This window comes from Pseudomonas sp. UBA5706, assembly GCF_002419965.1.
In the GTDB taxonomy this organism is placed as follows: Bacteria; Pseudomonadota; Gammaproteobacteria; order Pseudomonadales; family Pseudomonadaceae; genus Aquipseudomonas.
Genome location: NZ_DIHC01000058.1, coordinates 1 through 40,748 on the forward strand (window position 1 = coordinate 1; position 40,748 = coordinate 40,748).

Consider the following 40,748-nt stretch of genomic DNA (forward strand, 5'->3'; position numbering starts at 1 on the left):
ACGCTCCGCGTGGGAATGCATCCTCTGACGCTCCGCGTCACGCGCATGTCGCGTACACGCCGGCGTTGGTGCAGGCCGGGTTGCGACAGGGCCGCCGCTGAGGGTGTACGCAGGTTACTGATCGTTCCCACGCTCCGCGTGGGAACGCATCCTCTGACGCTCCGCGTCACGCGCATGTTGCGTGCACGCAGTCTCCTGTAGCAGTTGGCTCGCTGGCGGTGGTGCAGGCCGGGTTGCGACAGGGCTGCCGCTGAGGGTGTACGCAGGTTTCCTGCGTCACTCGGGTTGGTGGTCGCCCCGGATCGAGAAGTGGGCCATGTGCTCCAGGCCTTTGATCAGCGCTGAGTGATCCCAGCTGCTGCCGCCGAGTGCCGCGCAGGTGCTGAAGACCTGTTGGGCGTTGGCGGTGTTGGGCAGGTTGAGGCTTAGTTCACGTGCGCCTTCCAGCGCCAGGTTGAGGTCTTTCTGGTGCAACGCGATTCGAAAGCCGGGGTTGAATGTGCCTTTGATCATGCGCTCGCCGTGGACTTCGAGGATTTTCGAGGAAGCGAATCCGCCCATTAGTGCGTCACGCACCTTGGCCGGGTCCGCACCGTTTTTCGAGGCGAACAGCAGGGCTTCTGCCACCGCCTGGATGTTCAGCGCGACGATGATCTGGTTGGCCACCTTGGCGGTCTGGCCGTCGCCGTTGCCGCCGACCAGGGTGATGTTCTTGCCCATGGTCTGCAACAGCGGCAGGGCGCGATCGAAGGTGCCTTGGTTGCCGCCAACCATGATGCTCAGGGTCGCGGCCTTGGCGCCGACTTCACCGCCGGAGACCGGGGCGTCGAGGTACTGCGCGCCGGTGGCGTTGATCTTCTGGGCGAAAGCCTTGGTGGCCGACGGCGAAATCGAGCTCATGTCGATCACCACCTTGCCCGCGCCAGCCCCTTCACTCAGGCCGTTATCACCGAACAGCACCTCGTCGACCTGCGGGGTGTCCGGCAGCATGACGATGATGAACTCGGCTTCCTGCGCGACTTCACGTGGAGTGCTTAATACCGTTGCGCCGCCCTCGACCAGCGATGCCGGTGGCGTCGAGAAGTGCCTGGAGAGGCACAACCGGTGACCCGCTTTCTGCAGGTTTTCTGCCATAGGCAGGCCCATGATGCCGGTGCCGATGAATCCGATAGTCGCCATGAGAATTTCCTTTTTGTTTAGGTAAGGCGGCGCGCAAAGCCTGGCCCTGCGCGCTGTCCTTGTAGCAGTGAGGCCGGCGGGCGGTGGTGGTTAGTATCGCGGTCGCCGGCACACCGTGCTGATACAGGGGCTGTGTTCAGATCAGGTTGTGAGCCTTGAGCCATCCAAGCCCGGCTTCGGTCGTGGTCATTGGTTTGTACTCGCAACCGATCCAACCCCGATAACCAAGCTTGTCCAGATGCGCGAACAGGAAGCCGTAGTTGATTTCCCCGGTCCCCGGCTCATGCCGCCCGGGGTTGTCTGCCAGTTGTACGTGACGGATCACCGGCAGGTTGTGTTCAAGGGTCCGGGCCAGGTCGCCTTCCATGATTTGCATGTGATAGATGTCGTACTGCAACGACAGGTTGCGGCTGCCGACCTTGTCCCGGATTGCCAGGGCCTGGGCCGTGGTGTTCAGGTAGAAACCTGGAATATCCAGGGTGTTGATCATCTCCATGACCAGATCGATACCCTGGGCCTGCAGCTTGTCAGCGGCGTATTTGAGGTTGTCGACGAAGGTTTTTTCGATCAGCGCGTCATCGAAACCTTCAGGTTTGATCCCGGCCAGGCAATTGATCTGGGTGTTGCCCAGCACCTTGGCATAGGCGATGGCGAGGTCGACCCCGGCGTAAAACTCCTCGACGCGGTCCGGGTGACAGGCGATCCCGCGCTCGCCCTTGGTCCAGTCGCCAGCGGGCAGGTTGAACAGCACCTGAGTGAGCCCGTTGCGTTCCAGCTCGGCCTTGAGTTGCGCCGAGCTGAAATCGTACGGAAACAGGTACTCGACGCCGCTGAACCCGGCGTTGGCGGCGGCTTCGAAACGTTGCAGGAAGTCGAGTTCGGTGAACAGCATGGACAGGTTGGCGCAAAGACGTGGCATGGCGTGCTCCTTTCTTTGGTTGTTCGTTGACGCCGGTCAGTCCAGCAGGCTGATGGCGGTAGGGGCGTCGGCGCGGCTTTCGGCCAGCGATTCGAATTCATTGATCGCATTGATCTCGGTGCCCATGGCGATGTTGGTGACGCGCTCGAGGATGACCTCGACCACCACCGGGACGCTGTACTGCTGCATCAGGCGGGTAGCCTCCGCAAGTGCGGCCTGGATGTGCGCCGGGTCGTTGACCCTGATCGCCTTGCAGCCCAGCCCCTCGGCGACCGCGATATGGTCCACGCCGTAGCCTTCCAGTTCGGGTGCGTTGATGTTGTCGAACGCCAGTTGCACGCAGTAATCGATATCGAAGTTGCGTTGTGCCTGACGGATCAATCCCAGGTACGAATTGTTCACCACCACATGAATGTACGGCAGCTTGAACTGCGCGCCCACGGCCAGTTCTTCGATCATGAACTGGAAGTCATAGTCGCCGGAAAGCGCTACCACCTTGCGGCCCGGGTCGGCCTTGACCACGCCCAGTGCGGCGGGAATGGTCCAGCCCAGCGGGCCTGCCTGACCGCAGTTGATCCAGTGCCGCGGTTTGTAGACGTGGAGGAACTGCGCGCCCGCGATCTGCGACAGGCCAATGGTGCTGACGTAGCAGGTGTCCTTGCCAAAGTACTGGTTCATTTCCTCATAAACACGCTGCGGCTTGACCGGTATGTCGTCGTAATGAGTCTTGCGCTGCAGCGTGCGCTTGCGTTCCTGGCAGCTGGCCAGCCACTGGCTTCTGTCCTTCAGTCGGCCTGCGGTGTGCCACTCGCGCGCTACTTCAAGGAACATCGACAACGCAGCACCGGCGTCGGAAACGATGCCCAGGTCCGGCGTCAATACCCGACCGATCTGCGTCGGTTCAATGTCGACATGGATGAATGTGCGGCCCTCGCTGTAGACCGAAACGGTGCCGGTGTGACGATTGGCCCAGCGGTTGCCGATGCCCAGCACCAGGTCCGATTCGAGCAGGGTGGCGTTGCCATAACGATGGGAGGTCTGCAGACCGACCATGCCGGCCATTTGCGGGTGATCATCGGCAATGCTGCCCCAGCCCATGAGCGTCGGAATCACCGGAATACCGGTCAGCTCGGCGAACTCCACCAGCGCCTCGGAGGCGTCGGCATTGATGATGCCGCCGCCGGCCACTATCAAAGGCCGCTCGCAAGCGTTGAGCATCGCCATGGCTTTTTCGATCTGTTTGCGGCTGGCTTGGGGTTTGATCACCGGCAGCGGTTCGTAAGCGTCGATGTCGAACTCGATCTCGGCCATCTGCACGTCGAACGGCAGGTCGATCAACACCGGACCGGGACGGCCACTGCGCATCAGTTGAAAGGCTTTCTGAAACACGTAGGGCACCTGGCCCGGCTCCATGACGGTGGTGGCCCATTTGGCGACCGGCGCGGCGATACTGGCGATATCGACCGCCTGGAAATCTTCCTTGTGCATACGGGCACGGGGGGCTTGCCCGGTGATGCACAGGATCGGGATCGAATCAGCCGAGGCGGAGTACAGGCCGGTGATCATGTCGGTGCCGGCAGGCCCGGAGGTGCCGATGCACACGCCGATGTTGCCGGCGATGGCCCGCGTATAACCTTCGGCCATGTGCGAAGCGCCTTCGACGTGGCGCGCCAGCACGTGATCGATGCCACCGAGTTTCTTGAAGGCGGCATAGAGCGGGTTGATGGCTGCGCCGGGAATGCCGAAAGCGGTATCGACTCCTTCGCGACACATCACCAGGACGGCGGCTTCGATGGCTCTCATGACGGGCATTTGTTAGTCTCCTGAACTCGATAGTTTTTGTATGCACCTAGCCTGGTTTGAATTGAAGTTTTTGTGAATGGCTGGTTTTGGCAGTTCTGTCGGTATCAGGAGTATCGAATGGATCGTTATACGGAAGTTCGCAGCTACGCGCTGGTTGCCACCTACGGCAGCTTCGCCGCGGCTGCGCTGGTGGAGGGCGTCACCCCGGTGATCATGGGCCGGCGCCTGAGCGCACTGGAGCAGCGGCTGGGGGTCAAGCTGATTCACCGCTCGACTCGCGGCCTGACCCTGACCGATGCAGGTGAGTCGTACCTGGACAACGCCCGGCGGGTCCTGCAATCGTTCGAGGAGCTTGACGCCAGCATCAGCGAAAATGAAAGCAGCGTGCGCGGGCATCTGGTGGTGTCGGCGCCAGCCGGCTTTGGCCGCCAACATGTGGCGCCCCATGCACCGGAATTCCAGGCGCGTTTTCCCGATTTGCAGCTCTCGTTCAACCTGACGGACAACGTCGTGGATCTGGTCCGCGAGGGCTATGACATGAGCATTCGCATCGGTGAAGTCCTCGACCCCAACTACGTGGCCATCAGGCTCTACGCCAACAAGCGCGTGGTGTGCGGTTCGCCTCGGTATTTCGCCGAGCACGGCCTGCCGCAAACGCTCGAAGAGCTGGCCGAGCACAATTGCCTGTCCTTCAACCTGCAGGGTGGCCAGCATCGCGGCTGGACCTTTCAGCGCGACGGTAAGCCGGTGGCAATCAAGGTCGCGGGTAACCTGTATTGCAACGACGGCGAGTTGCTCTACGACTGGGCCAAACGTGGCCTGGGGCTGTGCTGGCGCTCGACATGGGAAATCCAGAAAGAGATCGAAAGCGGCGCACTGGTGACGGTGCTCGATGACTTCGCGCTGCCCAGCTATGACATTCAGGGCGTGTACCCGCAGCAGCATTATCTGCCCGCCAAGGTGCGCTTTTTCATCGCTTTTCTGAAGGAGGTGTACAACCGGCCAGGCTATTGGACTCAAGGGGTGTAGCGAAAGGTACTGCCAGGGAACCGAAAGCCTGTGGCGCACCACTCAGGCGGTATTCAATCCGTCCGCGAGGTGTCACATGTCGATGAAAATACTCGGGCCTTCCCAACAGGGGCTTGGTCTGGACAAAAACGATTTGGGTCACATGGACGCGTTCAAAAGCGGCGCAGGTGGCAAGCAGAGCACTGGGCAGAATGGCGGGCAAATCAGCTTCGGCTCCGCTTCAGGGACAGGCATGCACAATGCCCAGGTCAACTTTGGCGGGCCGTCCTCGCAACTGAACGACAGCCGCGTCAATGCAGCGCAACCAACCGCCGCTGGCAATGACAGCCAGTTAAGCACTCAGGTCAAGGACCTGGTACAGCAGATCCTCCAGCTCATCGCCCAGATGATGCAGAAAAACCAGAACGGCAGCAGTGATCAAACCGCGAACAACGACAGCCAGCCAATGAGTGCGTCCAATCCGGCGGCGAACGCCGCTCAGCAGCCGGCAACGTCTCAGGCCGGCGATCCCGCTGGCCAGGCATCGGCCACGCCGGACGCGGCGGCGACCGAGCAGCCCGCCGCAACGCCGTTGACGGGCAGTGCGCAAACACCTCAGACCAGTACCCCTGAAACGACCTCGGCGGCGAGTTCGACTTCTGCGGCCGACACGGCCACCTCCGTGGGCGACGCGCAAACAGCAGGCAGTGGTCCGCGTTCTTTCAATATCACCAATACCCAGGACCATCCGATCAAAATCGGGCAGTTCGACCAGCACGACAAGCTCACTGCAGAACTGACCCTGCAGCCGGGGCAAAAGGGAACGATGAAGTTCGAGAACGACACCACGGGGCTGCTCAAGCAAGCGGATGCCGATGGCACTTATAAGCCAGATGCCAGCCGTCTGGAGTTCTACAACGGCTTCATCAACACCAGCGATATCGACGGACGTAATGCAGCCATTCATGCCACCGATGGCAAAGGCTTCGAGATCGGAGACACCAAGAGCATCGCAGACAAGGCCTCCAACGACATCGTTTCAGTCGACAGCGCAGGGGACAAGACAGTGGCCGGGTTTTACGACGGGTCGACGGACAAGATGAACAAAGGCGGGGATTTCCTCACCCAGCAGTTGGGTACCGACATGACCTACATGCACCCCAACGACGACACCTTGGGCCAAGGCAAAAATCCGATGCGTCATACCGACTCGATGTCACTGGACGTGACGTTCGGCAAGGCTTAATCAGGCAGGGCGCGGGGCATTCGATCAGCCAGCTGATCTAAAATGCCCACACGCGCCTTAGTGGCAATCAAATAAGCTCGACCGAAATCGAGGGCAACCCGCGAATTTCTCCCAACGCCAGCCCCGGCCCTTTGGTCTGATACATGCCGGTGTAAGAGCCTGTGGTGATCACCAGGTCTGGCGTAACGCTCTGGCCGTTTTGGGTGTGATGGTTGACCACCCAAGGCAGCAAGCGACGCGGATCGCCTGCCGGGTTGGCGCCGTCACCCGGAACGATGTCCTGGTCGTTGTAGGTGAAAGTCAGCGCAGGCTCGAGGAACGGGAAGCTGGCGTCGTATGGCACGAACTCGCCGACGATCAAGGCACCATGATTGAGCAGATCGCCCAGCGCCAATAGCGGTTCGATCTTCGGCCAGGCAGCAAATCGGCTGGACACCACTTCAATGCTCGCGCCCATGGAGCCGATGCTGCTCAGCACCTCTTGATCGGAGTAAGGCTGCTCACGGGGGGCGAATTCACGGTTAAGGCGAAAGGCGATTTCCAGCTCCAGGATCGGCTGTGGGTAGTCAATGATTTCCACTTGGCTGCCACTGGCGAACAGGCCGTCTTCTGGCAGCAAAGCGCCATTGATCGGACCGCCGCTGGTGGTTTTCGAGCCGACCTTCCAACCGCCGACGGTGGTGTCGCGCAGACGCAGGATTTCCCGTTGCAGCGCGTAGGCGCTTGCCGCATCGGCAGGTACATATTCAGGACGGATGTCGCCGAGTTTCTGACCCTCGTGCATGGCGTCGACAATCAGTTGGGCAATGTTCGCTGGGTGAGTGGGTGGATTCACGCGGGACTTCCTTCAGGCTATTGAATGGAAAGCGCTCCGCAAGCGATACGGGTGTCAGGCTGCGGAGCCAGCGCGCCTACTGTAGCGCCATTTGTTCCGAATGACAGGGCGAATACGCGGTAGAGCCTCTTGATCAAGCCCGGACTCGATACGTCGTTCCGGCCCACGGTGTCGCACGCCACGTCACGTCGTTGAGTCAGCCCGGATAAAGCCAGGCCGCCAGGGGCATATTCTTTTGAGGAATTCAGCTTATAAAAAACATGAATTTTATTTATGGTGCTTCACCCTCTAACGTGTGCGCACAAGCCCCTGAATCGGAACCCTGATGGACGTCTTGCCTGACCCCGCCCTCGTGGAGGAACACTGGAAACGCAATCTCATGGTCTGCGTGTTCGGTGCGTTCACCACTATCGTCGCCATGACCTTGCTGCTGCCTTTCTTGCCGCTGTACGTCGAACACTTGGGCGTTACCGATCAAGCCGCCATCGTGCAATGGTCGGGCGTGGCATTCGGTGCGACCTTTTTGTCGGCGGCGGTGACCGCGCCCTTGTGGGGGCGGCTCGGCGACCGTTACGGGCGCAAGCTTATGTTGATTCGCGCCAGCCTGGGCATGGCGATCGCGATGTCGCTAATCGGCCTTGCCGAAAACATCTATCAACTGGTGGGCCTGCGCCTGCTGGCCGGGTTGCTGGGTGGTTATGCATCCGGGGCGACGATTTTGGTCGCCACCCAGACGCCCAAGGCGCGCTCCGGTTGGGCGCTGGGCATGTTGTCCTCGGGCATCATGGCCGGCAACCTGACGGGGCCGTTGATTGGCGGACTGTTGCCGCCGCTGATCGGCATCCGCACGACCTTTTTCCTGGCCGGCGGGGTGATCTTCCTGACCTTTCTCGCCACGCTGTTTCTGATGAAGGAAGCACCGCGTCCCAAGCGCGCTGCGGGCCAGCCCAGGCCCGTGGCGATGCGGCCGTGGGCGTTGATCCCGGACAAGAAACCGGTGATCACCATGTTCGTGGTGGCTTGCCTGGTGATGTTCTCGATCATGTCCATCGAGCCGATCATCACGGTCTACCTGACCCAGTTGCATGCGCCCAACGTGACGATGATGGCTGGCCTGGTCATGTCGGCCACCGCGTTGGCCAGCGTGTTGTCGGCGTCGCGGATCGGCACGCTGGCCGATCGCATTGGCCATTGGAAAGTCGTGGTGGGCTGCCTCACCGGCGCGGCGGTGCTGTTGATTCCTCAAGCCTTCGTCACCGAGGGCTGGCAGTTGGTGGTGCTGCGGTTTCTGATGGGCATCGCATTGGGTGGACTGCTGCCGTGTATCGCGGCGATCATCCGCCATTCGGTGCCGGACAGCGTGGCCGGGCGCATGCTTGGCTATTCCACTTCCAGCCAATACGTCGGCCAGGTGCTGGGCCCGTTGACCGGAGGCTACCTGGGCGGGCATTTCGGCATGCCCATCGTGTTCGTCGTCACCTGCGTGCTGATGGCCGCCTGCGCCTTGGCGATGCTGGTGATGCGGCCCATGAACGCCTGACGCAGTGAGCTGCGTCAGCATTTATCGCAACGCGATGGCCGCTTTGACAAAACCACGACATGACATGCGGATAATGGGCCCGGGCAGCGCAACGCCCTTGGCCTGAGTATCGGTACGCACGGAATCTGATGGATATCAAACACAGCCTCAAGCAACGCATCGTGATCGTTTTCGCTCTGATGAGCACAGTGGTGGCCGGCGTGTTTGCGGTGGGTATCATTGCCACTGTACATATCGTCGAGACGCGGCTGACCATTATCAGTCTGAGCGGCAACCTGCATCGTCAGCTCACGCAGGATCGCATCGAGGACTGGCGCCATCGTCCGGAGAAGGACGAGCTGTTTTACGCCGATGATGGTATCGACGATGTGGCGATGGCCGCTGACCTGAAGGACTTGAAACCGGGTTTCCAGAAGTTCTTTCGTGGCAAAAACGCCTATTACGCGATGGTCGAAACCGTTGGCGGTCGTCGCTATGTGTTGCTGCGCGATCAACGCGAGTTCAAAAAGCGCGAACGCATTCTACTGGGCGTCGTGCTGGTTGGTTTCATCCTGAGCGTACTGCTGGCCATCTTGCTGGGACGGTTGCTGGCGTCGCGAGTCATGGCGCCGGTCTCGCGCCTGGCAGGTCAGGTGCGCCATCGCGATCAATTGCTGGAGCTGGCGCCGGTTCTGGCCGGCGACTATGCCCGCGACGAAGTGGGTGCGCTGGCGCGCTCCTTCGACGAGACGCTGGGACGCCTGCGCGCTGCGCTGGGCCGGGAAAAGCTCTTCACCAGCGACGTTAGCCATGAGCTGCGTACCCCGCTGATGGTGCTCGCGACGTCCTGCGAACTGTTGCTGGAGTACCCTCGACTGGACGATCGATCGCGCACGCAGGTGCAGCGGATCAGCAAGGCGACGGCGGGGATGAACCAATTGGTCGAAACGTTTCTGTTGCTGGCGCGTACCGAAGGCAAGAATGCGCCCTCGGGTCAGCGCAGCAGCCTTTCCCAGATTGCCGAGGAGTTGGTTGAGGTCTGGCGTCCGGCGATCGAGGACAAAGGCCTGGCGTTCGTGGTCGAACCCTGCGCCGACGCGAACGGCCTGTACAACACGGCCTTGTTGCGCTCGGTCATGGGTAACCTGTTGCGCAATGCCTGGCATTACACTGACCAGGGTTTCATCCGCCTGACGCTGAGCCCCCACAGCTTTAGTGTCGAAGACACCGGTATCGGCATACCACTGGAAAAGCAGCAAGCGATGTTCCAGCCCTTCGTGCGCGGCGACGAACAACGTGGAGAAGGTTTGGGGCTGGGCCTGTCACTGGTGCAGCGCATCTGTGGCAACCAGCACTGGAGCGTAATATTGAGCAACCGCGAGCCGTCGGGTTGCCGCTTTACCGTGGACCTTGAGGCGTCGGGCGCTGGGCAACGACCGTCCGCCAATCCCGTGCGTCGATAAAGCCCAGCACCTTGGCCGTGTGATCGTGCGGATCGACCGAAAGGATCAGCGAAGCTGCGTAATCGAGCGACATCGGCGTCGGCACATGGAGAGATTTTTCCAGATCGGAAATGCATTCGCTGTGTGTCACCAGAATCAGGTTGTGGCCGTCCAGCTTGTGCTTGAGTACATCGTCGAGCATCGATTTGCTGCAGTTGTCCAGCCACTCCTGACCTTCGGTGGTGTGATTGAACGCGTAGGTCGATGTCTGCTCGGTCCGACGCAACGGGCTGTTGTAGATCGTGGCCTGATCCAGCCCCAATGCCTGGAACGTGCGCCCAAGCTTTTGCGCCACGTGTCGACCTCTTGCCGTTATGCCGTCAGGCTGGGACAGACAAGGGTTGGTTGAGTGGTCGCAACGCTCGGCATGACGCATAAGTACTACCAGTTCGCCTTTTTCCCAAAGCGGGTAAAAATTGGCCTTGCGCAGATGATGTCCTTCGGACAAGTCGGTCAGCGCGACGGGGCGCAGTGCAAACGCTGCGGTACTCGCGATCACTATCATTGCAACTACTAACAGCAGGACACGGTAGAACTTTGCCGATACGCGATAGCGCCCGGTCAAACCGTCCAGAGCAGCGTGCAGGTGAGGGTTCATGGTGAGCTCGGCTGTCGATTTAATTCACTTTAGAGCGGTTGTGCGACAACCGGCCGTCCGTAAACACCCGCAGAGTTGCAAGCGGCATTAGTTGGCTGAGCGAACAGTAAGCGCGACAGAGTCAATGAGGAGTGAAGCGTTTGTGAAAAAGGTATTCAAAATGCTGAGCCGGCCGTAAAGCCGACGCTGAACAGGGGGCGCGGTTAACGATAAGACATCAGTCGTCGGTAAATGGAGCAGTTAACTGTGCCATTGCGCAGCACAGTCATTTGACCTCAGTGTTTTAACTACCTGATAGCGACGTGCCGTAGGCGCTGACACGCATTCTTCATTTTCAGAATCGGGCGTTTTAATGGATCATCGACGCTTGTGATCGATTTGCAAAAACACAGGGAATGGGTGACCGCGTCTATTCTTCCGTTAGTTAGTGAATGACAGCAGGAGTCTGTATTGACATCCACCGCTTCCGAATTTCTATCGGGCGTTACCCCCGCGCGGGCCAGACGCCAGGCCTGGGTCGCTGGCGGGCTGGCCTTCATTCTTTTCATCGCCGCCAGCTGGCACTTGAGTATTATCGGCTTCGATTCACGCTTCGTGCTGTTTGCTCAGGAAATGCTGCGCCACGGTCCAAGCTTTTTCCCGACCACCTATGGCGAGCCATACCCTGATTACTCTGCGTTCTCGACCTGGTTGATTTACCTGTGCTCCTTGCCATTGGGCCAGGTGAGCAGTTTCAGTGCCTGGCTGCCCACTTGCGTGTCGTCGGCGGTGATGGTCGGGCTCATGTATCGCCTGCTCGCACCGTATTCCCGGCGCTGGGCGTGGCTGAGCATTGCCTTGTTGCTGTTGAGCAACACCTTCATCAGTGAAACACGCGCTGTGTCGCTGGATCAGATGCTGGCCACAGTATCCTTTGCGACGTTCTACCTGGTTTATGCGGCGGACCATTTCGGTTCGAACCGGCGTCTGGCGGCGATAGGGGGGCTGCTGGTACTGGGCTTTGCGATCCGCGGGCCCATTGGGCTGGTGGTGCCGACCGGCATCGTCTGCAGCTATTACCTGCTTAATGGACAGTGGCGCCGCCTGTGGACGTTTGCCTTCACGGCATGTGTACTGCTGCTCCTGTGTTTTTCGACGTTGCTGCTCCTGGCGCGAATCAGCGGCGGCGAGGCGCTGCTCGCAGAGGTCATCCGCATGCAAGTCACTTCACGCATGGACGGCACTGAAGGCAGCAGCCCGCTGCTCTGGTATTTCAGCAGCTCGCTCGGCAACTACGCGCTGGCGTATCCGTTGGCGCTGCTGGTGATGGCGACGACCGCGATCGCGGCAAGAGGCCAGCGCAGTCAGGCACTGCAGTTGATGTATCTCTGTGCGTTCGCGGCGCTGACCGTGATGGTCGGCCTGTCGATTCCCCAGGCAAAAAAGGCTCGCTACATTTTGCCCATGCTGCCGATGGCGGCGATCATCGCGGCGTATCCGTTTCAGGTGCGTGCCGGACGGTGCTTCGGGTGGCTGCGCGGCCTGATCCTGACGCTGTGCTGCTTTATTCCCGGCGCTCTGCTGGCAGGGCTGCTGGCGGTGCGTCCGCGATTTCCGGAAGCATTGGGCGACATCGGGCCGATTATCGCCGCGCTGGGGATATTGCAACTGATCGCCTTGCCCCTGCTGATGCGTCCGCGCCTGCGGTTGTATGGGCTTGCTGCCTGTGCAGTGCTGTCGGTCTGGATCAGCTACATCGGCGTCTTCGAGAAAACCGAGCGCACTCTATACGACACGCGGCAGTTCACCGAGGCAGTGCGCAGCCTGACCGAAACCGACTCCGCGCCGCTGGTCCTGCACGGCATGGGCAAAGATGCCAAGGCGATCAAGTTCATGGTCAATGTCGACCAGGATCTGCAGCCGGTATTTACCCAGACGCCCGAGCAATTGCTGGCGTTGCGGGGGCCGGCGAATGTGGTGATGAGCAACAGCGATTTTCAGACCCTACAGGGCTCGCGGCTGGGTCGATTACCGGTGCTGCTGACCGGTCGTTTCGACAAGGAGGACTACATCCTGTTGAGCGTGCCGGCGCCTTGAGTGACGCCACCGCCGGCAAGCAGGACTGCTGCAGAAGGAATGTGGGGGCGGGGAAGATCGGTCACGCCGCGCCTTCCAGCGGCACGGCAGTGGGCGGTGGCGACTGCGGGCGCACAGCCACCTGGATGGTTAGCGACCGCGTTGGCGCTCAACCCGTGTGATGGCTGGACAGCAACTCGTACGGCGCCCATTGCTGCTGCGGTATCGGCAGATTGCACGAATCGCCACGGCCGATGGGGAAGTATTGAAAGCCACGGCTGGCCAAACGCTCGGTGTCGTACAGGTTGCGACCGTCGAAGATTACCGGCGCTTTGAGACGCTGCTCGATCAGATCGAAATCCGGTGCCTTGAACTGCTGCCACTCGGTGCAGATGATTAATGCATCGGCGCCCAGCAGTACCGATTCCGGCGTGCCCATCAGGATCAGGTTCTGCTGCTCGGCGTACAGCCGCTGGGTTTGCTGCATGGCTTCAGGATCGAATGCGCGCACTGTCGCACCGGCAGCCCACAGCGCCTCCATCAGAACCCGGCTTGGCGCGTCGCGCATGTCGTCCGTGTTGGGCTTGAACGCCAGTCCCCACAGCGCGAAGGTCTTGCCGCGCAACTCGCCCTTATAGAACGCATTGACCCGGTCGAAGAGTTTGTGTTTCTGCCGCTCGTTGATGTCTTCGACCACATTCAGCAGGTCGTTGGAGCAACCGGCTTCGCGTGCGCTGTGGATCAACGCACGGATGTCCTTGCCGAAGCACGAGCCGCCATAGCCGCAACCGGGGTAGATGAAGTCGTACCCGATACGTGAATCCGCGCCAATGCCCAGGCGCACCGATTCCACATCCGCACCCAGGTGCTCGGCCAGTTCGGCGATCTGATTGATGAAGCTGATCTTGGTCGCCAGCATGCAGTTGGCGGCGTATTTGGTCAGCTCGGCGCTGCGCAGATCCATGAACATGATGCGGTCGTGGTTGCGGTTGAACGGGGCGTACAGCTCGCGCATCACCGAAAATACGTCCGGGTTGCCGCAGCCGATGACGATGCGGTCGGGGCGGCGGCAGTCCTTGACCGCCGAGCCTTCCTTGAGAAATTCCGGGTTGGAGACGATGTCGAATTTCAGCAGCCGCGCCGCCTGCCGCAGGTGATGTTCGATGTGGCTGCGCAAGGCATCGCCGCTGCCCACAGGTACCGTGGATTTCTCGACGATGATCACCGGCTCAAGGCGGTGACGGGCAATCGATTCGCCTACCGCGAAGAAGCCACTCAGGTCCGCCGAACCGTCCGCACGCGACGGCGTGCCCACGGCGATGAACAGCACCTCACCATGCTCGACGGTGCGTTTTTCATCGGTGGTGAAGTGCAGTCGCCCGGCCTCCAGGTTCTCTCGAACCAGGCTTTCAAGCCCCGGCTCGTAAATCGTCACATGGCCTTTGCGCAATTGCTCGACCTTGGCTGGATCAATGTCCATGCACACGACCTCGTGGCCCACCTCAGCCAGGACGGTGGCCTGCACCAGGCCCACATAACCGCTACCGAATACGCTGATTTTCATCGGGGAAACTCCTTGCCGCTGTTGTCGCTGTCGCAGCTACGCCGGAAATTGATCGTGACTACGCCGAGCACGATCAGGGTCACGCCCACCGTTCGGAGAACGGTGAGTGTCTCGTTGAAAAACGGAAGAAAGGCTGCCAGCACATACACCAGGCCATAGCTGACGCTGAGCAACGAATAGGCCCGGCTCAGGGGCAGATTGCGCAAGGCACCGAGCCAGCAGAGCATGGAAAGCCCGTAGGCACCGATGGCGCTCAGCACCACGCCAAGCGCGAGGCTATCGATGGGGCCGTCGCGAACGGCGGCCGACCATTGCTCAGGCTGCGGCAGTCGCAACATGCTCCAGCGCATGCCCAGTTGTGCGGCGCTGACCAGCATCACGCTGCCCATGGCCAGCGCCATGCCACGGCGTTTGAGGCCAGGCGCGTTCATGTCTGTTGCCCCAGCAGCACCACGCCGAGCAGAATCATTGCCAGGCCCAGCCAGTGACGACGGTCCACCGATTCGTTGAACAGGTAACGCCCGCTCAGGGTGATCAATACGAAGTTCAGCGCCAGCATGGGGTAGGCAACGCCGACCTCCAGACGCTGCAAAACCAGCAGCCAGAGCAGCATGCCGCCACCCAGGCAGCCCAGCGCCAGCCACAACCAACCGCTGGTCAACAGGCCGGCAATGCCCTGAAGGCTGCGTTGCCAGTACTCAACAGCCAACTTCTGTGCGATCTGGCCCAGGCAAGTGAGCAGGCAGGCGCTGAACAACAGGGCAAAGGTCATGGCCGCGTCCTGTCGAAGATCAGGATCAGCAGATTGCCTTCCCGGTACTGCTTAGCGTCGCTAGGCAGCAGGCTGAGTTCATATTGCTCATCCTTGCCATCGCCACGCATCACCACGCCGACCGACCCTTGACGCCGGGCTTCAGCCATCCAGCCCTTGACCTGATGCCAGTCCACTTCACGGGGGGTGGGTTGCGGATAGCCGAGACCGTATTCCAGCTCGTTGCGAGTGTCGTAGAACACCACGTCATTGCGTTTGAGCCGCCAGGACAGCGCAGCAGCCAAGCCCAGGTCATTGCTGAGCAAATGAGTGGTGGCGCCCAACTCATCCTGATGGCGGACGATAAATGGATCGGGGGTCTTGCTGAACACCACGCTGTTCGGCAAGGCCATGGGCAGCAGCGCAATGCTGAACCAGGCACCCAGCGCAGGCAGCGCCCAAAAACGCAGCGGCCGGATGCCTTGCAGCGCGTTGGCCAATCCCCAGCCCAGCAGTACGATGAGCGCCAGGGCCAGTTGCTGCGGCTGCTGCGCGTACACTGACTTGTGCACCTGCATGTACACCAACGTAGCCAGCGCCGCGGCAGCGAACACAGTATTGAACCCCGCGTTCCAGCGCAGCGCCTTGACCTGACCCGCCTGCAAACGGTCCGCCAGCGCGTTGCCCATCAGCAGCGCCAAGGGCACAAGGCACGGCAGGATGTAAGTCGGCAGCTTGCCGTTGCTCAGGCTCAGAAACGCCAATGGTATGAGCAGCCACATCAGCAGAAATGCGTTTTCGCGCAGGCGTCGCTGTTGCCAGGCTTGTTTGAAGGTCGCTGGCAACAGCAGTGTCCATGGCATGCACGCTGCGACCAGCAACGGCAGATAAAACCACCAGGCTTGATCGTGCTGCGCGTTGCTGCCGGCGAAACGACGGACATGTTCGTGCCAGAAGAAAAACCGCCAGAAATCCGGTTCGCGCAGGTGCACGGTCAGCACCCACGGCAGGCTGACCAGCGCGGCAACGATGATCGCGATCGGGCCAAACCTCAGCAGTTCGCGCAAACGCCGCTGCCAGATCATATAGGGCAGGGCAACGATTACCGGAAGGGCCAGCGCGAGGAAACCCTTGGTCATAAAGCCCAGGGCGCAGGCAACGCCCAGCAGCACCCAGTACAGCAGCCGCTGTGTGCCGACCCGGTGAACAGCGAGCCAGAACGCCGTCAGTGACAGGCTGACCCAGAAGTTAAATTGCGGGTCGAGGTTGGCATAGCCGGCCTGACCGGCGATGAACATGAAACTCATGAACAGCAACGCGCTGATAAACCGTTTGCGCGGCTGGTTCCAGAGTGTGCCTGCAAGCAGATAGACCAGCGCCGCCGTCAGCCCGGTACACAGCGCCGAGACGAAACGCACGCCAAACAGGTTCTCGCCGAATACCGCCTGGGCCACGGCGATCAGCCAATAGCCGGCTGCCGGTTTCTCGAAGTAGCGCAGGCCCATGAAATGCGGCGCGGCCCAGTCGCCGCTGTGGAGCATTTCCTGGCTGATTTGCGCGTAACGGGTTTCGTCGGGAATCCACAAGCCGTGAAACCCCAATGGCAGCAAATAGGCGAGGAAAAACGCCGCCAGCAATAAGCCGATCTGCTGGTGCCGGTTCATGGCTGCTGCACGCCAAGCCAGCCTTGGCGACCGTGCAATGCACCGCGTACCAGATGCCCGGTGGGCACGGTCTGGACGCGTTCGGGCAGCAGATATCCCAGCGGCTGGAACTGCACGCCACGGGTGCGTGCCTGGCGCAGCAAATGCCTGAACGGGTCCGCCATGACGATGCCTTCCACTTCGGCATGCACGGTGTAAACGTTCAACGCCCCAGGCTTGAACTGGCGTAACAGGTATTCGTTGAAGGCCTTGGCATCCAGTTGTGGGCCCACCACCTCATCAAAGGTCGGCAGGTCCACCGGGATCTGCGGTGTGCCGGGTTGGCCGTTGCTGAGCAGCGGGCGAAACAGACTGTGGCCGCGGCAATCGCTGTTGTAGCGAAAGCCGAACGCCTGCTTGGCCTGCACGACCTGCTCGTCGGAACGCCAGCCCGCGGCGGCCGAGCAGGTCACCGGGTTGCCGAGAATGTCCCCCAGGCAATCGACACCCCGGGCAATCTGCGCGTGCAGCTGCGCGGGTGTCCAGCGCCCGGCATTGGCCTGCCAGCCATGGTGGTCCCACGCGTGCAGACCGACTTCATGGCCGGCCTGCTGCGCGCGACGCATCAACGCGCCAAGGTCCCGACCGATCGGCCTGCCGGGCCACGCGGTGCCCGCCAGCAGGATGTCCCAGCCATACAGGCTGGCAGCCTTGGAGCGCAGCATTTTCCACAGGAATTGCGGCCGTGCCAGACGCCATAGATGGCGCCCCATGTTGTCCGGGCCGACACTGAAGAAAAACGTTGCCTTAACCTGGGCTTCCTCCAGCATATCCAGCAGCCGCGGCACACCGTCACGCGTGCCGCGATAGGTGTCCACGTCAATGCGCAGGCCGGCGGCGATCAACGTGCGCTCGCCTTTTCGGCCATGGCTTCGCGCAGGAAAAAATCGAGCGTCTTGGCGATGGTTTCGCTCAGCGCGATGGACGGCTGCCAGTCGATCAGGCGACGTGCGTTGTCGATGCTGGGCTTGCGGTGGCTGACGTCCTGATAACCCTTGCCGTAGAACGACTGGCTTTCTACTTCACGGAAACCGGCGAAGGGGGGGAAGTTGTCGCGCAGCGGGTGGGCCTCGAACTGGCGCAGGAGCTCTTCGCCCAACTGGCGAATACTCGCTTCGTTGTCCGGGTTGCCGATGTTGATGATCTGGCCGTTGCAGCGTTCGTCGCGGTTTTCAATGATCCGCGCCAGCGCTTCGATGCCATCTGCCACGTCGGTGAAGCAGCGTTTTTGCGCGCCGCCGTCGACCAAGCGGATGGGCGTGCCTTCCACCAGGTGCAGAATCAACTGAGTGATGGCTCGCGAACTGCCAATGCGCGCCGAATCCAGACGGTCCAGACGTGGCCCCATCCAGTTGAACGGGCGAAACAGGGTGAATTGCAAACCTTTCTGGCCGTAGGCCCAGATCACCCGGTCCAGCAACTGCTTGGACACCGAGTAGATCCAGCGCTGCTTGTTGATCGGGCCGACGATCAGGTTTGAGGTGTCTTCATCGAAGCTGGGGTCCTGGCACATGCCATAGACTTCCGAGGTCGAGGGGAAAATCACGCGTTTGTTGTACTTGACGCAGTAGCGGACGATCTTCAGGTTTTCCTCGAAGTCCAGCTCGAACACCCGCAGCGGGTTGCGCGTGTATTCGATGGGCGTGGCGATGGCTACCAGCGGCAGCACCACGTCGCATTTTTTGATGTGGTATTCGATCCACTCGGTGTGGATGCTGATGTCGCCTTCGATGAAGTTGAAATTGGGATGGCTGCGCAGTCGCTCGATGGCATCCGAGCCGATGTCCATGCCGAAAATCTCGTAGCGCTCATCCTGCAGCAGGCGCTCGGACAGATGATTGCCAATGAAGCCGTTGACGCCCAGGATCAGTACCCGGGTGCGCCGCAGCGCACGGCGCTTGTCACTGCCTAGCAGGCGCGCGCCGGGCACCAGGCCGAACTCGCGGGCCAGCTGCGGGCCGCTCAGGTACAGTCCGTCGTCGCCACGCTGACCGGCGGTGATCAGCAGCGAGTCTTCGCCGCAGGCGACGCGCAACGGTTCGCAACTGATGACCGTTCCGGGTGCTTGGCCGCCGTTGCCCGCCTGGACCCTGGCACCCCAGACGATCAGCTTGTGTTCGCCCACCGCACAAAACGCCCCGGGGTAGGGCTGGGTCACGGCACGTACCAGGTTGTACAGGCCGCAGGCCGGTCGCTGCCAGTCGATCAAGCCGTCGGCGGCGCTTCGGCGGCCGAAATAGCTGGCTTTGGATTCGTCCTGTTCCACGCCGGGCAATTGCCCCGTGGCCAGCAACGGCAGGGCATCGGCGAGCAGATCGGCAGCGCTGTTGCGCAGCTTGGCGTGCAGGGTCAACGCACTGTCGGCGGCGCTGATGGCGACCCGCTGCTGCGCGAAGATGGCACCTGCGTCGGCGCGTTTGACCATGCGATGCAGGGTCACTCCGGTTTCGCTTTCGCCGTTGACCAGCACCCAGTTGGCCGGAGCGCGGCCCCGGTAGCGCGGCAGCAGCGATCCATGCAGGTTGAAGCCGCCGTTTTTCGCGCAGGCCAATAGCTGTTCGCTGAGCAGATGGCGGTAATAGAAGGAGAAAATGAAGTCTGGCGCCAGCTTGCCGATGCGCTCGATCCACAGCGGGTGATTGACATCCTCGGGAGCGTGCACCGGGATGTCGTGTTGCGCACACAGCTGCGCTACGGAACCAAAGAATGTCTTCTCCTTGGGGTCGTCGGCATGGGTGAACACCGCCGAGATCGTGTAGCCGGCATTGAGCAGGGCTTCGATCCCGACGCAACCGATATCGTGATAGGCAAAAACAACGGCTTTAAGGCTCATGGGGCGACCTTGCTGTGAAATGGAGAGCTGCAAACGGGAGCAGGAGAATTGGCGCAGTCGGTCGCAGCGGACGGGTTGCTGCGCGCGACTTTTTCGATGAAGTAGCGGGGGCGGGCGCGCACGTCGCTGTACATGCGGCCCAGGTACTCACCCAACAGGCCCATGCCGATGAACTGCCCGCCGGTGAACACGAACAGCACGGCGAATAGCACGAACGTGCCGTGGCCAGCCCAGGCCGCGCCAAACATCAAGCGCAGTACGATGAGCACCATGGCAAACAGCATGCCCATGGCTGCCATGCTGAATCCGAGGATGCTCAGCAGCCGCAAGGGTGTGGTAGTCATGCAGGTGATCAGGTCGAACATCAGATTGATCAGCTTCATGGCGCTGTATTTGGATTCGCCATGCTCGCGTTCGGCATGGGTGACCACCACTTCGGTGGTGTGACGGGCGAAGCTGTTGGCCAGAATCGGGATGAACGTGCTGCGCTCGCTGCATGCGAGCATGGCCTCAACGATGCTGCGCCGGTAAGCGCGCAGCATGCAGCCGTAGTCGGTCATGGCGACACCGGTAGAGCGCTGCACGGCCAGGTTGATCAGTTTCGACGGCCAACGACGCAGGGCTGAATCCTGCCGGTGGCCACGCACCGTGCCGACCACGTCGTAGCCCTGTTCGGCGAGCTGGACCAGGCGTGGAATTTCTTCGGGCGGGTTCTGCAGGTCGGCATCGAGAGTGATTACCAGGTCGCCCTGGCACTGGCCGAAACCGGCCATGATCGCTGCGTGCTGACCGTAGTTGCGGTTCAGGATCACCGCGACGACCGGGCTGCCTGGCCGCTGGCTCGCATCCAGCAGGATCTCGGCGGAATTGTCGCGACTGCCATCGTCCACCAGGATGATTTCCGCCGGTACGCTCAGTTGCGCGCAAGCTGCCTCGGTGCGGCGCAGCAATTCCGGCAGGCTCTGCTCTTCGTTATAGACCGGTATGACGATCGACACGCGGTGGATGGGATACGGTTTCATCAGCGGGCTTCCACAATCGATTCAATAGCGCTGACCACACGCTCGACATCGGCGAAGGTCATGTCCGGAAACAGCGGGATGGAGCACAGGCGAGACGAATTCCATTCGGTGTCGGGCAGGCGCACGCCGGGGAAGCGGTGGCGGTAGTAGCTGTGCAAGTGAGTGGCGATGAAGTGAATGCCGGTGCCTATGTTCTGCGCCTGCATGGCCTTCATGAACGTGTCGCGGTCCACACCGCAGCGCTGGGGGTCGATCCGTAGGATGAACAGGTGCCAGGCGTGTTGCTGAACATGGTGCGGTTGCGCCAGCGGCAGCACCGGACTGCCGGCCAGGCGCTTCAGGTACCGGTTGGCCAGTTCGGTACGACGGGCGTTGATTGCCTCCAGCCGTTCCAGCTGCACCAGGGCAATGGCGGCATTAAGGTCGGCCAGGTTGTACTTCAAGCCCGGCTCGATGACTTCAGCCTGCGGTTTGCGCCCGTGGGTCAGGCGGTCGTAGGCGTCGACGCCCAGGCCATGGAATTTCAGGCGGCGCACCCGGTCGGCCAGCGCTGCATCATCGCTGACGAACATGGCGCCCTCGGCGCAGCTCATGTTCTTGATGGCGTGAAAGGAGAAGATCGCCGTACCTTTGGCGCCGATAGCTCGCCCCTTGTAATACGTACCTGCGGCGTGGGCGGCGTCCTCTATCACCGCGATGCCGTGGCGTTCGGCCAGGGCATGCAGCGGATCGAGGTCGAAGGCGGCACCGGCGTAATGCACCGGGATAATGGCCTTGGTGCGTGGAGTGATTGCTTGCTCGATACGCGCCGCATCGGTCATCAGGGTGTCGCGGTCGACATCAACGAACACCGGGGTTGCGCCGAGCAGGCAGATCATATTGGCAGTGGACACCCAGGTCTGCGAAGGGGTGATGACCTCATCACCGGGACCGATGCCCAGGGCAAGCAGCGTGATGTGCATAGCGCCGGTGGCCGATGACAACGCGACGGCCTGCTGTGCGCCGCAACGTTCGGCGAACCGTTGTTCGAGCCGTTGGCATTCGGGGCCGGTGGTGATCCACCCGGAGCGCAGTACGCGGGTCGCCGCAGCGACTTCCTCGTCGCCCATGCTTGGGCGGGAAAACGGCAGAAAGTCCTGACTCATGTACATCCTCCGGCCACTCATCGGGTTTCAGAAGCGCGTAAGTAGGCGCATGCCTCACCAAAAATAGTGTGCGTGTTATTGAATTAAATCTGTCACGTTGGTTGTACTACGGGAATCGGTTGTTTCGCGTAGCTGGACTTCTTTATTACTCAGTCGTTGTCCGGTCGAAAGACTGGCATGCTCCGGCAGTAGTGGTGTTAGAACAATAGACGCTTGATGATGAAATCTGCGTTTATAAGGTGTTGTTTTTTCATGGAGGCACGGTATGCCGGACAGTTGATGTTTGTTTATGCGATCAGCAATGGAAAAGGCATATAGCCGCACTATGCTGATGCGCCGCTTTTTTTGAACCCGTATTTTGGGCCTTAGCCTGCAGCAGCAACGTCTTCAAGGTGTTCGCGGTGCCTGTCTCATATTGTTACGTATGCAGCGAGAGCGTACGCCGACGAAGCTGAACGAATACTGAAAATCGGCAGAGTTGTAGGCCCGCATTTCGTCGGTATCAAACGTTTACCACATGAATATCTACGCAATTAAACGTCAAGCAGGTGCGGTGTTGGGTGGCTGGGTGCTTTTAAGTTAGGGGGTGGGGTAGTTGATGGCGGTGGATCGCTGTTGTGACTATTTTGTCAGCGGTTTGTTGGCGAGATTTGAGAAGTATAGGCGTGAAGGCGTATATGCCTTATTAGTGGGGGGCGCCGGGTCACCTTTCTGCTGCCCGGCGCAATTAGAGGATTTGAAGTTAACGCGATCTTTGTAGGCGCCTCTGGAGGCGTGCGACAGTGGCGAATGGGTGGGTCAGGCCAGACCTTCGTCAGGGATCACCGCAATCACATCGATCTCCATCAACCATTGAGGCTGCCCTAACGCTGCTACGACCAGGCCCGTGGAGATCGGGAAGACGCCTTTGAGCCATTTCCCCACTTCACGGTAGACCTCTTCGCGGTAGCGAGGGTCGATCAGGTAGATGGTGATCTTGACGATGTCCTGCAATTGGCTGCCAGCTTCCTCCAGCAGTTGTTTGACATTCTTCATGGCTTGCTCGGCCTGTGCCCGGGCGTCGCCGAGGCCGATCAGGTTGCCATCGAAGTCAGTGCCCAGTTGGCCGCGTACGTAAACGGTGTTGCCGGCGCGGACCGCCTGGCACAAATCGTTGTCCAGCGACTGGTTGGGGTAGGTGTCCTTGGTGTTGAACATTCTGATGCGGGTATGAGTCGGCATAATCGTGACCTGAATATCTAATGAGGCAAGCGCCGTCCGTGGCGCGGGTTCGGGAGCCGGTGAGGGCGTTTACAAGGGCGGGGCGTCGAAGTAGTCCGCGCGCACGGCGGCGCCGATCAGGTTGACGATCAGCCGCCCTGCAGTGATGCAGCTGATGTTGTTGACGTCGATGGACGGGGTGATTTCGACGATGTCCATGCCCACCACCTTGCCTTTCTTCACCAGGCCGTGAATCAACTGGCGAATCTGCACATAGGTAATGCCGCCCAGCGCCGGGCCCGCCACCCCCGGCATGATCGAAGGATCAAGGCCGTCGGCGTCGATGGTCAGGTAGAAGTTGCCGCCCTCGGGGATCTGGTCGAGCACCGATTGCATGCCGTTGTCGTGTACATCGTAGGCAGTGATCAGGTGCGCGCCGTAATCCACTGCTGCCTGGAAATCCGCTGGACGACCGCTGCCTTGAGCACGCAGGCCGATCTGGAATATCTCGCCGATATGCTCCATTTCCGAAGCACGGCGGATAGGACTGGACAGACCATCGCGAACGCCGTTGATCTCGTCGCGCCAGTCCAGGTGTGCGTCGATATGAATCAGTGTGATCGGGCCGCGCCCTGCGTAAGCGCGCAGCACGGGGATCGGGATGCTGTGATCGCCGCCAAGGATCACCGGCAGCGCGCCGGCATCGAGAATCTTGCGCACCGCTTGTTCGGCTCGCAGGCTGGTGCCGTTCAGGTCGCTCGGGTCAGCGGGCACGTTGCCGCAGTCCACCACCTTCAGCGCGCGGTTGTCGTAAATCGGTCCGCCGACGTCGAAATCGTAGTGGTGCAGGGCGCGACAGATCCGGTCGCTCATGGCGCGGATGGCGTCTGGCGCCTTGCTCTGGTCGTTGCTGATGTGCTCGGCGACATAGGCCTTGCCGTAGGGGATGCCGAGGATGGCAACGTGAGCGTCGAGCTGATCGAGGTCGGTACAGATGGGCGACCACAGAAAGCTCTGGTGCTTTTTCGACGGGGCAACGGTCAACGGGAAATCCATGAGTGTCTCCTGAGTAGGTAAGGTTCACGCGCGGCGCGAGCGGCCGGTCACGCGGTCAGTGATCCAGAGAAAGAAAGCGTCGCAGCTCGACGGTCTGCGGGTTGTCGAAAAGTGCTTGCGGCGGGCCTGATTCGTGGACCTGACCCTGATGCATGAAGATCACCCGGTCGCTGACGCGCCTGGCGAAGGCCATCTCATGGGTGACCATGATCAGCGTCATGCCTTCGGCCGCCAGGCCCTCGACCACCTGCAGCACTTCGCCCACCAGCTCGGGGTCCAGCGCCGAGGTGATCTCGTCGCACAGCAGCACTTGCGGGTTCATCGCCAGCGAGCGGGCAATCGCCACACGCTGTTGTTGACCGCCGGATAGCTGGTCGGGGAAATAGTCGAAGCGTTCGGCCAGGCCGACTCTCGCCAGCAGCTTACGCGCCTGACGTTCGGCGTCGACGCCGGAGGTTTTTTGCACCAGGCGCGGGGCGAGCATGACGTTCTGCCCGGCCGTCAGGTGCGGGAACAGGTTGAAGCCCTGGAAGATCATCCCGACGTTCTGCCGCAGCTCGCGCAGGGCCTGGCGGTTGTCGGGGCGAATCGGCTGGCCATCGACGTTGACCGAGCCGTCCTGGAACCGTTCCAGGCCGTTGAGGCATCGCAACAGGGTGCTCTTGCCCGAACCACTCTTGCCGATGATGCAAACCACTTCCTTGCGCGCGATCTGCAGGTTCACGCCCTTGAGCACTTCGTTGTCGCCGAAGCGTTTGCGCAGGCCGCGTATGTCGACCAGGGCGAAGGCTGCCCGGGCGTCGTTCTGATGTGGCTGAGTCATGTGCGAAGGCCCTTATCGGCGAAGTGTGTGTTCAAGGCGGCGGCTGTACAGCGACAGCGGAAAGCACAGGGCGAAGTACATCAGCGCCACCGAGCCGTAGATCAAAAACGGCTGAAAGGTCGCGTTGGTAATGATTTGCCCGGCACGGGTCATTTCCACGAAGCCGATGACCGAGGTCAGCGCCGTGGCCTTGACCACCTGCACCATGAATCCCACGGTCGGCGCGATGCCGGCGCGCAAGGCTTGAGGCACGATGACGTAGCGCAGTTGCTCGCCGAAGCTCAGGGCCAGGCTGCTGGCCGCTTCCCACTGGCCGTGGTCGATGGACTCGAGGCTTCCGCGCCAGATTTCGCTCAGATAAGCGCTGGCGTAGAGCGTCAGGCAAATCGATGCGGCCACCAGTGCGGTGGTCTCGATGCCGAACATCGACAGGCCGAAATACACCAGAAACAGTTGCAACAGCAGCGGCGTGCCCTGAAACAGTTGCACGTAGAGCATGATCAACCGGCGCAGCATGCGCGTGCCGGTCAGCCGCAATAGCACCAGCAAACCGCCGACCAACCCACCGCCGATGAACGCGATCAACGACAGGCCGACGGTCCAGCGCGCCGCCAGCAGCAGGTTGCGCGCGATGTCCCACAAGGTGAACTCGTACATGGCTGAACCTCAGCGACCGAAGATAAAGCGCGGGCCGACCCAGTTCAGCAGGCGGCGCAGGGCAATGGAGAGCAGCAGGTATATTGTCGCGGCGACGATGTAGGTCTCGAAATTGCGAAACGAATTGCTGGCGATCTGGTTGGCCGCGTAAGACAGCTCTTCAGCCGAAATCTGGCTGCACACCGCCGAGCCGAGCATGATGATCACCATCTGCCCGACCAACGCCGGCCATACGCGTTTGAGCGCCGGCGGCAGGATCACCCGGGTGAAGATCTGCCAGCGATCCAGCGCCAGGCTCTCGGCAGCTTCGATCTGGCCGTGGGGAGTGGCCTCGATGCCGGAGCGGGCGATTTCGCTGACGTAGGCACCCAGGTTAACCACGTTGGCCAGAATGGCGGCGGTCAACGCGGTCATCTTCAGGCCCAGCCCCGGCAGACCGAAGAAGATGAAGAACAGCTGGATGATGAATGGCGTGTTGCGGATCAGCTCCACGTAGGTGCCCACCGACCATCGCGCCCACCGCGGACCCTTGCTGCGAATGACGCCGCAGGCAATGCCCAGCACCGTGCCGAACAGCGCCGCCACCAGGGTCAGCAATACGGTTAGCAGCAGGCCGTCGAGCAGCAGCGGCCATTGCTTGAGTACCACGGAAAAATCGAGGGTCATGATTCGGTCGTATCCACGGTGAGTGCTTCGCAGGTAAGCAGGCTGCGCACCTGCGCAAGCTGTTCCAGACGCAGCAGGTCATCGAACAGGCGCTGCGCCCGCAAAACAGGCAAGACCTGGCTGGCGCAGTGCATGAATTTGTCGTGCAGCTGTGCTCCGGACAGCGGCCTGGCAGCAGAGCCCAGCGGCATGGCGCAGAAGCGCTCGACACTGCTGCCGTCGCGGCGCACGACCCTGACCCAGGCGCCTTCGGGGGCCGTTTCAAGCAACGCCGGTTGCCAGCGCTCGCTGCTGCACATGCGCACGCTGCGCATCAGTTGCTGCAGATCAGCGCGGGCGAGCACGTCCGGGTCAAGTGAAGCGAGCGTGATGTCGCCCAACAGTGCCGTGCCGCCCAGGGCGAAGGGCATGCTGAACTGCGCCTGTTGGCGTGTTACAGGGGTGTCATGGATCAGATTCTGGATCACGATCGGTGGCACATCGCAGACGATTTCGCCGATATCGGCCACGTTGATATCGCCAGCGGCGAACATCTCGCGCAGGGCATCGACCGCTGCGTGTGCAGACAGGCACACGGGCACGCGCTTGATATCGACGCCGGGCATGATCAGGCTCCAGCGGCTGCCCAGGGTGAGCGAAGGCTTGAGCAGCCCGCCATTGAACATCGCTGCCAGGCCTTGCTCATGCTCGACCACTGACTGCGGCCCACTGCTGCCGTGAGCGGCCAGCCACGCGGCAATGACACCGGCCTCGCTGCTGCGGCCGGCCAGTAGCATCTTGGCGTCGCTGCCGAAACCGGCCTTCATGCCACCGGTGCCGCAAAGGGCGATGCCCAGTGCAGCTGCGGTCTGTTCCGCATTCAGGCCCAAGGCGTGACTGGCGGCAGCGCAGGCGCCGACGACGCCAAGCACACCGGTGGTCCACCAGCCGCGATCGTAGACCTGCCGGGTTAACGCTTTTGCCAGCGCGTATTCGCATTCGGCACCGACGACGAACGCGGCAAGCAGCTGCGCGCCGCTCAGATCGCGCATCTGTGCCACCGCCAGCGCGGCAGGCATGATCAACGCTGAACCGTGGACGAAGCCGGGATAGCAGTTGTCATCGAAATCCAGCGCATGCGCCGCAGTGGCATTGACGAAAGCCGCAGCCGAGGCGGACAGGCCATGACGCTGGCCGAGCACTGCAGCATCGCCTTTCGCGGCACACAGACCGGCCACCGTACGCGCCTGCTCAGCCACGTTGCTGTGGCTGCCCGCCAGCGCGACACCCAGGGTGTCGATCAGGCAACGCTTGGCGGCGTCCTGCACCGCTGGCGGGATGTCCGCCAGTTGCAGGCCCGCACTCCAGCGCGCCATCGTGACCAGGAAGGGGGTCAGGTTACTCATGTTTATTCCGGAAGCTCGCCTGCCGGGGCGCCCAGCCATTTTTGCGAAATCGCATCCAGCGTGCCGTCAGCCTTGGCCTGGCGAATGATCTCGTTGACCTTGTTGCGCAGCTCAGGCTCGGCCTTGTTCATGCCGATGTAATTGGGCGCGTTGGACAGCACCACCTTGAGCGCAATGTCCATGTTCGGGTTTTTCTGCTTTAGCGCAGCAGCCACGGTGGTGCCGATGGCGACCATCTGCGTCTGGCCGGACAGAAACGCCGATATGCTGCTGTTGTTGTCTTCGAAGCGTTTGGTGATCGCCTCGGGCGCCATGTCGGTCAGCTCGCGATCCTGCATCGAACCACGGGTCACCGAAACGGTCTTGCCGGCCATTTCGGCCATGGTTTTGACGGGCAGATCGGTTTTGCCGAACACCGCATCGAAGAACGGTGAATAGGCGATGCTGTAGTCGATGACCTTCTCGCGCTCAGGCGTCTTGCCCAGGGAAGAAATGGTGAAGTCGGCCTTGCCGGACTGAATGTAGGCCACCCGGTTCGGGGCGGTCACCGGCACCAGTTGCAGCTTCACGCCCAACTGCCTGGCCATCAGGTTAGCGACGTCGATGTCCAGCCCTTGCGGCACCATGTCCGGTCCGACATAGCCGTAGGGCGGGTAGTCCACGGGCACGGCGACGCGCAGCTGCTTGCTTTTGAGGATGTGGTCGAGCGCTTCACCAGCCTGGCTGACGCTGCAGCAGAGCAGGGCGCTGAGCCCCGCAAACAGGCCCGCGACGAGAAGGGTTTTGCGCAACGGCTTGCACGATCTGGTTTTCATCAGGACGCTCCGGTAGATGAATGATTCGAAACAGCTGTAAAGGCAGGCGTTGAAAGGGTTCAGCCCAGGTCCCACCACTCGCCCAGGGCGAGCAGTTTTTCTTCGGTGTGGGTGACCGAGGCTTCTATGTCCTGGGTGGAGGCGGCCGACATCAACGCCACCAGCATCTCGCTGACCAGCATGGCCGGGACGATGGTGTCGTAGAACGACGGGGTCTGGTTTTTCACGATGATGCTCTCGGCCGCCAGCCTCGCGGTGGGTGAGGTCAGGCTGTCGGTGATGGTGATGATGCGCACGCCTTGCTGATGCAGATAGTTGGTCAGGGTGATCAACCGGCGGGAGTAGCGCGGCAGGCTGCACACCAGTGCGACATCCTTGGGCGTGGTCTGGTTGATGATCGACATGACACCGCTTTCGCCGGCGCCTTCGACCAGCCTCACGTTCCTGGCGAAATAGGACGCCACATGGGAAAACTGGAAGGCCACGCCGAACGAGGAACGCATGCCCAGGCAATACACCTGGCGTGCCCCGGCGAGCAGGGCCACGGCGCGGGAGATGGCGCGCAGGTTGTCGTTGCTGCACATCGACTGGATCTGCTCGATGGCGTTGTTGGCCATGTCCTGAATCACCCGCTGCTCGCCGACCCGTTGCTTGAGTTCCACCAGATCGTGAGCACGGGAGCCGTAAGCGCTGTTCTGCCCGCGCAGCGAATCGATGAACAATTCACGCAACTGGTCATAGCCGGTCATGCCCAGGCGCTTGGCCAGGCGAGTCATGGTGGAGGGCGGGACATTGGCCAGGCGGGCGATGTCGCGCATCGACATCACGGCGATTTCGTGGGGGTTATCGAGAATGAAACTGGCGGCCGTGCGCTCCTGCCGAGGAAAGCGCTCGAACTGTTGCTTAAGCTGGCTGCAGAGCAAATCGCGATCCATTCGGCATATCACCTAAAAGCGAAGTTGCAGGTGAAATTGCAACGCTTGTGCCAAAAATATTCGAAATGATTCAATTGATTCATTCGCCGGACGTGGTCATTCGCCGCAGGTGGAAGGCTAAAGCGACCGGGATCGGCGCATTTCGGTTGCAATGATTCAAAAATAACCGGCAGTGGTTCAGTTGGGGCAGCCAGCGACGCGCATTTTCCGTCTAACCGTTGGTAACTACACAGGCAGCGCGTGCATCAGGCCGGTGCAGCGCACCCTCCCGGTGCGGGATCAGTCCTTCGCGCAATGCCCCGTTGCCTTCCTTGACCCTCGAGCCGGAGGTATTAAATGAAGGGCTGGAAATTCAGGAGCGCTGCCTGGCGGCTTGAGCTGATGGCAAGCTCGCCCAGCCCTGTAGCAATCAAGCTTGCGATCGCTAGCGATCTTGCAGGCTCTGCCGCCAGCAAGCCGCTTTGCCACAGGAACTGCGGTAGGGCAATGGCGAATGAGGCGCAAGGCCCGCCGGTGCTTCATCCGTTCGGAACTGACACGACCTGGCGCTCATCAAAAAAATGCACGTCCCTCGCTCGGCGCACTCCAACCTTGTGCATTCACCACAGGAGCCAGTGGCCATGAGCACGAAATCCCCGGCGGCCGATCAAGACCGCGTCAATCCGACCGACGATACACCCGAGTATCCCTTGTCGGCACCGATCAAACCCGATGACCCGATGACCCGGAGCGCCGCAGCGAGCAATCCAAAGCTGAAACCGATGGCTGTGTCGAAGAACAGGCAGGTTCCGTTCAGGCTTTGTAACCACAGTCCCTTTCCTCGTGCAGTTGCTAGCTATTCGTCACCGATGATGATTGTTCTTGGAATGCGCCGCCAAACGCGGAAGAATGCGCACTTTCGTCGTGCGCATCGCTCGCACCGCTGACGATCACTGGCGGAGGAAGTACATTTGAACCAGCTAAGACGCCTTCAGAGCGGAATTCAGGGGCTGGATCAGCTGCTGAAGGGCGGCTTTGTCGCCGGGTCTTCTTATATCATTCAGGGTCGCCCCGGCTCTGGCAAAACTATCCTGGCCAACCAGATCGGTTTCAATCACGCCCGTGACGGCGGCCGCGTACTGTTCGCCACATTGCTGGCCGAGCCTCATGAGCGGCTGTTCCAGTTTCTCTCGACCTTGAGCTTCTTCGACAAGGACAGGATCGGCGATCAGATCCAGTTCGTCAGCGCTTTCGACACCATGGAAAGCGACGGCCTGGACGAAGTGGTCAAGCTGCTGCGCCGCGAAATCGTGCGGCAGAAATCCACGGTGATGATTCTCGACGGCCTGCTGAACGCTCGCTCCAGGGCGGATTCGCCAATCAATACCAAGCGTTTCATCTCCGAATTGCAGGGGCATGCAGCATTCGCCGGTTGCACGGTATTCTTTCTCACCAGCTCACAGCTGGACGACGGTAGCCCGGAACATACGATGGTTGATGGCGTGATCGAACTGGGCGAAGAACTGGTAGGCACCAAGTCCGTGCGCCGCATCAAGATGCGCAAGACCCGTGGCAGCGGGGCGATTCCCGGCTCCCATGAGTGTGAGATCACCGACGACGGTCTGGTGGTTTATCCGCGGCTGGAAAGCACGGTCACCCACTCCTCGATGCGCGACAGCGATCAGCTCACCCTGGTCCCCAGCGGGCTTGCCGGGCTGGACCCGTTGATCGGTGGCGGTTTGGTGGCATCGTCCGTCACGTTGCTGATGGGGCCTTCGGGTGCTGGCAAAACGTCTACCGGTATCAGCTTTCTCGGTCAATCCAGCGTCGAGGAACCGGGGCTGCACTTCGGTTTCTACGAGTCGCCGCAGCGCCTGCGCATGAAGGCGGCGGCGCTGGGGGTAGACCTGGCGGGGCTCGAGCAGTCAGGCGCGCTGTCGATCATGTGGAACTCCAATACCACCGAGCTGATCGACAAGCTGGCGCTGAACCTGCTGCAGGTCGTCCAAGACAAGCGCATCAAGCGCGTATTTCTCGACAGCCTGGGTGGGATGTTTCGAGCCGCGGCGGACAAGACGCGCGTGCTTGACCTTTACGCCGCGCTCATGAGTGAGTTGCGCGCTCGCGGTGTTACGGTGGTTGCCACCTGGGAAGTGCGCGGTTTGCTGGGTGGAGAGGTCGATGCGCCTGCCCCTGATCTGTCGAGCATTGTCGACAACCTTTTGGTGCTGCGTTTCGTTCAGGAACCGGCTGAACTTAAACGCCAGCTGTCCATTCTTAAAGTAAGGGACAATCCCTACGATCCTGCTTCACTGGAACTTTTTTTCGGTGATCAGGGTGTTGACGTGAAAAAGGTTCATTTCCATGCCCTTGGTGATACCACCCACACGTATTGATCGCGGCCCAGATCGCGCTCCCGGCGGGTCGAGCGGACCTAGAGCGTCATGACCACGATATTGATCGTCGACGACGAATACCTGATTGCTGACGTGCTGAGCTTCGCGCTCGAGGACGAAGGTTATCTGACGGTGACCGCCGGTAGCGGGCAGCGTGCCTTGAGCATCCTGGAGCGGGAAAAGCCACAGCTGATCATCACCGACTATATGATGCCGGGGATGAACGGTATCGAGTTTGCCGAGGCCGTGCGCGCACACAAGTCGCTGCATTCGGTGCCTGTGTTGCTGATGAGCGGTGCCCAGGCGCACCTGGGCCTGGCACGGCCTGATCTGTTCGTGCAGGTGTTCGACAAGCCGTTTGACATCCACATGGTGGTAGAGACGGTGAAGTCCCTGCTCAAACCCGACGAGGCCTGAAACCACGGCATTGCGCATGCCTCAGATCGCCACTCTCCGTGCGAACCGCACTGGCGAGGTGGCTTTTCGTCTCGGCGATCTAGCGCAGAACGATGATCCTGGACACCAGCTCAGCGCTGTTTCTGGCCTGCAGTTTTTTCATTAGCCGGGCGCGGTGCACTTCGACCGTGCGATGGGAAATGCAGAGTTTGCGTGCGACCTCCTTGCAGGTCAGCCCGTTGACGATGTGCGCGGAGATCTCGCGCTCCCTTGGTGTCAGGTTGACGGTGGGTCGAAAGGTGCGGTCCATGCGCTCGAAATGCCAGACCATCAGTAGGAAGGGGTCGTCGGGGGTGAGGGTGTAGCCATTGGCGCGCGCCCAGAATACCTCGCCGCTACGGTGCTGCATGAAGCGTTCATCGCTATAAGCGCCGTTATGGGCATTGCGAAGCCAGCTCAGGCTGCGCTCACCGATGGCCTGGTAGTCGGCGCGTGAGGGGTAAAGCTTCAGAATCAGCTGCTCGGCAAGGTCGTGGCGCTCGTAGCCAAACAGGCTCAGGAAAGCTTCGTTGAAGTCCAGCATCCGACGATTGCCGGTGATCACATGGGGCGCCGGGGACACCTGGAATGCCAGTCGCTCGATATCCTTTAGTTGATCCGATTCGCGGTTCATCGTCCTTTCTCGCTGTTTACTTGTCCTAAGTGCAACCCAATATCGGTCGATCGACTACTCATCCATATACGTAGTTGTACGAACTGGCGTGCGTGGTTTGTCGTGGGCCATTGTAAGGAACGCCTGACCATAAGGAGAAATAAAATGGCCAATGACAGCGTATCCATCGTCGCCGCCGGTCACACCCGCTTTGGGCGTCTGGACAACATGACCCTTGAGGACCTGATCGTTCAGGTCAGCCGTCAGGCGCTGCAGGATGCCGCGATTGATGCCGCACAAATCGACGCGATTTTTCTCGGGCATTTCAATTCGGGCCTGGTTGCCGACGGTTTCCCCGCCTCGCTGGTGCTGCAGGCTGATCCCGCCCTGCGTTTCAAACCCGCGACCCGCTGCGAAAATGCCTGTGCATCCGGTTCTGCCGCAGTGCAGGCGGGTATCAATGCAATCCTGAGCGGGGCTGCCGAGCTGGTGCTGGTGGTTGGCGCGGAAAAGATGACGTCCAATTCCACGGCACAGGTCACCCAGGCACTCGCTGGCGCCGGTTACCAGCATGGCGCGGAAGAGGCCGGCTTGAGCTTTCCGCAGCTGTTCGGTATTGCTGCCGGGCATTATCAAAGCCGCTATCAAAGCCCGCTGTCGACCATGGCCGCCATCGCGGCGAAGAACCATGCCAACGCCATGAGCAACCCGCTGGCGCAGATGCACAAGGTGATGACCTTCGAGCATTGCAATAACGTTTCCGAGAGCAACCCCTTGATCGCCGCGCCCCTGCGATTGAGCGACTGCTCGCTGATCAGCGATGGTGCGGCGGCGATCGTCCTGGCATCGCCTAAACGCGCGCGGGAATTTCGTCGGGAGGTACTGATCCGCGGCACCTGCCAGGTCAACGATGTCCTGCCCATCGCGCAGCGCGACATTCTCGCGTTCGAAGGCCCGCAGCGGGCGATTCACACGGCGTTGCGTAAGTCGGGCACGACCCTGGCGGACATCGGTTTTGCCGAAGTGCATGATTGTTTCACCATCGCCGAGCTGTTGATCTACGAGGCCATGGGCCTTGCGCCAAAGGGCGAAGGGCATCGCGCCCTGGATGACGGTATCGTACAGGCGGGCGGGCGTCTGCCGGTGAATCTGTCGGGCGGCCTGAAGGCCAAGGGGCACCCGGTGGGCGCCACCGGGGTTTCGATGCATGCATTGGCATTTCATCAATTGACGGGTGATCCCATTGGCGTTGCAGCCCCTGCCGCCGAATTTGGATTGCTGTTTAATATGGGCGGTATGGCTGTGGCCAACTACGCCACCGTATTGCAAGCGCGCAGAGCCTGAGGATGAATATCGCCAACTGGTTGAATGAAGCGGCACACCGCTGGCCTGGACGCCCGGCGTTGCTGCGGGGCGATGTGGAAGTGGCCGACTACGCAGCGTTTGCCCGACGTGCCAGGCTGCGCGCGTTGCAGCTGCGCGATGAGTACGGCGTGGAAGCTGGCGACCGGGTGGCGCTGTTCATGAAGAACTGCTGCGAATACCTGGAGCTGTTTTACGCGATCTGGTGGATAGGTGCGGTGGCCGTGCCGATCAACTGCAAGCTGCACGCGAGCGAAGCCGGGTGGATCGCCGACAACGCGCAGGCACGGCTGATCTTCACCGATGACGGCAGCGTGTTCGCGGCCAGTGAATTGCCCCAGGAGTGCCGTGAACTGGCGGCGCTGGGCTCGTTCGACCTGGCCGCGCCAGAGGCTGATTCAACCGAGCTGGCCCATCCCGTGTCGCGAAACGCCGCTGATCTGGCCTGGTTGTTTTACACATCCGGCACCACTGGCCGTTCCAAGGGCGTCATGCTTTCCCATGGCAACCTGATGGCGATGTCGCTGTGCTACCCGCTGGATGTCGATCAGGTCAGCGCCGAGGATGCGGTGGTGTACGCAGCGCCCATGTCACATGGCGCCGGGCTGTACAACTTCATTCACGTGCGTTGCGGCGCACGGCATGTGGTGCCCGATTCTCGTGGGTTCAAGGCGGCCGAGTTGTTTGACCTCGCCCGCAGCCTCAAGCAGGTTTCCCTGTTTGCCGCGCCAACGATGGTCAAGCGCATGGTGGAAGAAGCAAGGCAACAACGGTATGCCGGAGAAGGCCTTAAGAGCGTTATCTACGGCGGAGCACCGATGTATGTTGCCGATCTGCGCGAGGCCGTGGAAGTGTTTGGCCCGCGTCTGATTCAGATCTACGGTCAGGGTGAAAGCCCGATGACCGTTACCGCGCTGAGCCGCGAGGCGATTGCCGACCGACAGAACCCCAAGTGGGCGCATTGGGTGGCGTCGGTGGGCATGGCGCAATCGTGCGTCGAGATCAAGGTCGTGGATACCGAGCGCAATGCCGTCGCCGAGGGTCACGTGGGAGAAATTGCCGTGCGCGGCGCAACGGTGATGCAAGGTTACTGGCGCAACGAAGCGGCAACGCGCGAGACCCTGGTAGATGGCTGGTTGTTCACTGGCGATATCGGCTATCTGGATAGCGATGGCTGCCTGACTCTGACCGATCGCTCAAAGGACGTGATCATTTCCGGGGGCAGCAACGTGTACCCCCGTGAAGTCGAGGAGGTACTCGCCACCCATCCAGGCGTGTTTGAAGTGTGTGTCGTCGGTCAGGCAGATGCTGAGTGGGGCGAGTCGGTGGTGGCCTTCGTGGTGGCGCGCGACCCGGCCAATGTGGATCAGAATGTCCTTAATAGCTGGTTCGTCTCACGGATGGCATCTTTCAAAAAACCGAAAAAGTACGTGTTCTGTGCCGAACTGCCAAAGAACAGCTACGGTAAGGTGCTCAAAACCGAGCTGCGCGCATGGCTGAAGGAGGGCGGCGCAACCCTCGCATGACTGAGCTGTACCGTGGCCGCAACCGTGGCGCATGGATGTTTTTTTGAATAACAAAAAGTAAGGGAATACAAAATGGCAACTCAACAGCACAATCCCGCTCGGCAGCGGCGCCGGGCTTTTATCGGGGCGATCTCTGGACACCTGATCGAATGGTATGACTATGGCGTCTACGGCTTCCTGGCGGTGTATATCGGCCAGGCGTTCTTCGTCTCCGACAACCCCACCACCAGCTTGCTCAGTAGCTTTGCAGCGTTTGCCCTGAGCTTCTTCATCCGGCCGTTAGGCGGGCTGTTCTTCGGACCGCTGGCCGACAGGATAGGCCGGCGCAAAACCCTGATTACCGTGTTGGTCATGATGGCCGGCTCGACGTTTTTGCTTGGCTTTCTGCCGACCTACGCGACCATTGGGCTGGCCGCTCCGGTGTTGCTGATCCTCATCCGCTGTCTACAGGGTTTTTCCGCGGGCGGAGAGATCGGCACCATTACCAGCTTTATCTCTGAATACGCAGGACCGGGTCGGCGCGGTTTTTCGACCTGCTGGTTGATGGTTACGGCGGTGTTGGGCCTGCTGTTGGGTGGCGCTGTTGCCAATGGCATGACCTGGGCGCTGGGGGCCGATGTGATGCAAGCCTGGGGCTGGCGCATTCCGTTCATGATTGCCGGTCCTCTGGGGCTGATTTCCATGTACATCCGTTTGCGGCTGGAGGACAGCCCGGAATTCCTTGCGCTGCAACGCGCGGGAGAAACCTCCAGGGCGCCGTTGCGAGAAGTCTGGCAGTGGAAGAGGGCGATTACACTGGTGTTCTTCATCATTACCCTGCACAGCTCGATTTTCTATCTGGTGCTCACTTTTGCATCGACCTACATGTCGCGCATTCTCAAATTCGACAGCGCCACCACGTTGTCCTATGTATTCATTGCCAGCCTGGCCGCTGCACTCGTCATGCCATTGGGCGGGGCGTTCACTGACCGTTACGGGCGTAAACCATTTCTGATGGTGGTCGGCGTGCTGGCGACATTAGCCATGTACTGGTTCTTCGATGCGGCCCCCACGGCAACCCCGGCCTCATTCTTCTGGCCGCTGATGGCGGTGGCGATTCTGTTCGGCCTGTACGCCTCATCAACCTACGCCACCATGAGCGAGCTGCTGCCGACGCGCATCCGTTCCACCGGGATTGCCGTGGCCTACAACATCCCTGTTGCTGTGTTCGGCGGCAGCGCGCCGCTGATCTCGACCTGGCTGATCCAGCAGACAGGCGATATCAGCTCGCCCTGGTATTTCTATATCGGCACAGGGGTGGTGTCGCTGATCGCATTGACGGTCTTGCGCAAGGAGGATTTCGTTGCTTGCACAAGCACGCCGCAGATGCCGGCGAGCCGAGGGGTTCGCGAGCCGGTTACCGCGCCTCAGACCGCACCGGGTCATCAGGTCTAGTGGGCGTGTAGCGATTGACGGTGCGGTGACAGGTCATAACGCCTTACCCCGTAGAGCGCGCTAGATGACAAGGCCCCGCGGCCAGGCTTCAGCGATTGAAGCGTTCCGCCAGGCTGTGAAGGTACTGCGCCATCTGCTCCAGTTCGCGACTGATGCTCGAACCCTGGCGGGCCTGCTCGGCGCTTTCATCGCATAGCTGGGCAATGCGTTGAATCTGCTGATTGATGCTTTCGGCAACATGGGTCTGTTGCTCAGAGGCTGCGGCCATTTGCTGGCTAGTACCGGTGATCCGCGACACCGCGTGGCTGATGCCGGTCAACGCCTGCTGGACGGCCTCGACGCTGGCCACGCTTTCCAGCGACATGGCTTGCCCGCGAGTGGCCGTGGCGACTGCGCGGCTGGCGCCTTCACGCAGGTCGCTGATGATGCCCTGAATCTGCTCGGTGGAGGTCTGGGTGCGTGAGGCCAGCGAACGCACCTCATCGGCCACCACGGCAAACCCGCGGCCTTGCTCCCCGGCCCGCGCTGCCTCAATGGCGGCATTAAGCGCCAGCAGGTTGGTTTGCTGGGCAATGGAGTCGATCACCTCGACCACGCTGCCGATCGATTGAGTCGCCTGCGCCAGTTCGCCGACTGCCTGACCGATTTGCGCCACCGAATCGGCCATGTGCCGAATCGCTGACAGGCTATCGTCCGCCAGGCCGCGACCTTGCTGCGCGAGGGTATCGGCCTCTAGGGCCGCCTGGGCAGTGTGTTGGACGTTATAGGCGCCCTGCTGAATGGTCGTCGCCATTTGCGTAATCGCGGTGGCCGACTGATCGGTTTCGCTGCGTTGCTGCTCCAGCGCCTGGGCCTGCAGCAGCGACAGACTGGCGGACTGACCGGCGCGCAGTTTGAGCCCTTCACCGGCATCCACCAAACGCGTCAGCGCGGTCTGCAACCTGGCCTCTTCACTGAGCAACGCCAGGTCCAGGCGCGCCTGTGGCCCCCGGTTGTCGCTGTAGGTCAGCGCAATCAGTGGGTCAGTAAAGGCTTTTGGGTGATCGTCGAGCAGCGCCTTGAGCGTCTGAGTCTGGCGCCATTCCAGCACCGCGCTCAGGCCGACCAAGGTCAAGAGCATCGCCACCAGCTCTGCATGATCGGGCAGCACGTAGTTGCCTACGCCCAGCACGGCTGCCGCAGCGAGCAACGGCAACTGCCGCGCCAAGTAATACCGCGCCGTGCTAATGAACGAGGCCGTCGTTTTGCCGGAGCGTATCCGCGCATATAAAACGTCAGCCCGCCGAACCTGATCCCGGCTGGGCAACGAACGTACCGACTCGAAGCCGGCAATCTTGCCCTCTTCATAGATAGGTGTGACGTAAGCGCTGACCCAATAAAAGTCGCCGTTTTTGCTGCGGTTCTTGACCACGCCCATCCACGGCTTGCCTTGCTTGAGGGTTGCCCACATATGGGCGAATACCGAAGGTGGCATGTCCGGGTGGCGAACGAGATTGTGCGGCTGGCCCAGGAGCTCGTCTCGTGTAAAACCGCTAATGGCCACGAAGGCGTCATTACAGTAAGTGATGCGGCTGTCCAGATCCGTGGTCGAAATCAGGCGTTCGTGGGAGGAGAAGGTTTTTTCCTGATGGGTGACCGGCGAATTCAAACGCATAAGTCCGTCTCATCCTTCACTGGCTGGGCTGGTGAGCTGCCAGTGCATGTGGCACAACAGTGTGTGGCGACGAACGAGCGGTACCCGGCATTGGGAATCCGTTCCCAAAACCGGACGCTACACTGCGCTTAATCAGTTGCCGTCTGCGACGTTGCGCTCGATCTCAGCCGTCTTACGTTGCAATTCTTCCACTTCCTGTTCTTTGGTACGAATGGAGGTCGGCGTGATCACCTCGTCCACCAGGCGGGTGTCGTTGTCACGGTCTTCGATGTCGCGCTGGACCACGTTTACTGGCTTGCCGGAAGCATCGGTGGCTTGCGCGTTGAACGGGCGGTTGGACGGTTCGGGGGTGCGGTGGTCATTGCTCATTGATGATTTCCTCGGATGACGTGTTCGTTGGATGTCAAGCCCGCGCACGAGTTCGAGGAATTTTGCGCCGCAGGATGCTGCTGAATGACGGGCATAAAAAAGCCCGCTGGGGAAGACGGGCTTAAAGAGGATCAAAAGGAGTAGGTGCAGGCTGAACGTTGCGACGTGAACATTTCGTGAAAACGGTTTTCTGAGTGATTCCCATTTATAAAATGGCGACGAACGGTCATCTAGGTGGGGGCAGCCAAACGTGCTCTAATCACCGCCTCTCAAACGGGGGAACGGTACACGCCGGCTGGCAAGCGCCTGCGGCAGGGTTCTGGATCCCTCACGCTTTTAAAGGGCTGTCATGGATACGGGGTCACGACTCAAGTTAGTGCGCGAAAGCTACAAGATGTCCCAGCGAGAGCTGGCCAGACGCAGCGGTGTCGCCAATGGCACGATCTCCCTGATTGAGTTGAATCGCGTCAGCCCTTCGGTCAGTTCCCTGAAAAAACTGCTGGAAGGGTTTCCCATGACCCTGGCTGATTTCTTTTCGTTCGACCAGCCTCCACAGGAACAGCGCTACGTGTTTCGCGCCGCAGAACAACCGGACCTGGGGCGCGACGGGCTGCGCCTGCTGCTGATCGGCGCATCGGTGTCGAGTCGACAAATGCGTATGCTGCGCGAGCAATACGCCCCTGGCGCCAGTTCCGGTGACGAACCCATTGTTCATGCTCAGGGCGAGGAGTGCGGGCTGGTGACGCGCGGCACCGTCGAGCTGACGGTGGATGGCCAGATCAGCATCCTTAACGCCGGCGACGGTTACTACTTCCCCACAACGCTACCTCACCGCTTCCGCAATATCGGGCAGGACGAAGCCGAGATCATCAGCGCCAATACCCCCGCCAATTTTTAAGCAGCGTGCCGATATGCCGCTCACTCCGCAGCACTGTGCATGGCCGATGGAGCCATTACGCGCTCGCCATCGACGGCACGCCGCAGTGCTGCAGGATCTGGTGGATTTCCCTCATTGACTGCGCCGAACCCGCTGGTGATCAATCATGTGCTGCGCTTAAAAGACCTTGGTTTCTGGATGTAGCACTCATTAGAATCAGTCTCATCTGTGACATCCCGCCCAAGCCTCTTCCACATGACCGACGCAGCGACGCCTTCGCCGCCCCCTTTGCGTGCTCTTTATCGCGACCACCATGACTGGCGGAAGCTGGCTGCGCAGGCACATGGGCGATGCCTGGGATGCGGCGAACTTTTAGTCACGACACGTTCTTGCGCGTCATTTCCAGCTCACAACAAATTGTCGATCTGTGGGAGCCGCGGGCTTGCCTGTTAACGATAGGCAAGCCTTTGCTGAGCAATTTCTACGCCCGGCAAAGCCTTGAGCAGGCCTGGAGGGCTTGAGCCCGGGCAAGATCGCCCCGTCGACTTCGGTCAACGAGGATGAGATTTTCCCGCCGTTCATCAGTCGTCAGGTCGAGGTCGGTGCCAAGCACGATCTGGGCGCGTTCGCGCTGACGGCTGCGGCGTTTCGGATCAAGCGGCCCGCGTATGAAACCAATGCCATGTGGCGGTTTTCCGGGCCCGATAATGATCGTTCCCACGCTCCGCGTTGGAACGCATTTTCTGACGCTTTGCGTCAGGCAAACAGCGGACGCGGAGCGTCCAGACCAGCGTTACCACGCGGAGCGTGGGAACCATCACAAGGTCAAGGTCAAGGTTCAGGGCGAGCTTTGGCGTTGTGACGTGATCGTTCCCACGCTCTGC

General features: G+C 60.9%; 36 protein-coding genes and 2 pseudogenes. 14 read left to right on the forward strand and 24 right to left on the reverse strand.

The window, feature by feature from the left end:
- Nucleotides 1-276: 276 nt before the first annotated feature.
- The 3 genes from B3I26_RS26530 to gcl all read right to left on the reverse strand — a co-directional run bounded on the left by B3I26_RS26530 (nt 277) and on the right by gcl (nt 3,910).
- On the reverse strand, nt 277-1,179 hold the full coding sequence (locus B3I26_RS26530; RefSeq protein WP_296262299.1) for a 2-hydroxy-3-oxopropionate reductase: 903 nt from the start codon (nt 1,177-1,179) through the stop codon (nt 277-279).
- Nucleotides 1,180-1,315: 136 nt separating this feature from the next.
- A complete protein-coding gene (gene hyi / locus B3I26_RS26535) occupies nt 1,316-2,098 on the reverse strand; it encodes a hydroxypyruvate isomerase (RefSeq protein WP_296262300.1) in 783 nt (260 codons plus the stop codon).
- Between the two features lie 36 nt (nt 2,099-2,134).
- On the reverse strand, nt 2,135-3,910 hold the full coding sequence (gene gcl, locus B3I26_RS26540; RefSeq protein ID WP_296262302.1) for a glyoxylate carboligase: 1,776 nt from the start codon (nt 3,908-3,910) through the stop codon (nt 2,135-2,137).
- A 108-nt stretch (nt 3,911-4,018) separates the two neighbouring features.
- Between gcl and B3I26_RS26545 the strand changes: the two genes are divergently transcribed.
- Both B3I26_RS26545 and B3I26_RS26550 read left to right on the forward strand, forming a co-directional pair.
- A complete protein-coding gene (locus tag B3I26_RS26545) occupies nt 4,019-4,930 on the forward strand; it encodes a LysR family transcriptional regulator (protein ID WP_296262304.1) in 912 nt (303 codons plus the stop codon).
- 142 nt (nt 4,931-5,072) lie between these two features.
- Nucleotides 5,073-6,155 (forward strand): hypothetical protein, encoded by a 1,083-nt coding sequence (locus tag B3I26_RS26550; protein WP_296262305.1) that lies wholly within the window; start codon nt 5,073-5,075, stop codon nt 6,153-6,155.
- 67 nt (nt 6,156-6,222) lie between these two features.
- Here the strand turns inward: B3I26_RS26550 and B3I26_RS26555 are convergent, their stop codons facing one another.
- The gene (locus B3I26_RS26555) at nt 6,223-6,990 is read right to left on the reverse strand and encodes a 2-keto-4-pentenoate hydratase (RefSeq protein WP_296262306.1); all 768 of its coding nucleotides are present in this window, start codon (nt 6,988-6,990) and stop codon (nt 6,223-6,225) included.
- Nucleotides 6,991-7,315: 325 nt separating this feature from the next.
- On the opposite strand from B3I26_RS26555, the gene B3I26_RS26560 reads away from it, so the two are divergent.
- Nucleotides 7,316-8,530, forward strand: coding sequence for an MFS transporter (locus B3I26_RS26560; RefSeq protein ID WP_296262307.1), 1,215 nt, complete (start codon nt 7,316-7,318; stop codon nt 8,528-8,530).
- 128 nt (nt 8,531-8,658) lie between these two features.
- Nucleotides 8,659-9,972 carry a sensor histidine kinase gene (locus B3I26_RS26565; RefSeq protein ID WP_296262308.1) on the forward strand — a complete coding sequence of 438 codons (1,314 nt, stop codon included), beginning with the start codon at nt 8,659-8,661 and terminating at the stop codon, nt 9,970-9,972.
- On the opposite strand, the gene B3I26_RS26570 is transcribed toward B3I26_RS26565, so the two are convergent.
- Nucleotides 9,908-10,609 (reverse strand): histidine phosphatase family protein, encoded by a 702-nt coding sequence (locus tag B3I26_RS26570; protein WP_296262310.1) that lies wholly within the window; start codon nt 10,607-10,609, stop codon nt 9,908-9,910. The genes B3I26_RS26565 and B3I26_RS26570 overlap by 65 nt on opposite strands.
- A 450-nt stretch (nt 10,610-11,059) precedes the next feature.
- Here B3I26_RS26570 and B3I26_RS26575 point away from each other — a divergent pair, with 450 nt between their 5' ends.
- Nucleotides 11,060-12,685 carry an ArnT family glycosyltransferase gene (locus B3I26_RS26575; RefSeq protein WP_409522093.1) on the forward strand — a complete coding sequence of 542 codons (1,626 nt, stop codon included), beginning with the start codon at nt 11,060-11,062 and terminating at the stop codon, nt 12,683-12,685.
- Between the two features lie 148 nt (nt 12,686-12,833).
- Here the strand turns inward: B3I26_RS26575 and B3I26_RS26580 are convergent, their stop codons facing one another.
- The 16 genes from B3I26_RS26580 to B3I26_RS26655 all read right to left on the reverse strand — a co-directional run bounded on the left by B3I26_RS26580 (nt 12,834) and on the right by B3I26_RS26655 (nt 29,219).
- Nucleotides 12,834-14,228 (reverse strand): UDP-glucose dehydrogenase family protein, encoded by a 1,395-nt coding sequence (locus tag B3I26_RS26580; protein ID WP_296262312.1) that lies wholly within the window; start codon nt 14,226-14,228, stop codon nt 12,834-12,836.
- The gene (gene arnF / locus B3I26_RS26585) at nt 14,225-14,659 is read right to left on the reverse strand and encodes a 4-amino-4-deoxy-L-arabinose-phosphoundecaprenol flippase subunit ArnF (protein ID WP_296262313.1); all 435 of its coding nucleotides are present in this window, start codon (nt 14,657-14,659) and stop codon (nt 14,225-14,227) included. Before arnF ends, B3I26_RS26580 begins: the two co-directional genes overlap by 4 nt.
- A complete protein-coding gene (gene arnE, locus B3I26_RS26590) occupies nt 14,656-15,000 on the reverse strand; it encodes a 4-amino-4-deoxy-L-arabinose-phosphoundecaprenol flippase subunit ArnE (RefSeq protein WP_296262314.1) in 345 nt (114 codons plus the stop codon). The genes arnF and arnE overlap by 4 nt, the downstream gene beginning before the upstream one ends.
- On the reverse strand, nt 14,997-16,643 hold the full coding sequence (arnT, locus tag B3I26_RS26595) for a lipid IV(A) 4-amino-4-deoxy-L-arabinosyltransferase (protein ID WP_296262315.1): 1,647 nt from the start codon (nt 16,641-16,643) through the stop codon (nt 14,997-14,999). The genes arnE and arnT overlap by 4 nt, the downstream gene beginning before the upstream one ends.
- Nucleotides 16,640-17,524, reverse strand: coding sequence for a 4-deoxy-4-formamido-L-arabinose-phosphoundecaprenol deformylase (gene arnD, locus B3I26_RS26600; RefSeq protein ID WP_296262342.1), 885 nt, complete (start codon nt 17,522-17,524; stop codon nt 16,640-16,642). Before arnD ends, arnT begins: the two co-directional genes overlap by 4 nt.
- Nucleotides 17,524-19,515 carry a bifunctional UDP-4-amino-4-deoxy-L-arabinose formyltransferase/UDP-glucuronic acid oxidase ArnA gene (gene arnA, locus B3I26_RS26605; protein ID WP_296262316.1) on the reverse strand — a complete coding sequence of 664 codons (1,992 nt, stop codon included), beginning with the start codon at nt 19,513-19,515 and terminating at the stop codon, nt 17,524-17,526. Before arnA ends, arnD begins: the two co-directional genes overlap by 1 nt.
- Nucleotides 19,512-20,537 carry an undecaprenyl-phosphate 4-deoxy-4-formamido-L-arabinose transferase gene (arnC, locus tag B3I26_RS26610; protein WP_296262317.1) on the reverse strand — a complete coding sequence of 342 codons (1,026 nt, stop codon included), beginning with the start codon at nt 20,535-20,537 and terminating at the stop codon, nt 19,512-19,514. Before arnC ends, arnA begins: the two co-directional genes overlap by 4 nt.
- Nucleotides 20,537-21,682: a UDP-4-amino-4-deoxy-L-arabinose aminotransferase gene (gene arnB, locus B3I26_RS26615; RefSeq protein ID WP_296262318.1), complete on the reverse strand. Its 1,146-nt coding sequence runs from the start codon at nt 21,680-21,682 to the stop codon at nt 20,537-20,539. Before arnB ends, arnC begins: the two co-directional genes overlap by 1 nt.
- 798 nt (nt 21,683-22,480) lie before the next feature.
- Nucleotides 22,481-22,903 (reverse strand): RidA family protein, encoded by a 423-nt coding sequence (locus tag B3I26_RS26620; RefSeq protein WP_296262319.1) that lies wholly within the window; start codon nt 22,901-22,903, stop codon nt 22,481-22,483.
- 69 nt (nt 22,904-22,972) lie between these two features.
- Nucleotides 22,973-23,938, reverse strand: coding sequence for an agmatinase (locus B3I26_RS26625; RefSeq protein ID WP_296262320.1), 966 nt, complete (start codon nt 23,936-23,938; stop codon nt 22,973-22,975).
- Nucleotides 23,939-23,993: 55 nt separating this feature from the next.
- A complete protein-coding gene (locus tag B3I26_RS26630) occupies nt 23,994-24,761 on the reverse strand; it encodes an amino acid ABC transporter ATP-binding protein (RefSeq protein WP_296262322.1) in 768 nt (255 codons plus the stop codon).
- A 12-nt stretch (nt 24,762-24,773) separates the two neighbouring features.
- Nucleotides 24,774-25,418 (reverse strand): amino acid ABC transporter permease, encoded by a 645-nt coding sequence (locus tag B3I26_RS26635; protein WP_296262323.1) that lies wholly within the window; start codon nt 25,416-25,418, stop codon nt 24,774-24,776.
- Between the two features lie 9 nt (nt 25,419-25,427).
- Complete coding sequence (locus B3I26_RS26640) at nt 25,428-26,084, reverse strand: amino acid ABC transporter permease (RefSeq protein ID WP_296262325.1); 657 nt, start codon at nt 26,082-26,084, stop codon at nt 25,428-25,430.
- Nucleotides 26,081-27,469 (reverse strand): MmgE/PrpD family protein, encoded by a 1,389-nt coding sequence (locus B3I26_RS26645; RefSeq protein WP_296262326.1) that lies wholly within the window; start codon nt 27,467-27,469, stop codon nt 26,081-26,083. The genes B3I26_RS26640 and B3I26_RS26645 overlap by 4 nt, the downstream gene beginning before the upstream one ends.
- Nucleotides 27,470-27,471: 2 nt before the next feature.
- Nucleotides 27,472-28,284: a transporter substrate-binding domain-containing protein gene (locus B3I26_RS26650; RefSeq protein ID WP_296262327.1), complete on the reverse strand. Its 813-nt coding sequence runs from the start codon at nt 28,282-28,284 to the stop codon at nt 27,472-27,474.
- 59 nt (nt 28,285-28,343) lie between these two features.
- Nucleotides 28,344-29,219, reverse strand: coding sequence for a MurR/RpiR family transcriptional regulator (locus B3I26_RS26655; RefSeq protein ID WP_296262328.1), 876 nt, complete (start codon nt 29,217-29,219; stop codon nt 28,344-28,346).
- A 620-nt stretch (nt 29,220-29,839) separates the two neighbouring features.
- On the opposite strand from B3I26_RS26655, the gene B3I26_RS26660 reads away from it, so the two are divergent.
- From B3I26_RS26660 to B3I26_RS26670, 3 genes are read left to right on the forward strand one after another with little or no spacing between them, the layout of a single operon-like run.
- Entirely contained in the window at nt 29,840-30,145 is a 306-nt protein-coding gene (locus B3I26_RS26660; protein ID WP_296262329.1) for a hypothetical protein, read from the forward strand.
- Between the two features lie 24 nt (nt 30,146-30,169).
- Complete coding sequence (locus B3I26_RS26665) at nt 30,170-31,594, forward strand: ATPase domain-containing protein (RefSeq protein ID WP_296262330.1); 1,425 nt, start codon at nt 30,170-30,172, stop codon at nt 31,592-31,594.
- 48 nt (nt 31,595-31,642) lie between these two features.
- On the forward strand, nt 31,643-32,011 hold the full coding sequence (locus B3I26_RS26670) for a response regulator (protein ID WP_296262331.1): 369 nt from the start codon (nt 31,643-31,645) through the stop codon (nt 32,009-32,011).
- Between the two features lie 79 nt (nt 32,012-32,090).
- Here B3I26_RS26670 and B3I26_RS26675 read toward each other — a convergent pair whose 3' ends face one another.
- Nucleotides 32,091-32,663: a LuxR C-terminal-related transcriptional regulator gene (locus B3I26_RS26675; protein WP_296262332.1), complete on the reverse strand. Its 573-nt coding sequence runs from the start codon at nt 32,661-32,663 to the stop codon at nt 32,091-32,093.
- A 144-nt stretch (nt 32,664-32,807) separates the two neighbouring features.
- Between B3I26_RS26675 and B3I26_RS26680 the strand changes: the two genes are divergently transcribed.
- The 3 genes from B3I26_RS26680 (at nt 32,808) to B3I26_RS26690 (ending at nt 36,964) form a co-directional block, all read left to right on the forward strand.
- Entirely contained in the window at nt 32,808-33,986 is a 1,179-nt protein-coding gene (locus tag B3I26_RS26680) for a thiolase domain-containing protein (RefSeq protein WP_296262333.1), read from the forward strand.
- Between the two features lie 2 nt (nt 33,987-33,988).
- A complete protein-coding gene (locus tag B3I26_RS26685) occupies nt 33,989-35,530 on the forward strand; it encodes a class I adenylate-forming enzyme family protein (protein ID WP_296262335.1) in 1,542 nt (513 codons plus the stop codon).
- Nucleotides 35,531-35,602: 72 nt separating this feature from the next.
- Nucleotides 35,603-36,964 carry an MFS transporter gene (locus B3I26_RS26690; RefSeq protein ID WP_296262336.1) on the forward strand — a complete coding sequence of 454 codons (1,362 nt, stop codon included), beginning with the start codon at nt 35,603-35,605 and terminating at the stop codon, nt 36,962-36,964.
- A gap of 88 nt (nt 36,965-37,052) precedes the next feature.
- On the opposite strand, the gene B3I26_RS26695 is transcribed toward B3I26_RS26690, so the two are convergent.
- Nucleotides 37,053-38,618, reverse strand: a complete 1,566-nt coding sequence (locus B3I26_RS26695) for a methyl-accepting chemotaxis protein (protein ID WP_296262338.1) — start codon at nt 38,616-38,618, stop codon at nt 37,053-37,055.
- 132 nt (nt 38,619-38,750) lie between these two features.
- Entirely contained in the window at nt 38,751-38,987 is a 237-nt protein-coding gene (locus tag B3I26_RS26700) for a hypothetical protein (protein WP_296262339.1), read from the reverse strand.
- A gap of 349 nt (nt 38,988-39,336) precedes the next feature.
- On the opposite strand from B3I26_RS26700, the gene B3I26_RS26705 reads away from it, so the two are divergent.
- From B3I26_RS26705 to B3I26_RS29010, 3 genes and pseudogenes are all read left to right on the forward strand, one after another.
- Nucleotides 39,337-39,885 (forward strand): cupin domain-containing protein, encoded by a 549-nt coding sequence (locus B3I26_RS26705; protein ID WP_296262340.1) that lies wholly within the window; start codon nt 39,337-39,339, stop codon nt 39,883-39,885.
- Nucleotides 39,886-40,119: 234 nt separating this feature from the next.
- Nucleotides 40,120-40,376, forward strand: a pseudogene (locus B3I26_RS26710) (RNA polymerase subunit sigma); the annotation flags it as partial.
- Nucleotides 40,373-40,585 (forward strand): annotated as a pseudogene (locus tag B3I26_RS29010) (hypothetical protein); the annotation flags it as partial. The pseudogenes B3I26_RS26710 and B3I26_RS29010, both read left to right, overlap by 4 nt.
- Nucleotides 40,586-40,748 lie beyond the last annotated feature (163 nt).

Bases quoted from the DNA above. Each gene is read 5' to 3' on its own strand.
- B3I26_RS26530 (WP_296262299.1), bottom strand. From the start codon at position 1,179: ATGGCGACTATCGGATTCATCGGCACCGGCATCATGGGCCTGCCTATG.
- hyi (WP_296262300.1), bottom strand. From the start codon at position 2,098: ATGCCACGTCTTTGCGCCAACCTGTCCATGCTGTTCACCGAACTCGAC.
- gcl (WP_296262302.1), bottom strand. From the start codon at position 3,910: ATGCCCGTCATGAGAGCCATCGAAGCCGCCGTCCTGGTGATGTGTCGC.
- B3I26_RS26545 (WP_296262304.1), top strand. From the start codon at position 4,019: ATGGATCGTTATACGGAAGTTCGCAGCTACGCGCTGGTTGCCACCTAC.
- B3I26_RS26550 (WP_296262305.1), top strand. From the start codon at position 5,073: ATGGACGCGTTCAAAAGCGGCGCAGGTGGCAAGCAGAGCACTGGGCAG.
- B3I26_RS26560 (WP_296262307.1), top strand. From the start codon at position 7,316: ATGGACGTCTTGCCTGACCCCGCCCTCGTGGAGGAACACTGGAAACGC.
- B3I26_RS26565 (WP_296262308.1), top strand. From the start codon at position 8,659: ATGGATATCAAACACAGCCTCAAGCAACGCATCGTGATCGTTTTCGCT.
- B3I26_RS26570 (WP_296262310.1), bottom strand. From the start codon at position 10,609: ATGAACCCTCACCTGCACGCTGCTCTGGACGGTTTGACCGGGCGCTAT.
- B3I26_RS26580 (WP_296262312.1), bottom strand. From the start codon at position 14,228: ATGAAAATCAGCGTATTCGGTAGCGGTTATGTGGGCCTGGTGCAGGCC.
- arnF (WP_296262313.1), bottom strand. From the start codon at position 14,659: ATGAACGCGCCTGGCCTCAAACGCCGTGGCATGGCGCTGGCCATGGGC.
- arnE (WP_296262314.1), bottom strand. From the start codon at position 15,000: ATGACCTTTGCCCTGTTGTTCAGCGCCTGCCTGCTCACTTGCCTGGGC.
- arnT (WP_296262315.1), bottom strand. From the start codon at position 16,643: ATGAACCGGCACCAGCAGATCGGCTTATTGCTGGCGGCGTTTTTCCTC.
- arnA (WP_296262316.1), bottom strand. From the start codon at position 19,515: ATGAGCCTTAAAGCCGTTGTTTTTGCCTATCACGATATCGGTTGCGTC.
- arnC (WP_296262317.1), bottom strand. From the start codon at position 20,537: ATGAAACCGTATCCCATCCACCGCGTGTCGATCGTCATACCGGTCTAT.
- arnB (WP_296262318.1), bottom strand. From the start codon at position 21,682: ATGAGTCAGGACTTTCTGCCGTTTTCCCGCCCAAGCATGGGCGACGAG.
- B3I26_RS26620 (WP_296262319.1), bottom strand. From the start codon at position 22,903: ATGCCGACTCATACCCGCATCAGAATGTTCAACACCAAGGACACCTAC.
- B3I26_RS26625 (WP_296262320.1), bottom strand. From the start codon at position 23,938: ATGGATTTCCCGTTGACCGTTGCCCCGTCGAAAAAGCACCAGAGCTTT.
- B3I26_RS26630 (WP_296262322.1), bottom strand. From the start codon at position 24,761: ATGACTCAGCCACATCAGAACGACGCCCGGGCAGCCTTCGCCCTGGTC.
- B3I26_RS26635 (WP_296262323.1), bottom strand. From the start codon at position 25,418: ATGTACGAGTTCACCTTGTGGGACATCGCGCGCAACCTGCTGCTGGCG.
- B3I26_RS26640 (WP_296262325.1), bottom strand. From the start codon at position 26,084: ATGACCCTCGATTTTTCCGTGGTACTCAAGCAATGGCCGCTGCTGCTC.
- B3I26_RS26645 (WP_296262326.1), bottom strand. From the start codon at position 27,469: ATGAGTAACCTGACCCCCTTCCTGGTCACGATGGCGCGCTGGAGTGCG.
- B3I26_RS26650 (WP_296262327.1), bottom strand. From the start codon at position 28,284: ATGAAAACCAGATCGTGCAAGCCGTTGCGCAAAACCCTTCTCGTCGCG.
- B3I26_RS26655 (WP_296262328.1), bottom strand. From the start codon at position 29,219: ATGGATCGCGATTTGCTCTGCAGCCAGCTTAAGCAACAGTTCGAGCGC.
- B3I26_RS26660 (WP_296262329.1), top strand. From the start codon at position 29,840: ATGAGCACGAAATCCCCGGCGGCCGATCAAGACCGCGTCAATCCGACC.
- B3I26_RS26670 (WP_296262331.1), top strand. From the start codon at position 31,643: ATGACCACGATATTGATCGTCGACGACGAATACCTGATTGCTGACGTG.
- B3I26_RS26675 (WP_296262332.1), bottom strand. From the start codon at position 32,663: ATGAACCGCGAATCGGATCAACTAAAGGATATCGAGCGACTGGCATTC.
- B3I26_RS26680 (WP_296262333.1), top strand. From the start codon at position 32,808: ATGGCCAATGACAGCGTATCCATCGTCGCCGCCGGTCACACCCGCTTT.
- B3I26_RS26685 (WP_296262335.1), top strand. From the start codon at position 33,989: ATGAATATCGCCAACTGGTTGAATGAAGCGGCACACCGCTGGCCTGGA.
- B3I26_RS26690 (WP_296262336.1), top strand. From the start codon at position 35,603: ATGGCAACTCAACAGCACAATCCCGCTCGGCAGCGGCGCCGGGCTTTT.
- B3I26_RS26695 (WP_296262338.1), bottom strand. From the start codon at position 38,618: ATGCGTTTGAATTCGCCGGTCACCCATCAGGAAAAAACCTTCTCCTCC.
- B3I26_RS26700 (WP_296262339.1), bottom strand. From the start codon at position 38,987: ATGAGCAATGACCACCGCACCCCCGAACCGTCCAACCGCCCGTTCAAC.
- B3I26_RS26705 (WP_296262340.1), top strand. From the start codon at position 39,337: ATGGATACGGGGTCACGACTCAAGTTAGTGCGCGAAAGCTACAAGATG.